Source organism: Pseudarthrobacter sp. P1 (genome assembly GCF_050156935.1).
In the GTDB taxonomy this organism is placed as follows: Bacteria; Actinomycetota; Actinomycetes; order Actinomycetales; family Micrococcaceae; genus Specibacter.
Genome location: NZ_CP189584.1, coordinates 1420289 through 1477468 on the forward strand (window position 1 = coordinate 1420289; position 57180 = coordinate 1477468).

Consider the following 57180-nt stretch of genomic DNA (forward strand, 5'->3'; position numbering starts at 1 on the left):
TCAACCCGCTGGTCTCGGCCGTGGACTGGACCCTGGGCCGGCACAGCGGCTCCGGGCTGGCCCTGCCGGAGCTGGGCGCCTATGTGGCGGCACAGACCGTGGGCGCGATCGGCGGCAGCGTTCTCGCGAACGCCATGTTCGAGGTGGGCACCTCCATCTCTGGCACAGACCGCGCCACCGGCGGGCACCTGCTCGGCGAGGTCGTCGCCACCGCGGGGCTCATCGTGCTGATCTTTGCCCTGGCCGCCACCAAGCAGGGCGCCGTCGCAGCCCCTGCAGTGGGTGCCTATATCGGAGCCGCGTACTGGTTCACGTCCTCGACATCGTTCGCGAATCCCGCGGTGACGGTCGGCCGCATCTTCAGCGACACGTTCGCCGGCATCGCGCCGGGCTCCGTCCCTGGCTTCGTGCTAGCGCAGTTGGTCGGCGCCGCGGTGGGACTGGGTCTCCTCGCGCTCCTGTTCCCGTCGGCGGCGCGTGCCGCGGACGACGTCGTTCTCCCGCACAGCGCCGAGGCCACCAACTCCTAAACCCCGCCCGGCCCCGCGGGGCCGGGTTCAGCCCTGAGGCCGCTCCCGACCTGGACCATACATTGATGGTGGTCAATATTCGGGCATAATGGGTACATGAACGCACTGCCCACACTCGAGCCGGCAACGGACGACGCCTGCTGCACCCCGGCGGAACCGCCGGCCCTGGGCGCCGACGCGGCGAAGCGGAAGGCCGTGGTCTTCAAGGCACTGGCGGACCCGAACCGGCTGCGGCTGCTCTCCATCGTCAAGGCCGAACCCTCCGGAGCGGCCTGCGTCTGCGACCTGACCGAACCGCTGGACCTGGGCCAGCCCACGGTGTCCCACCATTTGAAAATCCTGGTCGACGCCGGACTGCTGTCGCGGGAGAAGCGCGGCACCTGGGCGTACTACTCGCTGGTGCCCGGCGCGTTGGAGGCCGTCTCCGAGAGCATCCTGGCCCTGTGAACGCCGGCATCCGGGACATGGTGCCCGCCGACTGGGCTGCCGTGGTGCGGATTTACGCCGCGGGGATTGCCGGCGGCAACGCCACCTTCGCCGACGCCCCGCCCCCAGCGGAAGAGTTCTTCGCCTCCCGGATCCCGGGACTGAGCCTCGTCGCCACAGACGGCGGCGGTGCGGTGCAGGGCTGGGCGGCAGCAACGCCCACCTCCTCCCGGGAGGTCTACCGGGGCGTCATCGAGCACTCCGTCTACGTCGACCCCGCCGCCGCTGGCCAAGGCCTCGGCCTCCTACTGCTGCGCGGCCTGGCCGGGCGGGCGCGGGGCCTCGGCTATTGGACGGTCCAGTCATCGATCTTCCCCGAGAACCTTCCCAGCCTGGCCCTGCACGAGAAGGCAGGCTTCCGTCGGATCGGCCGCCGCGAACGCATCGCCCACATGAACCACGGCCCCCACGCCGGAGTTTGGCGTGACACCCTCCTGGTGGAACTGCGACTGTAATGCGGACACGTGCCGCCATGCACGTTCAGGGAACCCCGGAACCGCCAAACGAAAGTTAACAGTCATATGGGGCGCGTCTCCTCATTTGGTGGGGCTGGGGGCGGCATGGGAGATCACCAGGGCGGAGTTCGAGCGAGCCTGGTCCGCAGCCGGGTAGTGCCGGGCGCGGCAGAAGCGGATAAGTGGCAGGCCTCGGATCAGTCGTCGAAGACGTGCCAGCAGATGGCGCTCCGGCGTTGTTGATCGTCGAGAACGAGTCCACGGACAGCGGCAGGGAGGTGCACCCGCTGCCACTCCCGTTCCTGGGCCCGAGCCTGCGCAGCGTCGTCGGCCGGGACGCATGCACCGGCCGCCCGAATGGCGTACGCCGCAGCGCCCAGATCATGGGCGGCGACGTGGGCCACCGCAACCGCCTGGCCCGCCGACAGTGCGGCGAACTTCGCTGGATCGGGCATCCCGCGCGCCGCGGCATTCGCCTGGAAGGCCGCTTGGTGTGCGTCACCCATACGCACCTCACCGCGGATCCAGGCCCGGCCGGCATCGATGGCGTCGCGGGGCCGGCTGTCGCCTGGTTGATGATCCTCGAACAGATGCAGCACGTGCCCGGCGCACACGAGGGCCCAGTCAGCCAACAGCCGGTGGTGTTCGTCCGTCAGAGTGCCCCCGCGACGGATGGTGATCAGCCGAGGATCACGCTCTTTCGGGAGGATCGGCACACGCCCATTCCTACCATTCACGAAGCTCGAACGGTTATGGCAACACGCCCTAGGCAATCAACGCATGCAGATCGACGGCAAAGAAGGCCACGACCGGCCAAAGCACAATTGCCGCCAGACCTTCCAGAATGTTGCCGGGAATGTTCCAGGCAACGAAATACCCGTGGGTGCTGGCAACCACTACTCCGATGACCAGATAAATGGTGCCGATCAGGCCTATTCGATTCCTGCCGATTCTGCGCATCATGGCCATTCTCCCGTCGTGGGGTGGGACTTAAATTCTAGTGGTGCCACAGGCGGTCGGGGAAGGCCGGGCACCTTCCGGCCTATTGCGCTCAAAGCCGGCACGCGGTCGGCGAATCCGACTCCCGGACCAATTGGGTGCCACTCCCCCGCCGGCCCCGGCCGGCTTCTGTGTCGCACCAAAATCTGATTGTGACGCGGCTCACGAAAAATCTTTGACTCGCCCAAATCCCCCTGTCTACTATTCCAAGGACACGGACTCTACGCGCGTAGACAAGCGGTGTAGACAAGCGGTGTAGACCAGCCGCCGGTTCCACCGGCGCTAAGGATTTCTCGACGAGGAGATGGACTTGAACGACTTGGACACCACGACCACCCGAACGGGCAGCGCCGTCGTTCTTGGCTCCATCAACATCGACAACTTCATCTATGTTCAGGCCTTCCCCGAACCCGGGGAAACGATTCTGGCCCAGGGCGGAACCGCCGGACTGGGTGGCAAGGGCGCCAACCAGGCCGTGGCCGCCTCCCTGTTCGGGACCACCGTCCACTTCGTCGGCCAGGTAGGCCGCGACGGCGGTGCAGACTTTGTCCGCGACCGGCTCGAGGGCTTTGGCATCGCCAGCACCCTGCTAATGACCTCGCCCGATGCGCCCACTGGTGCCGCGTACATTACCGTCAACGCCAGCGGAGAGAACACCATTGCCGTGGTGTCTGGCGCCAACGCCGACATCGACGCCGCCCAGCTGGGCGAAACGGTGGGGCGCGTCCTGGCGCAGACCACGGCCCCGGCCACGGTGGCCCTGGCCCAGGGCGAAACCTCCGCCGCGGCCACTGCGGCCTTCGTCCGGCAATGCCATGCACACGGCGTGCGGGTGGTCATCAACCTCGCCCCGGCGATTGCGCTGCCTGCTGATGTGCTCCGCCTGGCCGACCCGCTGATTGTCAACGAGGGCGAAGCCCGCATCCTGCTGGACCGATTTGCAGGCCGCGGCGTCCCCCTCACCGACCCGGAATCCGCGGCAGCGGCCGCGCAGACGCTGGCCGCCATGGTGGCCGCCTCGGTGGTCATCACGCTCGGCCCCGATGGCGCCGTCGGGGCCGATGGAGCGGGAGTGTGGCACCAGCCCTCGCCCGTGCCGGAGGCCGTGGTGGACACCACGGGTGCCGGCGACGCATTTGTCGGCGCCCTCGTCTCCCTGTTGGCGGCCGGAGCGTCCCTTCGCGAAGCCGTCCGCTGGGGCGTTGCCGCCGGTTCGGCCGCCGTCGGCAAGCGCGGCACCACCACGGCCTACCCGACGCGCGGCGAGTTGGCCACGGTGCTGGCCAACAGTTCCGGGGTGGCCCTGTGATGGTCGCCAGGAAATCAGCCAACGTGACCCGGGTGGACGTGGCCCGCGAGGCCGGCACCTCCGTCGCCGTCGTCAGCTATGTCGTCAACGGCGGGCCGCGGCCTGTCGCGAAAAGCACCCGTGAACGGGTCCTGGCCGCCATCGAGGCCGTTGGCTACACGCCCAACAGCATCGCCCAGGCCCTGGCCTCCGGTGTCAGCGGCGCCTACGGACTGATCGTGCCGGACATTTCCAACCCCTTCTTCGCCGAGCTGGCCCACGAACTGGAGGAGGTCCTGTCCACGCACGGCAAGGTCCTGCTGCTGGGCGACTCGTCCGAAAGCAAGGTCCGTGAACAGGCGCTGCTGAAGATGTTCCTGCAGCGCCAGATCGACGGCATCCTGTTCATCGGCGTTGATTCCGACGCCGATGTGCAGCCCGCCATCGACGCCGGCGTCCAGGTGGTCATGCTTGACCGCGTGGACCACCGGGGCTCCGTCTCCTCGGTCGCCGTCGACAACGTGGCCGGCGCACGGGCCGCCACGGAGCACCTGATCGGACACGGATACACCAGGATCGGCATCATCGCCGGTCCCCCGCACCTGTTCACCGCCGGGGACCGGCGCGGCGGCTGGCAGTCCGCCATGGACGCGGCCGCGCTGCCGGTCGAGCCGCGTTGGTGCCTCGAGGCGGATTTTTCCCGCCGCGGCGGCCTGGACGCCGGTCGCCGCCTGTTTGCCGCCGATGCCCTGCCGGAGGCCATCTTCACCTCCAACGAACAACAGGCCGTGGGCGTATTGGTCGCGGCCGCGGAACACGGCATCCGTGTCCCCGAGGACCTGGCCATCATCACCTTTGACGGCACCGACGACTCCGAATTCTCCATCCCGGCCATCTCCACGGTGATGCAGCCGCTGAAGGACATTGCCCAGGCCGCCGTCGACCTGCTGACCCGTCCCCGCGACGCCGGCGTGGTCCACAAGACCTGCAACTTTTCACTCCGGCTGAGGACATCCTGCGGCCAGCACTAGCTGCGGCCCGCACCATCCCCGGCACTCTCCGACACCACACGACATAGAAATAGGTAACAACGTGAAGAATCAACGAGGATTTTCCGACCTGATGCGCAACTACGGCCGGCTGACCATTTTCATGATCCCGATCGGCATCGCCACCAACTTCATCGGCGGACAGATCGCCATCCTGCTCAAGCTCCCCATGTACCTGGACAGCATCGGCACCATCCTGGTGGGTGCCGTCTGCGGCGGCCTGCCCGGCGCATTGGTCGGCCTGATCTCGAACCTGATCAACTCCATCACCTCCCCGACGCTGGCACCGTACGCCACATTGAGCATCATGTTCGGCCTGCTGGCTGGCTGGCTGTCCAAGCACGGCGTCTTCAAGAGCCTGTGGAAGACGCTGCTCTCCTCCATTCCCTTCGCGCTGATTGGCAGCATCCTCGGCAGCCTCCTCACCATCTGGATCTTTGGCGGCCTCGGAGGCAGCGGCGGCGCCCTGATCGTCGGCGCCCTGGTGGCGGCCGGCATGGACCTCAACACCGCTGTCTTCACCGCTGCGATTCCCATGGACTTCCTGGACAAGATCCCCACCGTCTTGGTCGTCTTCCTGATCCTCAAGCGCATCCCCACCCGGCTCTTCGTCAAGCTGCCGCTGGGCCACGTCTACCTCAACAAGGCCACCACCCCCGCCGCCAGCATCACCGCCGACGAGGACGACGACGAACTGGCCCTTGGCCGATGAGCACCGCCACCGCCCACGAGCTCGACCAGGAGTTCATCAACAGCTTCCGGTCCCCTGCCACCACGGGCAACCCGGTCCGGGACCTGAACCCCATCAGCTTTGCCATCATCATGCTGGCCTGCGCGGTGGCCGCCGTGGCGCTGCCCGGCCCCGCCGGACCGGCCGCCATCTGCCTGCTGTTCGTGGTACTGTCCCTGGCCGCCGGGGTGGGCAAGACGTTCCTGCCCGCCTACGGCAAGCTGTTCGCCGTCGTCGGCCTGATCCTCTTTGTCCTGCGCGCCGCCTTCCTGCCGGGCGAGCACGTCCTGTTCACCGCGGGGCCGCTTTCGATCAGCTCCGAGGGCATCGCCCAGGGCCTGGGCTTCGCCCTGGTGGTGATGGCGCTGTGCGGCGCCATGACGCTGTTCTTCACGGTCACCCCGATGAAGAACCTCATGCTGGCGCTGGAATTGCGTGGCGTCACCCCGCGCGCCACCTACGTCATCCTGGCCTCCTTCCAGGCCATCACCGACCTGGGCAAGAACACCAAGGTGGTCATGGATGCGCAAAAGTCGCGGGGCATTGAGACGGAGGGCGGCATCGCCCGCCGTGTCACGGCCTTCGCCCCGATCCTGGCGCCGGTCTTTCTGGCGGCCATGAGCCAAACCGAGGAACGGGCGCTGGCCTTGGATGCGCGGGCCTTCAACTCGCGCAGCCAGCACTCCCACCTGGTCAGCCTGCGTCCGGTGGCTGCCGCCGAAACCACGCTGGTGTGCGCCGTCGTGGCCGCCGCCGTCCTTTCAATTGCTGGAGCAGTGTTCATATGGAACTAGTGTCACTTCACAACGTCGGCTTCACCTATGCCTACGGCGACAAGCCCGCACTCAAGAACGTCTCGCTGAGCATCAAGCCCGGCCTGCTCTATGGGGTGGTGGGCCTGAACGCCAGCGGCAAGAGCACCCTGTGCAGCGTCATCCGCGGCATCATCCCGCACTTCCACCACGGCGACCTCACCGGCCAGGTCAAGATCCTGGGCAAGGACCTGCTGGAGTGGGACCCCGCCGAGCTGTCCAAGGCCATCGGCTACGTCTTCCAGAACCCGTTCACCCAGATCAGCGGCGTCAAGGAAACGGTCTTCGAGGAGATCGCCCTGGGCCTGGAAAACCTGGGCGTCGAGCGCGAGGAGATGATCGAACGGGTCACAGCCGTGGTGCGCGAGCTCGGCATCGAGGCGCTGATCCGAAAGAACCCCAACGAGCTGTCCGGTGGCCAGCGGCAGAAGGTGGCATTCGCCTCCATCATTGCCATGGATGCGGATTTCATCGTCATCGACGAACCCACCTCACAGCTGGACCCGGACGCGTCGGAGGCGGTGTTCGCCATCATCCGCAAGCTCAAGGAACGCGGCAAGTCGATCATCCTGGTTGAACACAAGATCGACCTAATGGCCGAGTACGCGGACCGCCTCATCGTTCTGAAGGGCGCCGAGGTGGTTCTGGAGGGCCCGACCCGCGACGTGCTGGTCTCGGCCGAACTGGTCGATGCCAGCGTGCCGCGCCCCGAGGTGACCGAGCTGGGGCTCGCCCTGGCGCAGGCAGGGCGGCCGCTGCGTTCCATTCCCATCACCCGTGCCGAAGCCAGGGAACTGGTAGCGGACCGAATCCAGGAGGCTTCCCATGCCCATAGTGCTCTCTGACGCGTCATACTCCTACCCCGACGGGTCGCTGGCCGTTGACGGCGTCAGCCTGCGGATCAACGACGGCGAGCGCGTGGCCATCGTGGGCCAGAACGGCGCCGGCAAGACGACCACCGTCAAGATGATGAACGGGCTGCTCAAACCCAGCACCGGCACCGTCGTGGTGGACGGCGAGTCCACCACGGAACACACCACCGCCACCATTGCCCGCACGGTGGGGTACGTGTTCCAAAACCCGGACGACCAGATCTTTGGCAGCGATGTCCAGGGCGAGCTGGAGTACATGCCCAAGTACCTCAAGTGGGATGCCGCCAAGAGCGCCGAGCGGGTCAAGCGGGCAGCCAAGATGGCCGGCATTGGCCGGTACCTGAAGGTAAACCCGAACGACCTGCCGTTCGCCATCAAGAAGTTCGTGGCGATCAGCTCCATCCTGGTGGGCGAGTGCAAGTACGTAATCCTGGACGAGCCCACCGCCGGCCTGGACAGCCAGGGCCTGAAGCTGCTGAACCGGCTGATGGACCAGCTGCAGTCCCAGGGTGTTGCCGTCATCACCATCACCCACGACATGCGCTTTGTAGTGGACTCCTTCACCCGCGTGGTGGCCATGGCCAACCGCAAGATCATCGCCGACGGCACCTGCGCGGAGGTCTTCGCCGACGACGCTGTCCTCACGGCGGCCAAGCTGAAGCGGCCCGAGGTGGCCCAGCTGGCCCGGGAATTGGGCCTGAGCGACTCCGCCCTCCACCTGGACGACGTCGTCGCACTGGTCCCCTAGCCACCCCCATCGGGCGCCCGGCGCGCCACCCGTGAACGAGAAGAAAGCGGACCCTGCCATGAAGAACGTGATCCTGGATGTGGATACCGGCAATGACGACGCCGTAGCCATCATGATGGCGGCGCTGCACCCGGACATCCGGCTGCTGGGCTGCTGGGCTGCACCACCGTGGCCGGCAACCTGCCGGTGGAGAACACCACGGAGAACACCCTGCGCGTGCTCAGCCACATTGGCCGCAGCGACGTTCCGGTGTTCCGCGGGTTGGCGAAGCCGTTTGCCCCGCATCCCTTCCCCACACCCGCGGACTTCGTCAGCTCGGCCACCCCCGTCCACCAGGAGCAGCTGGCCCTGCCTCCGTCCTCGGTGCCGGTGCAGTCGGCCAGCGCCGTCGAGTGGTTGGTCGAGACGCTGCGTGCGGCGACGGAAAAGGTGACGCTCATCCCGGTGGCGCCGCTGACCAACATCGCCGCCGCCGTGACGGTGGCGCCGGAGATCGTGGATGCGGTGGAGGAGATTGTCATCATGGGCGGTTCCGCCTCCCACGGCAACGAGACCTCCCAGGCCGAGTTCAACATCTTCAAGGACCCGGTGGCCGCCGAGGTGGTGTTCAGTGCCGGTTTCCAGCGGCTGGTCCTGGTGACCCTGGACGCCACCCGCAAAGCACTTGTGTCCGCGGCGCAGTGCCGCGAGCTGGCCGCGCTGGGCAGCCCGGCGGCGCTGGCCACCGCCCAGATCCTGGACTACTACATCCGCGGCAACGACACCGCCTCCACGGCCGCCGTGCACGACGCCCTCTGCGTTGCCTACGCCATCGACCCCAGCGTCATTGGGCTGGAACACCTCAACGTCCAAGCGGACACCGTGGGCTTCCACACCTACGGGCGCACCATCGTGGACCTCAAGGGCATCAGCGGGCGCGCCCCGAACGCCTTCGTGGCCCTGGACACCGATGCGGCGAAGTTCTACGAGCTCCTGCGCGGCACGGTGGCCCGCCTGCCCCAGCCCGTGTACTAACACCACCACAACACCCTCGCCGGCCCGCCCGGGCCGGCCGGACGCCGTCGTCCGCTGCACCCCCGCTACGAAAGAAGGACCACACCATGAAACACGCCATCATGATGGATGTAGACACCGGCATCGACGATGCCCTGGCGATCATGTTCGCCGTCAAGCACCCGGACGTGGATGTCAGGGCCATCAGCTGCGTATCCGGCAATGTCGGGCTGGACAGCGTGGTGGAGAACACGCTGAAGATCCTCGACGTCGTGGATGCCCCGGACATCCCGGTGGCCGGGGGCGCCATCCGGCCCCTGGTCGAGGAGCCGCGCAGTGCCGCCTATGTGCACGGCGAGGACGGCTTGGGCAACGTCAACCTGCCCGCCAGTTCGCGCCGGGCGCTGCCGGTGCATGCCGTGGAAATGATGCGCCAGGTGCTCACCGATTCTCCCGAGCCGATCACCTTGGTGGCGCTGGCGCCGCTGACCAACGTCGCGCTGCTGCTGCGCACCTACCCGGAATGTGCGCAAAAGATTTCCCGGATCCTGTTCATGGGCGGCTCCGCCTCGGTGGGCAACGCCACCGCCGTGGCCGAGTTCAACATCTGGCACGACCCCGAGGCCGCCCACATCGTCATCAACAGCGGCGTGCCGCTGACCATGTACGGGCTGGACGTCTTCAACACGGTGGGCGTGGATGCGGACGAGGTCGATCAGCTGGCTGCCGCCGACAACCACGTGGCCCAGGTGCTCGGCGGGTTGCTGTCGTTCCGCGTCCCGGGCCCCGAGGGCGAGCCGGACCGCGCGTTCAGCCTGATTGGCGACGCCGGCGCGGTGTGTGCGCTGGTGGCGGACGAGCTCATGCACAGCGAGACGCTGCCGGTGCAGGTGCAGCTTGCCGCCGGGGCCAGCCGCGGCCAGACCATTGTGGACCGCCGCGTCCACGTGGGCGAGGACACCATCCACGGGACGGCCGGCCAGTGGCCCACCGTCAAGGTGGTGCTCAGCGCCGATGTGCCCAAGGTTCTGGACCTCTTTCTGGGCACCCTGGGCATCGCGCGCGTAGCCGTCTAGTGCCTCCCGCCGGTGCTGCGCGGTGTCCGCTCCGGACGCTGCGCCGCACCGGCCGACCGGCCTCCTGCGTGGTGAATTGATGTTTTCTGGGCAGAACCTGTCACTCATCGACCGAAACAGCAAAGCCAAAGACCAGGACTCCGGTCATGGTCGGGTGACGGGTTTGCGGGTTTGTTGATTTTTCGGGGTTCTTGGTCGGTGAAGGGCTGTTAATTCCCTACCGATATTCGATATAATAGATTCAAGAATCCGTATCGATTGGAAGGGTGGAATGATGGGTGTCGTGACTACCCAGCCTCCCCTTCCCGTGGCGATGGTCCTGGATGCCGCGCCCCTGGGATTGGCTGGTTCCCTGGAACGCGATGGTGCCGGCGGCGGTGCCGTTTACCTCCACGGCCAGGTGGTGTTTTCCTGGGATGCCGGCGATGAGGCCGCACGCCGGTGGGCGGCGGTGAAGCTGGCGCAGATGAAGGCCGCTCCGGTGGGTGAGGTCGCCGCCGCTTTCGAGGTCACTCCCGGAATGGTGTGGCTGTGGGGACAATTGCTGGCCGCCGGCGGCATCGTGTCCCTCGTTCCGGAAAAGAAAGGCCCCAAAAAGGCATCCCGGCTCAGCGGCGACGTCATCGCCCGCATCGTGGAACTGCGCGGCACCGGCCTGTCCCAGCAGGCCGTCGGCGATGCGGTCGGCGTCTCCGAGTTCAGTGTCCGCCGGGCCCTGAAACTCGCCGCCGGGCAGGGGGCCGAAGCCGCGCAAACACCCACTGGGGAACCGGAACCGGCACCGGCGCCCGTTGCCGCGGAACTGCCGGTCCTGCCGGCACCGGTGGCCCGTTCCGTGGAGCGTGCCGCCGCGGGCGTGCCCGGGTGCGCTGCCCCGGTGTTTGCCCCGGCGGCCCGCATCCCGCATGCCGGGTTGTTCCTGGCCTTCCCGGCCCTGGAACGCTCCGGCCTGCTCGCCTGTGCACGGGAAACACTGGGGGCCTTGCCGAACGGTTTCTACGGGCTGGACACCATCCTCATCGACGCGGTGCTCCGTGCCCTGGCCGGGCAGGCCCGCGCCGAGGGCGCGACCCGCTTCACCCCCCAGGATTTGGGCCGGATCCTCGGATTGGACCGCGCCCCGGAAGTAAAGACCATCCGCCGCAAAATCGGCCGGCTCGCCGAAACAGGCAAAGCCGCCGAACTGATTGCCGCCCTGGCCGCCCACCACCTGCACGCGGCCGGCCCCGGCGGGGAGAACCTCGCCGCCGTGTTGTATGTTGATGGGCATGTGCGCGCCTACCAGGGCACGAAAAAGATCGGCAAGCTCTACTCGACCCGGTTGAAGTTCCCGGTCCCGGCGACCGAGGAAACCTGGGTCAGTGACGCCCACGGCTCCCCGGTCTTGTTGGTTATGGCCGACCCCGGCGCCTCCCTGGCCAGCGAGCTGCGCCGCATCCTCCCCGAACTGCGCACCATCATTGGCGATTCCCGCCGGGTGCTCGTGGGCTTTGACCGCGGCGGCTGGTCCCCGGCCCTCTTCGCGCACATGGCTGCCCAGGGTTTTGACGTGCTGACCTGGCGGAAAGGCAAAACAGAAGACATCGACGCGTCCCTGTTCACCGAGGTGTCCCACACGGACGGGCACGGTGAAACCCGGTCCTGGCCGGTCGCTGACACGCTCGTGGACCTGCCCCTGGCCGGCAGCAAAACCACCGGGGAAGTCTTCCAAACCCGCCAGATCACCCGCACCGTTCCAACGGCCGGCGGCGCCACCCGGCAGATCCACATCCTCACCACCGATCACGACCTGCCGGCCGGGGAGGCGGTCTACCGGATGGGGGCCAGGTGGCGGCAGGAGAACCAGTTCCGCTACGCCCGCATGCACTTCGACCTGGACTCGCACGATTCCTACACGTCAGTGGACGATGACCCGGACCGGATGGTGCCCAACCCCGCCAAGGCCACGGCGTACCAACGGGTTGTGGCCGCGAAGAAGCACTTCACCGACATTGCCGCCGACACCGACGCGGCATTGCTCATCCTGCACACCCCGCCACCGGGAACGACCGGCCTCATTCTCACCAATGCCATGGTCAATGCGATCGAGGCACCCCGCTGGGAGGCCGAAGCAGCCCTCGACGCCGTGGAAGCCGCCCACAAGTCCCTTCCTGCCAGGGTCCGGCTCGGGGACCTGGCCCCCGGCCAGCAGGTGGCGGACACCGGGACGAAACTCATCCACCACGGAATCCGCATGGCCGCCTACAACACGATGATGTCCCTCGCCCGGGAAATCCGCACGAACACCGGCTACAAACGCGCCGCCGACGAAGCCCACGCCCTCATCCGCCACGCCTTCAGCCAATCCGGCGACATCGACCCCACCATCCCCGGCCAGCTGACAATCACCTTGGACCCGCTGCCAACAGCCAGGGCGACCAGGGCCCTTGCGGAACTCTGCGAACACCTCACCGGCACCGAAACCCGCTACCCCGGCACCGGCCTCATCCTCAAATACGCCATCAAAACGAAGGCCCCGGCTCCGGGGAATTAAATCGTGATGTCCCGAGTCCTGAAGACGTGCCCACGCGTACCTTTTGCTTACGTCGGTGTAGAGCGAGACTGTCCGCTCCACTAGGACAACGGAACTTCTCCAAGACCGGTTCACCGTGACAAAAAGAGGAGCCCGTAGATTTCCATTTCTTGCGGCGGTGACCATTGTTCGTCTCTTTGATAAGCCGGAGTTCTTCTCACCCAGCAAGAAAATGTCCCGGTTCTGCCATCAAGTCGTTGGCCTACAGCCCGTCCGAAGCCATATCCCGTCAGCCGAGCCAGCTTTTTACCCGATTCTGGCATTGGGCTTCTTGAACCATAAAATGACGACCACTGTTGACGCATCGACCTCTGGTTGTCTGTCATAGTGCGAAATTTCCCCAAAGTTTTGACTTCTCTACAACCCATATGGGGTGTGGCTGGCGAATCTTGTGAACATGACCGGATTCCCGCTCAGAGTACAGCTGCGACACCACGTCTGAATGCCCTATTGTTCTGCATTTGCCTTAACAACTCCGGCCGTTGAACTACCAATAGGGCGGATTGAGTGCCCCCGATGTACGATGAAGCGCTTTCACACGCCATTGTATTGAGACAACTTGACGGCCCGGAGCCGTCGAGAGAATCCGGGGAAATACTTGAAGAAGATAAATGCCCTCTTTGCGACCGCAATTGTGGTCGCCGCTGGGCTATCCACCGCACCGATTGCCGTCGCCGAACCCTTCGCAGCTGGTGGCGCTCCGACCGGCGCAATACGTGCCATGTCTACAGAGGTGGCCGTAAGTGAAGGTCCTATCGGTACCAAGTATGTGACTGTGGCCGATCTAGTGTAGTGTCTCAGTTTTGCTTGACGGCTTGGAGCGCAACCCGGCCACGAGCCACTTTTTCCAGGATCGACTCCGCATCCGCGGTCCACACCAAAGGCTTCGGGTCGGCATTGTTCACCTCGATGTATTCCTCGATCTTCGCAATCAAATCAGGCACTGAATGAAAGACCCCACGGCGTAGCGCCTTCTCCGTCAACTCCCTGAACCACCGCTCCACCAGGTTCAACCACGAGGATGAGGTCGGGGTGAAATGCAGGTGGAACCGTGGGTGTTTGGCCAGCCACGCCTTCACGTTCGCATGCTTGTGCGTCGCGTAGTTGTCGATGACCAGGTGGATCTGAAGGCCGGCCGGGACTTCCTTTTCAATGGTTTTCAGGAACACCAGGAATTCATCGTGGCGGTGCTTGGGAACGCAGGAGCCGATGACCTTTCCGGTTGCGACCTCCAGGGCCGCGAAGAGCGTGGTGGTTCCGTTGCGCTTGTAGTCGTGGGTCATCGTCCCGGCCCGCCCCCTGGTCATCGGCAACGACGGCTGGGAGCGGTCCAGGGCCTGGATGGAGGTCTTCTCGTCCATGCAGAACACGATCGCGTTCTCCGGTGGGTTCAAATACAGTCCGCACACGTCGATGAGCTTTTCCTCGAACTTCGGGTCCGTGGAGAGTTTGAAGGTCTTCGTCACCAGATGCGGTTTCAACCCGCGGGCAGACCAGATGCGTTGCACCTGCGCCGGGGAGACCCCGGTCTTCGCGGCCATGGTGCGCACCGACCAATGCGTGTGTCCCTCAGGCTTTGAGTTCTGTGTCAGCTCAACGATTTCGTCGATCGTCGACTGCGGGATCACCGGTTTGCGTCCCCGCCCGCCACGCACCTTCCCGAGCTTGGTCAGGCCTTCCTCGGCGAAGCGGGTACGCCAGGAGCGCACCGTGCCCGGGGTGATGCCCACCACCCGGGCGATCCACTCGTTGGCCAGGCCCTCGGCGGCCATCAGCAGAACCTGCGCCCGCTGCACCTCCCGGTGGGAGGCCACCTGGGATGCGGCCAGCGCTTCCAGGACGGTGCGCTGGGCGTCGGTAAGGGCCAGGGCGGGTGCTGGATTCGACATGATCCCAGCCTAAACCCAAAGTCATTAACTATTTTGGAGACACACCACTAGTTGGCCTGCCCGTGTCCGACGAAGTTTCCGGCCTCAGGGATGGCGGCGCCTCCCAGATTTTCCAACTGGGAACTATCGCTTGGTCGGCGTCGAGCGGAGCTCACGCCGTTGTTAACGGGATCAACACCATTTGGGCTGGAATCGGTGCCCAGGACAGTGACCTCGGGTATCCAACATCCGATGAATACTCACCCATGCTCGGTGGTGTCATGCAAAACTTCCAGTACGGCAAGATTTCCTGGAACCCGGTCACCGGATCGCGCATCACCAAAGGCGGCATCGGAGTGACCTGGGACAATGCGGGCGGCCCCGTCAGCGGTCTCGGCTATCCCACCACTGACGAGTATTCGCCGATGGCTGGTGGCATCATGCAGGGCTTCCAGTACGGCAAGATTTCCTGGAACTCCATTACCGGATCACGCATCACAAAGGGTGGAATTGGGGCCACCTGGGACAAAGTTGGGGGTCCAACAAGCGGCCTCGGCTACCCGACCACGGATGAGTATGCGACGGCACATGGTGGAATCACACAAGCGTTCCAGTATGGGCAGATCGTCTACTCGCCTGCCACTGGCTCTCGATTCATCAAGGGCGGTATCGGGGCCACCTGGCTCAACGCAGGAGGCCCCAATAGCAATCTCGGGTACCCAACGTCCGACGAAATCGGGGGACTCGTTGCCGGGGGCGCCAAGCAGAACTTCCAGTATGCCGAGGTTATTTGGTCGCCTGCGGCTGGGGCGCGCATTTCCACTGGAGGCATCCGGGCAGCATGGTCGGCCCAGGGGTCCGAGAGGGGCCCTCTTGGCTACCCCACAACCAACGAGTACGCGGTCAGCAGTGGCGGATTCGCCCAAGACTTTCAAGGCGGGCGGGCCACTTGGCGAGCGGGCAGCGTGACCATTGAGTACCCGTCAAGGGTGCAGGCACCTACGCCGGCACCCGCACCGGCTCCGGCACCCGTCCCTGTCTACTACAAGAACTGCGATGCCGTAAGGGCCGCAGGGGCTGCGCCCCTCTACTTCTGGCAGGACGGGTATCGAGTGGGCCTGGATAGGGACCGTGACGGCATTGCCTGCGAATAGCTCCATGCTCCGCGGACTATCCAAAGAGTAGGTGGCGTCAATGGCCAAAGGTCCATCGCGCGTGGTTTGCCACCCAATCTTGGAATCGCGAATATGCGGCAGAAGTTAGGCTGATGAAGGGGCTGGGTTCGGCATTGCGCCGGGCCCAGCCCCTTCACCATCCCTTAGAACCGTCGATTGCTGCTTCGCCGGATGCAATCAGCGGCTCCCAGGTCGAATTCTTCCGCCGGTGCCACGAACGGAACAAGAACGAGAACACAGCGGGGGCGAACGGCTCCCGGATCGGCGTTGCGAGGCCACCCACGCATTCGCGAACGCGCCGACCGGAATGGACAGCCTCAACTGCTGAACGAGTCCGGGCCAAGCAGCCTGGACACCGCCTCCCCCGTCTCTACGATGTACCGCCGGGCCAGGCTGGCCGCCTGGTCGGCGTCGCCCGCCTCCACGGTGCCGACCAGGCTGGCCTGCTTGCCGACCCAATCGCTGCCCAGCTGGCCGGACACCGGGAAGAAGTAGAACCTGGCCCGCTTTTCCAGGCCCAGCGACAGCGCGGTCAGCACGGAGTTGCGGGCAGCGGCGCGGATGCCGGCATTGAATTCGACGCTGGCGCGGGACAGCGCGTCCACATCGTTGTCCTCGGCGGCCCGTTTGCTGGCATCGACGGTCTGCTTGAGCGCCACAATGTCTGCGGCCGTGTGCCGCAGGGCCGCCAGCTTGGCAATCTCCGCCTCCAGCGCCGCCCGGGCCTCAAAGAGCTCCTGCAATTCGGTGTAGTTGCGTTCCTTGACGTAGACCCCGTACCGCGGCCGGATCTCCACCCAGCCGGCCTCGTCCAGCGAGCTCAGGGCCTCGCGGACGGGAATCCGGCTGACGCCGTGCAAGGCGGCGATGTCGTCGGGGCGCAGCCTGGACCCCGGCGGCAGATCGCCATGGATGATGGCCTCCTCGAGGGCCTCGTGGATCTGCGCCGGCAATGTGCTGGCATCCAAGGCAGACCGGACCGGCGGCTGGCCGCCCGGGGCCCCGGCCTGTGTCATGGCGCGCGTCCGATGGTCCGTGCCGATTGGCTCTGTGGTGTCTGCGGCAACTCTTCGGTCCCCTCGTTCGGGTGCAACGCTTAGTACCATAATGCCCTCATCTTCCGTCGGTTGTGAGGTAGGAAACCGCGGCCAAGGTGTAGAGCGATACGCAATTGATGACATCATCCTCAACGGCATAGTCGTCAATGCCCGCCGACAGGGTGGGCTGCGGTCCGTAGCAGATGGCCTCGATGCCCAGCTGGCGCCACCTGCTGGCGTCGCTGGCGGGCAGCCGGATCGGATGGTCCGCGGCCGCCAGCCCCGCCAAGGCCTCGGCGTGCTGCCAAGACCTCACCAGGGCGCTGTCCGGGTCCGTGAAATTCGCATCCCACCCCTTGATCCGCCGGACCGACAATCCGTCGCCGCCAATGGCCGTACGGACCATCTCCTCCTCGGCATCGGTGGAGATGCCCGGCGGCAGCCGGAGGTACACCTCCGCCCGCCCGGCGGTGGCCATCTGGCCGATGAAGGTGCCGGCCGCCATGACGCCCACGTTGGCGGTGAGCTCAAGGCCCGGATCATGGCAGGGGCCGACGGCGGCGAGGCCGCCCAATTCCGGCGGAAGGGTCCCGCGCCGGCCGGTGAGCCCGTCGATGGCCGAGACGGCATGGGCCAGCCTTGCCGCGGCGGAGCGGCCGGCCCGGACGGCGGAGGAATGCCCGGCGTCGCCCGTGGCCGTGACCTCAAGCCAGAGGACACCCTTTTCCCCGATGGCCAGCCGGCGGAATCCGGGCCCCTCGCCGCACACTAGGACTGTGCTGAACAATTTGGGTGGTTTAAGGCGCGCCTGCTGGACTTCGGGTCCTGGTCCTTAAGACTGGATGCATGCAAGGAATTGAAGAGGCCCAGCGCGGGTATTTGGATGTGGAGGCGCTGGCCGGGGAGCTGTTGGCCCCGGGGAGTGCCTACGCGTTTCTGGCCGGGCACCGCTCGGAGCTTTTCCCGGACTCGATGATGGAGGACCTGTTTCCCTCCACCCGGGGCAGGCCCTCGATCCCGGCCGCGGTCATCGGCACCGTCCTGGTCCTGCAGGCCCTGGAGGGTCTCTCGGACCGGGCCGCCGCCGAAGCCTTGACCTTTGACCTGCGGTGGAAGGCCGCCTGCGGGTACGGGCTGACCGAGACCGCGTTCCATCCCACGGCGCTGGTGCATTGGCGCAACCGCCTGCGCGGCAGCAGCAACCCGCACCGCATCACCGAAGCCGTCGCCCAGGTCATCACCGCGACCGGTGTCCTCACCGGCCGGCACCGCCGGGCGGTGGATTCGACCGTGTTCGCCGATGCGGTGGCCCGGCAGGACACCATCACCCAGCTGATTGCCGTGATCCGCCGTTTCGGCAGGGCCATGGAGCACGGGGCCACGCTCATGGCGGTCCATGCCACCTCCTACGATTACTCGCACGTGGGCAAGCCGGACATCGCCTGGGACGACAAGGAAGCGAAGGACGCCCTGGTCTCGGGGCTGGTCACCGACGCCCTGGCCCTGCTTGGCGCGGTGGATCCCGACACCCTGGAAGAAGACTCGCCGCAGGCGCAGGCCTACGTGCTGCTGGCGTTGGTTTCGGGCCAGGACGTGGAGCCGGCCGAGGGTTCCGACGGCACCGACGGGCGGTGGCGGATCGCCCGGAAGGTCGCCCGGGACCGGATGGTCTCCATCGTGGATCCCGAGGCCAGGCACGCGCACAAGTCCCGCTCGGTGATGATGGACGGGTTCAAGGGACACATCATTGCCGAACCGGAAACCGGGCTCTACACCAGCGCCGTGATGACCCGGGCCGCCGGCCCCGGTTCCAGCGACGCGGAGGCCGGAATCGGGCTGGCCGCCGCCGATCCGACCATGAAGGATACGGAGGTTGACTACCAAATGCTTGGCGATTCGGCCTACGGCTCCGGGCCCATGCTCGAACACCTCGACGGGGCCGGGCACCAGGGGCTGGTCAAGCCCAGGCCGCTGCGCCCGGCAGTGCCCGGCGGCTACGACCTGGACGACTTCACCCACGACGAAGCAAAGAACACGCTCACCTGCCCCAAAGGTGAGGTGCGCACCATCAGCGCCAGAGGCAACGTGAACTTCGGCACCGCCTGCAAGGCCTGCCCGCTGCGGGAGAAATGCACCACGGCCAAGGGCGGGCGCAAGGTCGTCATCACCGTCCACCACGCCCGCCAGCGCGCCCACCGGGCCGCCGCCCTCGAGCCCGGGTTCCGGCACGACTACCGGGCCCACCGGCCCCTGGTGGAACGGTCCATCGGCTGGCTGGTCGCCGGAGGCAACCGGGCCCTGAGATACCGGGGAGTTGAAAAGAACAACGCCTGGCTGCAGGTCCGCACCGCCGCGCTGAACCTCCGGCGACTCCTGAAACTGGGCCTCACCCGCCACAACGGGGCCTGGGCCCTGGGATAAGACCCGGAAAGGGCCCCCACCCCGGTCCTGGGCCAAATCCCAGCCGCGGGGAGCCACGAACGGAGGTACAAGGCCCGCAAAAATCACGAACCAGATCTCCGGCGATCAGAAAGGAGACCCCCAGCGGGCCGCCAAAGGCCCCGGAAAGGTGCGACAGCCAAACCCGCGGCCCCGAATTGCCCCTTGTTCAGCGCCCTCCTAGGCAGTCCATGCCAACGACTCCATCCACCACCCCGCACCTTCCGGAAAGGCCAGCACCATGTCCACCAGCCCCGCCGAGCGCCAGCGGGCCACCCGCTGGGACGTTGGCCGCACCCAGTTGTGGCTGATGATGGCGCTGACCTTCGTCACAGGGGTGGTCGACGCCGTGGGGTATCTGGGCCTGGACAAGGTGTTCACGGGCAATATGACAGGGAACATCGTCATCCTGGCCATGGGCCTGGTGGGCAGCGCGGATCTGCCCGTGTTCGGGCCGCTGCTGGCCCTGTTCTCCTTTGCCGGCGGCGCCCTGCTGATAGGGACCATCCTGCGTGGCCAGGGATCCGGCTGGTGCCGGCGCAGCACGGTGCTCCTAGGGCGTGTCTCCCAATGCGGCGCTCCAGATGACGACGGCGTGCAGGACGGCCGCTGAGCGGTAGGTGAGGGCCAGTTTGTCGTAGCGGGTGGCCAGGGACCGCCATTGCTTGAGGGTGTTGAAGCTGCGCTCGACCACATTGCGCCGTTTGTAGGCGTCCCTGTCGTATCTGACGGGGCGTCCCCCGGCGGAGCCCTTGCGTTTCCGGTTGGCCTTCTGGTCGTCCTTTTCCGGGATAACGCACTCGATGCCCCGCCCGCGCAGGTACGCCCGGATTGCTTTGGAGGAATAGGCCTTGTCGGCCATGGCCCGGTCCGGGCGGGTGCGGGCCCGGCCGGGACCGGGCCTTTCTACCTTCAGGGCCTCCATGAGGTTCTCAAACATCGGCGTCCCCCCGCCCTGGCCCGGCCCCAGCAGCAGGACCAGGGGACGCATGTTGCCATCCACCAGGGCGTGGATCTTGGTGGTCAGCCCGCCGCGGGACCGGCCGATGGCATGGTCCTCAGGCTCGTCGAGCAGATTCCTGTAATTCGACAGGTCCCCCTGTGTGGCGGGGCAGGTTCGTGCCGTGCTGGTGGGCACGGTTGACCGTGGAGTCGATCGAGACCTCCCAGTTGATCAGCCCGGCCGTGTCCGCGCGGGTCAGCAACGCCGCCAGGACCTTGTCCCAGGTCCCGTTGGCGGCGTTGCGGCGGTGGTGCTTCCACACGGTCTTCCACGACCCGAAATAGGCAGGGAGATCACGCCATGGGATCCCTGCCCGGTAGCGGTAGATGATGCCCTCGGTCATCAGCCGGTGGTCGTTGAAGGGTCGGCCCGGTTTCCCCGACGAATCGGGCATCAACGGGGCAATGGACTCCCACTGGGCATCGGACAACACGGAATAGCGAGAAGGCACCCATCAATCATGCCAAACCGCAAAACCACTGATTAGGAGACACACCCTAGCCGCCGGGGCCGCGCTGTTGGCCGGGATCTCCGTGGCGGCATTCACCGCCGGGCCCGCACCCTCCCATGCCCTGTCCGTGGCCATCGCCGCCCTGATCGCGGCACAGATGGGTTCGCAGGCCTGCGTGGCCCGCAAGGTGGCCGTGGCGGACATGACCACCGTGGTGGTCACCTCCACGCTGGCTTCCCTGGCCGGCGAGTCCCTGGCGGGCCGCGGGCCCGGCCGGCGGCTGTGGAACCGCCGCACCGCGGCCATTGCGGTGATCTTTGCCGGTGCCGGGGCTGGCGCGGCGCTGCTCCAGCTGCACCTGGGCCTCGCGATCGCCGTGGGGTCGCTCCTGACCCTGGCCGTCGCGGTGCTCGGGGACAGGACGCGTCCTGGCCGCTGAGCGCCGCCCGGCCGCCCGCCCCGCGGACCCACAACGGCACCGGCGCCGGCGGACCCCACCAATGGCTGCCCAACGGCCCCGCTCCGGGCGTAGGCTTCATGCCATGGCCAGATACTTCGATGTTCACCCCCAGGACCCGCAGCCGCGCAGCATTGGGCAGATCGTCCAGATGCTCCAGGACGGCGGCCTCATCGCCTATCCCACGGACTCCTGCTATGCCCTCGGCGCGCAGTTGGGCAATAGGGACGCCCTGGACCGCATCCGCTCCATCCGGCAGCTGGACGGCAAACACCACTTCACCTTGGTCTGCAAGGACTTTGCCCAGCTGGGCCAGTTCGTCCAGATCGACAACGACGTCTTCCGGACCATCAAGGCGGTCACCCCGGGCAGCTACACCTTCATCCTGTCCGCCACCAAGGAGGTCCCGCGCCGCCTGATGCACCCCAAGAAGAAGACCGTGGGCGTGCGCATCCCGGACCACGTCCTGGTCCAGGCCCTGCTGGCCGAGCTGGGCGAGCCGCTGCTCTCAAGCACGCTGCTGCTGCCGGGCGAGGAGGAGCCGCTGACGCAGGGCTGGGAGATCAAGGAACGGCTCGACGACGTCCTCGACGCCGTCGTGGACTCGGGCGACTGCGGTGCGGAACCCACCACGGTGATCGACTACTCCAGCGGCTCCGCGGAGATCGTCCGCCGCGGCATGGGCGACACGTCCCGGTTCGAATAGGTCCAGCCCGCGGGGAGGCCCCCTTCCGGTTGGCCGGCAAAGGCGGAGAATGGAGAGGGAACCAGTCCGCTACGCCCCTGCGGCAAGAGAAAGGCAATCCCATGAACACCACTCCCCTCCCCCCGGAGCAAGAACGCGAGCACAGCGAGGCGCCCGCCGAGGGCTTAGATGGCGTGGAAGTGCCCGAGTTCCGGCACCACTCCCAGCAGCCCGCCGAGGGCCCCGACGACGATTCGGTGGACGGCGGCTGACGGGCCCGGCAAATCCGCAACACCGTCTGCGACACCCCGTCGCGTGCGCGGCCCTATATGCCGGTCCGGCCATAGGATGGCCACATGTCTACCTATGCAGTCACTCGCAACGCCCTGATCAACGCCCCCGCGGCCGAGCTGTTCGCCCTCGTCAACAACTTCAATTCGTGGACCCAGTGGTCGCCGTGGGAAACCGTGGATCCCACCATGGAGCGCACCTACTCCGGGAGCGAATCCGGCGTCGGCGCCAAGTACGCGTGGTCGGGCAACAGCAAGGCCGGCTCCGGCAACATGGAGATCGTGGAGACCTCGGCGCCGGGCCGCATCAACATCCGCCTCGAATTCACCAAGCCGTTCAAGGCCGTCAACCCCAACGTCTTCACCTTTGCCCCGGAGGGCGGCGGCACCCGCGTCACCTGGACCATGAGCGGGGAGAACAAGGGCATCGCCAAGATCTTCGCGCTGTTCATGAACATGGACAAGATGGTGGGCAAGGACTTCGAAAAGGGCCTGTCCCAGCTGGCACTGGCCGTCGCCAAGTAGCGCCGCCCCCGGCGGCTTCGCCTACGCACCGGACGCCGGTTCCCGGACCTCCACGTCGAAGGCCTGGACGGCGTTGTTGCCCATCCCTTGGTAGTTCCATTCCGGTTCCAGCGGCTGGACCGAGCCTGCCGCGTCCCAGGCGCGGCAGGCCACGCGGTGCGTCCCCGGCGCTGCCACCCAGACGCAGCTGAATTCCTGCCAGGCCTGCGGCCCGGCCGCCGGTTCCAGCTGGGCCGGGGACCAGATCCCGTCAATCCCCACGTCCACGCGGACCACCGGGCCGGTCCCGGACCAGGCCCGGCCCCGCAGCAGCACCGGCCCCGCCGCCAGCAGCCGCTGCCGGGTCATGAAGTCGGGCATGCCCGGGGGCACCAGCAGCGACCGCACCCGGATGCGGCTGACCGGCGTGCCGGCGTCCGCGGCGTCGTGCTGGTAGTGGTAGGCAACCGCCTGCTGGTAGCCCGCGAACGGAGTCCGCACGGCCTCGATGGAGGCCAGCCATTTGACGCTGGCCATCCCGTACCAGCCGGGCACCAGCAGCCGCAGCGGGTACCCGTGCTGCGGGGCCAGCGGCCTGCCGTCCATCTCATAGGCCAGCAGCACGTCATCGGCACAGGCATCGGCCACGCTGAGGCTGCGGGCATAGTCCTGCTCCACGCCGCCCTGCACGCCATGGTCGGCGCCCGTGAACACCAATTCCACCGCATCCGGGTCCAGCGACGCCTCGGCCAGCAGCGGGCCCAGCGGCGTTCCCGTCCACGCGGCCGTGCCAAAGGCGCCCAGGTCCCACGGCTGGCTGAGCGGCCGCGGATCCAGGCGCGACCGCCCGTTTCCGGCACACTCCAGGGTGACGGTGAGGCTGCGCCGGGGCCGGCTCGCCAGCTCGGCCAGGTCCAGCTCCAGCTCATGCCCGACGGCGCCGTGCACCCGCAGGCGCCAGGCCTCGGGGTCCAGCTGGGGCACATCGAAGTGGATCAGCAGGTAATGCATGCCCGGCGGGGTCACCGGCCAGCGCAGTGCCTCCAAGGGCGCCGCATGGTTCCGGGAGGCAAGCTGGAGCTCATCGCGCGTGATCAGCCGTGATGTGGAAAGGGCGGAGTGCCCGGCCATTGGGCCGCGGGCGCCGCGGGACATTGCACCCATGCGGCCAGTGTGGTCGCCGGCCTGTGGGGATGTCAATGGACCCGCCGCAGTGCCGGCGGCCCGGGTCCGGCTATCCGTGTTTGGGGAAGTGCACGACGCCGGGGATGGCCAGGACCGGGGTGTGCTGCGAGGAGGTGAGTTTGCGGACCACTGAGCCGCCCACCAGCTCCTCGGCCTTGGCCAGCAGGCCGGGGCGGCGGGCACCGACCACGATGATGGCCGCGCCCACCGACTCCGCCAGCCGGCCCAGGGCCAGGGCGCGCTCCCCCGCCACGACGCGGAATTGGCTCTCCACCCCGTATTCCAGCGCCACCGAATCCAGCTGCGCGGAGAGTTCCCTGGCAATGCCGGCGGTTTCGTCGTCGTCACTGAGCACCGGATCCAGGGACAGCGGCTCCACATCCCCGGCAGGATCCCACTCGATCAGGTAGCTCGCAGGGTCGACAAAGGCACCCAGCAGGACCACGCCCAGGCTCGCCGCCAACTCCGCCGCGCGCGCGGTGACGGCACCGTCCTGGCCCGGCATCAGGCCCACGAGCACGGGCCCGCCTTCAAAGGGGATGGGCGTATAGGTGCTGTCCATGGCATCGCCTTTCATGGGCCGGCGGCTGCGCGGCTTGGCACGGCGCCGGGGCTTGGTAGCTCCATTCTGGGCCCGTGCGGCGCATCCGGATAGTGTCGCCGGTCAGGGCTCGAACCAGTCCCCGTCCGGCACGGGATCCGCCGCCGGCGCCGCGGGGCCAAATTCCTGCACGGGCAGCTGGACCACTCCGTGGCCGGCGAGCCAGCGCAACGCTTCGGCGACGGCAGCCAGCGAGGTGTAGCGCGGCCGGTAGCCCAGGATCTGCCGGGCTTTGGCGATGCTCATGGACGGGCTGTGCATGAGGTGGTCAGTGGTGGCCGCGGCATTCTCCGCCGTCGTGCCCGCGGCGAACTGCGCCAGCGGCACGTAGTCCACCGCGGCCTCGCGGCCGAACCAGCCGGCCACGGCTTCGGCAAAGCCACGCAAGGTGAGCGCCCGGTCGCTGGTGATGTGGAAGTCCTGCCCAATGGCATCGGGGGTCAGGAGCGCGCGGTGGAAGGCCTGCGCGACGTCGTCCGCGTGGACGTGGTGGAGGGTCTCCAACCCCAGGTTGGGCAGCGCGACAGGATCCCCGGCGGCCAGCCGCTCCCACACCGTGGGGTCGAAGTTGCCGGCGGGGTTGACCGGCGCCCAGCCCGGTCCCACGAGGTGGCCCGGGTGGAGCACGACGGCGGGCACTCCCCCGGCATGCGATTGGGCCAGCAGGTACTCCGTCGTGGCGGCCTTGCCCTGCGCATAGGTCCCGAACGCATTGCGCAGATCCTCCTCGGTGGTGGGGACCTCGGCGGCATGGCCGTGGACCCAGATGCTGCCGCAGTGCACCAGCACCGTGCCGGTGCCATGCAGCGCCTCCACCAGCGCGGCGGCGGAATCGGGCGTGAAGCAGAGCAGGTCCACCACGGCGTCCGCCCGCAGGGCCGCGATCCTCGCCCCAAAGGTGCCGGCGGCGTCCTCCGCGGACCGGTCGGCGGTGATCCGTTCAACCCGCTGCCACGCCGGGTCGGGGTGGTACGGCTCCCTGCTCCCGCGGCTGAGGGCCAGAACCTGGTGGCCGGCCGCGGCGAGCCGCGGCACGAGGTACCCACCGATGTGGCCGGTGGCTCCGATGACGGCAACGCGCATGGCTGGCTCCTCGACGCTGGCGATGGTGCATTCCAAAATGCATTCTCCACCCGTTCCCGGCCGTTCGGCCACCGGCCGCACGCCGAAGCTGCCGCAGCGTCGCGGCCCGGACGCCCGTGCGGGGCCCCGGCTACAGGAGCGTGAGGATGACGGGCCCTTCGGCGGTGATGGCGATGGTGTGCTCGCTGTGGGCGGCGCGCCGGCCGTTGGCGGTGCGCAGGGTCCACTCGTCGTCGTCGTAGTAGTAATCGTCCTTCTTGCCGGCCAACAGCATCGGCTCGATGGCAATGACCAGACCCTCCACCAGCTTCAGGCCGCGGCCCGGGCGGCCGTCATTGGGCACGGAGGGTTCCTCGTGCATGCTGCGGCCAATGCCGTGGCCACCGTGGTCGGCCAGCAGGCCGTAGCCGGCGCGGCGGGATTCGCCGCCGATGGCGTAGGCGATGTCGCCCATCTTGTTCCCGATGCGGGCGGCCTCGATGGCGCGGGCCAGGGCGGCCTCGGTGGCGGCGATCAGCGCCGTGTCCTGGGCCGACGCCGTGCCCACGGTGAAGCTGATGGCCGCGTCGCCGCACCAGCCGTCCACAAACGCCCCGCAATCGATGCTGACCAGATCCCCGTCGGCCAGCACATAGCCGTTGGGGATGCCGTGCACGACGGCGTCGTTGACGCTGGTGCAGATGACGCCGGGAAACGGGGTGGCGGCCCAATAGGGGTGGTAGTCCAGGAACGCCGGTGTGGCCCCGGCGTCGGCGATGACGGCCGCGGCCACGGCGTCGAGCTCCTTGAGCGAGACCCCGACGGCGGCAGCGGCCTTGACCGCGGCCAGCGCGTTCGCCACGACCCGGCCTGCCTCGCGCATGGCGGAAATCTCTGCTGGCGTCTTAATCTGGCCCACTGCTGCCCCTTGCTGTTGGCGTGTTCGTTGGCGTCCACTCTACGCAGTAGCCTGACACCGTGGTCAATCAGCAGTTCATCAGCGCCCTGCGCCCGGCCCTGGAGGCCGTGGCCCTGCCGGAGAAGGCACCGGCCATGGCGGCCTACATGAAATCCAGCCAGCCCTATCTTGGCGTGCCCATGCCCATCCTGCGCCGCACGGTGAAGGCCCTGGTGAAGGAGCACCCCTTCACCGACCTTGAGCAGCTGCGGGCGACGGCGGCCCAGTTGTGGCGCACCGCAGCCTTCCGCGAGGAACGCTACACGGCGGTGATCATCACGGACCATGCCCTGGCCCGGGGCCAGCTGGCCATGCTCCCGCTGTACGAGGAGATGATCTCCACGGGTTCCTGGTGGGACCATGTGGATTCGGTGGCCGAGCGCATCTGGCGGCTGCTCGCCGAGCACCCAGGCCAGATGAGCCAGGTGCTGCGCGGCTGGAGCGTGCACGAGGATTTCTGGTTCCGGCGCAGCGCCATCATCGCCCAGCTGCCGGCCAAGGCGGACACCGACACCACCCTGCTTCAGGACGTGATGGCGCCCAATCTGGACCAGGGCGAGTTCTTTCTCCGCAAGGCCATTGGCTGGTCCCTGCGCCAGTATGCCCGGACGGACCCGGCGTGGGTGCTGGCCTACGTGGCAGCGAACCGCGCCCGGCTCAGTGCGCTCTCAACCCGCGAGGCCATCAAGCACCTGGGCTAGGGACGCCTGCGGCGTGCCGGGGGTGGCGGAAGAGCATGTGGGTCTTCTTGTCGAAGAAGATCAGGTACACCGCAAAGGAGACGCCCACGGCAATGGCCACGCCCCGGACGACCTCGATGGGGATCCACGGGAAGACACTGAGCTGGTCGGTCAGGGCAATGAGGGTGAAGAACGCCGTCAGGTAGAACACCGTGCGCAGCTGCCAGCCGTCGTTGAGGCCCGTCACGGCGAAAAACGCCAACAGCCACAGCATGTACCACGGCTGGATCACCGGGGCCAGGAGCACGACGGCGGCAAACGCCCAGGCGGTGCGGCGCACCACGAGCCGCCCATAGGACCGCTCGTCCAACGGGCCGGTTTCGGTCCTCTTTTTCAACGGCCAGCCCCAGACCCCCGTGGAGGCGGGGCGCAGCGTCAGCCAGATGACGGCCAGCACCGAGGCAACGGTGCCGACCTTCTGGATGCCATCGGCCAGGGCATCGCCCGGACCGCCAAAGAGCGAGGTGGCGAAGCCGACGGTGCGTGAGAGCAGACCGAGCGGGGCGTACCAGATCCAGACGGCGCTGGAGGTCTGCAGCGCACCCAGCCAGCCGAAGCCCAGCCCATTCACCAGACCGGCCGCGGCCAGCAGCCCCATCGAGATGCCCAACGTGGCCGCCCAGCACAGGAAGCGCCGGCCCCAACCGGCCCGGTGCCCGGCCCACAACAGACCGGCGAACGGCAGCGCAATGAGCGTGATGGGCTTGATGGCGATGGACGCGGTGACCAGGATGATGCCCAGGATGGGGCGCTTGACGGAGGCGTAGTAGATCCCGGCCACCACCAGCCCCAGCATCAGGGAGTCATTGTGGGCGCTGGCGATGAAGTTGATCAGCACCACGGGATTCAACGCCACCAGCCAGAGCGCCCGGTTCGGGTTCACCCCGTGCAAGGCGGCCAGCTTGGGGACAAAGACGGCCAGCAGCACGACGCCGGCGAGCGCGGCCAGGCGGAACGGAATCAGCGCCACCTCGGGGATGCCCCCGCTCACGGCGACGGCCCCCTGTTCGATCCACAGCCAGAGCGGGCCGTAGGGCGTCGGCGCCTCGGTCCAGAGCGTGTCCGGGCCCAACGAATAGTAGTTGTTCAGCGCCGAGATGCCATTGGTGTACGGGTTCAGGCCCTGCATCATCAGCCGTCCCTGGCCGATGTAGGCGTAGGAATCGCGGCTGAACAGCGGGAGGGCTGCCATCATCGGCAGGGCCCACATCCACAGGGCACGCACCAGCACCGGCCGGGACCGTTCGTCCCAGCTGCCCATCCGCTGGGCCAGCCGAAGCCAGGAACGCAACAGCAGCAGGGCCCCCACGCACAGCATCACCGTGCACAGGATGACCGGGACCGGAGCGGTGCGGGCAAAGATGAACAGGGGCGTGCGGATCAGCGTGCTGCTGCCGGCCAGCCAGCCGACACCGAGGGAGCCAAGCACGATCAGCACCGAGGCGACAAAGCCTTGCACGATGGCGGTCTTGGCGGCCGCGGCCAGGGCAGCGCCGTCGCCCGGGACGTTGGAGCCGCGCAACGCCTTTGGAGCAGCCAACGAACCCCCCGCCCCATGCTCGCGCACCTCTGAGGTCACCATCAATTAGCAGTCCTGTCCGGTCTTTCTTCCAGAGCCGGCAGTGCCCGCCGTTGTGATCGTCTGGTATGGAATAGTGCCACTTTAGCACCGCGGACGGGGGCCTCCCCCGGCGGACCCACCCGGTTGCGGAGGGGGCCAAAACCGCCTGCGATAGAATGGCTGCGGCCCGGATCTGCCTTTGGCATGCCCCGGGAAACCCCGCGACTGCAATCTATCTGACAAGGATCCTCCCATTTCCACGGACTCATTCTTCAGCGCGCTCACCCGGTTCCGGCACCGGATCCTCCCGTCCCGGGTTGAGCACGCCCTGAACTCCCGCCGGGGCCTGCTCTGGGGATTCATTGTGGTCCACCTGGTGTTCCTGGTGCTCGCGGCGGTCCTCTCGCTGCGCGGGGAGGCCTTCAGCGACACCTTCATCTACCGCGAGTGGACGATGGCTGGCTTCCACGACGAGAACCTCAGCGGCGGCCCCAGCCCGTGGGTCTACCCGATCCTGGCATTGATACCCATGGCCGTCGCAGGACTCGCGGGACCTGGCCCGTTCTTCTTCCTCTGGGTGTTGATGATCACCATTTTGGACGGCCTGGCCATCGGCAAGCTGACCAATTGGGGCCGGCACCAGCACAGCATCCGTGCCGCCTGGTGGTGGCTGGTGTTTGTCCTCCTCATGGGCTGGCTCGGCTTTGCCCGGGTGGACGGGTTCACGGCCCCGCTGGTGCTGATCGCGCTGGCCTTCGGCGTGGCACAGCCCTTTCTCGCCGCCCTGCTGCTGGCCATCGGCACCTGGATGAAGGTCTGGCCGGCCGCCGTTCTGCTGTCCCTGTTCACAGTGGTCAAGAACCGCGTCCAGGTGGTCCTCGCCGGCGTGGTGGCCACCGCCTTTGTCGTGGCACTGGCCGCCGGCATGGGCGCGGTGCCCAAGCTGCTGAACTTCCTCACCCAACAGGGCGACCGCGGGATGCAGCTGGAGGCCACGTTCACCACGCCGTGGCTGTGGCTCTCCGTACTGCACCTTGGCGAATCGCACATGTACATGAACACGGGCATCAACTCCATGCAGGTGGACGGTCCGGGGACGGCGTTCATGGCCTGGCTGATGCAGCCCCTGCTGGTGCTGGCCGCCCTGGTGGTCGCCGCCATGACCTTCCGGGCCCTGCACAACGGTGGCCGCAGCGCCGGCGTTGACCGCACCGAACTGCTGCTGGCCGGTTCCCTGACCATGGCCACCGCCTTTGTGGTGTTCAACAAGGTGGGCTCCCCGCAGTTCATGGTGTGGCTTGCCCCCGCCGTCGCCGTGGGTCTGGCCCACAACTTCAAGGAATGGCGCGTGCCGGCCACCATGCTCATCGCCATCGCCGTCGCGACATACTTCATCTACCCGCTCTTCTACGATGCACTCAGCCACAACAACCCGCTCATGGCCGGGGTGCTGACCATCCGCAATGTGCTCCTGGTGGTGCTGTTCGCCTGGTCCATGCGCCGGCTGTACCTGCTGGGCAAGCGCGAGCCCGCGGCGCACGTTGCTCTCAAGGAGTCCTGAGATTTCCGCTTCCTTCTTCGCCCGCCTGCTCCGGCTGCGCGCCACCCTCCTGCCGCCGGCCGCCATCGCCTGGTTTGCCCGGCCCGCCAGTGTCTGGTGGGGCTTTGCCGCCGTCCATCTGTACTTTCTGGGCTGGATGGCCTCCTTCTTCCTGCACGGCAACACCTTCTCCGACACGGAGCAGTACCGGCAGTGGGCCATGGACGGCTACAACCCGACGGATCTGGACGGCAAGATCAGTCCCTGGGTCTATCCCGTCCTGGCGCAGATCCCCATCTTCCTGGCCAACATCGCCGGCCCCGGTGCCTACCTGCTGGTCTGGACGCTGGCCATCACCGCCCTGAACGCCTCGGGCCTGGCGTTCCTGACGCGCGGTGCGCGCCGCACCCGCGGCATCGCCCCGGCCTGGTGGTGGCTGTTCTTCACCGTCTTCATGGGCTACCTGAGCTTCGCCCGGGTGGAGGGCATCACCGCCCCCATCGTGCTCGTCGCCCTGCTCTACGCGGCCGAGCGCCCGGTGGTGGCGGCGGTGCTGCTGAGCATCGCCACCTGGATCAAGGTGTGGCCCGCCGCCGTGCTGGCGCCAATTGTCATCGCCAGCCGCCAGCGCCTGGCGGTGGTGGCCACCGGCGCCGCCGTGACCGCCGTCGTCGCCGTGGGCACCTGGCTCTCGGGCGGCTTCAGCCACATCCTGGACTTCCTCACCAACCAGGGCGAGCGCGGCATGCAGCTGGAAGCCACCTTCTCCACGCCCTGGGTGTGGCTGAGCGTGTTCAACATCGGCGGGTCCAAGATTGCCGACAACGTGGCCATCAACTCCACCGAGGTCTACGGCCCCGGCGCGTCGGTGGCGGCCTTCCTGATGCAGCCGCTGCTGGTGCTGGCCGCGGCGGTGGGCGCGGCCCTGTTGATCTGGGCGCTGCGCCGCGGTGCCGAGCGCGAGGAGCTCTTCCTCGAGGGCACTCTGCTGATGACCACCGCGTTCGTGGTGTTCAACAAGGTGGGCTCCCCGCAGTTCATCATCTGGCTGGCCCCTGTGGTGGTGGCCGGCCTGGCGCATGACTGGAACCGGTGGAAGGTGCCCTCGGCGCTGCTGATGGGCATCGCCATGACTACGTTCGTGATCTATCCGCTGTTCTACACGCCGCTGATCCATGCCAACCCGGTCATGGCTGCCGTGCTGACCACGCGCAATGTGCTGCTGGTGGTGCTGCTGTGGTGGTCCATCAAGCGCACCGTGGAGCTGGGCCGCAAGTCCAAGGCAGCGACGCTCGCCGGAACCGCCTAGGCAGCACCCGGCGCGGGTCGCGACAAGCTCTACCCGCGGGCGGAGCTACTGCCAGGGGGCCTTGCGCTTGAACCATTCGCTGGGCTTGCCCTGGACCAGCAGCTTGCGGGTGTGCACGTCCAAGGCCAGCAGGTAGAACGTGAAGGCCAGCGCCACCACATAGGCCAGCGAGGACACCTGGACATTGAGCTGCACGAAGGACCACACGGACAGCTGGTCCTGGGCGCCAAACACCACAAAGAACGTGATGGCGATGTAGAGCGACTTGATCTGCCAGTCGCTGCGGATGCCTGTCGCGGCCAGGAACGGGATGAACCAGAGGATGTACCAGGGCTGGATGATGGGCGCCAGCATCACGACGGCGGCAAAGGCCAGGGCCATCCGCCGCACCACGCGCCAGTAGTCCCCGCGGAACATCAGCAGCAAAACCAGGGCCATGCCGGCCCACTTCATCCCGGTGCGCAGGCCGTCGGCCAGCGATCCACCGGGCAGGCCAATCATGTTGGCCAGGCTTTCCACCTGTTGGCCCAGGAAGCCCGACGGCGAGTAGCCGGTGTAGCCCGGCGTGGGGTCCAGGATGGCCCAGATCCAGCCAAAGCCCAGATTGTACGGAATGCCGCTCAGCGCCAGCACGCCGAAGCTGATGGCCGCCGTCGCCGCCCAGAACAGGACCTTGCGCGCCAGCGTGGCCGTGGGCCCGGCCCACATCAGGCCGACAAAGGGCAGCAGGATGACGGTGATCGGCTTGATCCCAATGGATGCCGTGACCAGCAGGATGCCGGTCAGGTGCCGCCCGGTGGCGGCGAAGTAGACGCCGGCCACGGCCAGTCCCACCATGAGGCCATCGTTGTGCGCGCTGGCGACAAAGCTGATCAGGAACAGCGGATTGGCCACGGCGATCCACAGCGCCCGCGCGCCGCTGAGCCCATGCAGCTCGGCCAGCTTCGGGATGTAGAGAACGCACAGCACGACGCCGACGCCGGCCAGGATCCGGAACAACAGCACCGAAAAGTCCGGCTGCGCACCGGTGATGGAAACCACGGCGCGCGCCAGCCACAGGAAGTAGGGCCCATACGGCGTCTTGGCCTCGGCCCAGGTGGGATCGGCCCCCAGCGAGAACCAATTGCTCAGCGAGCTGATGCCCGTGGTGTACGGGTTCTGGCCCTCCAGCACGAGGCGGCCCTGCCCGGTGTAGGCATAGACGTCGCGGGAGAAGATGGGGACGGCGAACACCATGGGCAGCGCCCACGCCGTGACGGCGATGACCACCGAGCGCAGGGATCCGGGGCCCCAGTCCTTCAAGCGCTGCCCCAGCCGCAGCCAGGACCTCACCAGCAGCATCGCGCCCACGGTGAGCAGCACGGTGGACGTGGTGACACCCCAGCCCTCGGTGCGCAAGGCGATGACCAGCCAGTGCCGGACCATCGGGGATCCGTTGGCAATCCAGCCGGCACCAATGGACCCGGCCAACATCATCAGCGAGCCAAGGAACCCCTGGACGATGGCGATCCATGCCTTGGGGGCCTGCCCACCCGCCGGTGCGTCGAGGGCAAGGGTGGTGCCTGGGCTCGCCTCTGGACGGGCAGAGGGGGCCTCCGCCCGCCCTTGGTCTTCGGACGTGCCCATGCGTGAACCGCCTGCCGTCATGATTGTAAGAGTCCCTTTGGTACGTCGGTGCAGCAATGCCGGAACAGGCCCAGCGGGCGGTTCAACGACGTCGTCATTTTAGCAGCCGCACCTTGGCGCAAGCCCGTGATTACGCGGTGTTATCCCCGTCTCACGGCGCCGGTGGCGGTACATTTGACGGGTGCCTATATCTAACGAACGCATTGTATGGATCGACTGCGAGATGACCGGACTCGATCTGGAGAACGACGCCCTGATCGAGGTGGCGGCCCTGGTGACGGACTCGGAACTGAACATTCTGGGCGACGGCGTGGACGTGGTCATCAAGCCCGATGCCGGTGCGCTGGCGCAGATGAACGACTTTGTGCGCGACATGCACACCACCTCCAAGCTGCTGGACGAGCTCCCGCACGGCATCACCATGGAGGAGGCCGAGGCCAAGGTGCTGGCCTACATCCAGGAGCATGTGCCGGACCCGAAGAAGGCCCCGCTGGCCGGAAACTCCGTGGGTACGGACCGGATGTTCCTGGCCCGCGACATGCCCTCCATCGTGGAGCACCTGCACTACCGTGTGATAGATGTCTCCACCATCAAGGAGCTCTCCCGCCGCTGGTACGCCCGCGCCTACTTCCAGTCGCCGCCCAAACATGGCGGCCACCGCGCCCTGGGCGACATCCAGGATTCGATCAATGAGCTCAAGTACTACCGGGAGGCCGTCTTTGTACCCGCTCCGGGCCCCGATTCGGCCACCGCAAAATTGATTGCAAAGAAATTTTAGGATGCGTCCGAACCCTGGAATCCGCACAATGGCGCGGTTTTCCAGGGGTCTGGCGGCCGCCGTCGGGCCTCAATGCGGGCACTGAACGGCACCGCCGGAGCCAAAGTGTCACAAGCACCCCAAAACATCGGGTAAGCTTTTCTCCGTTGCCTTTTCCAAGGAAGAAACGCCGGGGAAAAGAAAACGCTTGGTGGGATTAGCTCAGTTGGCAGAGCGCCTGGTTGTGGTCCAGGAGGTCGCGGGTTCAACCCCCGTATCTCACCCCAAGGTTGGATGGCAAGACTCGCAAGAGCGCGCCGGACACGCAAAGGCCGCGCTGGAATTATCCGGTGCGGCCTTTTGCATGTCCAGCCGACCCTTTCAGAGCAGTCCAGACGGATCATGAGGAGCAGCCACTATGAAGCGCAATCTTTTTGACGAAGACCATGAACTGTTCCGCGAGGTTGCGGCCGAATTCAACAGCCGCGAAATCGCCCCCCACTACGCCGGCTGGGACGACGCGCACATCATGCCGCGGTCCATGTGGTCCGCCGCCGGCGAGCAGGGCCTGCTGGGCCTGGCCGTGCCGGAGGAGTTCGGTGGCATGGGCATGGCCGACTACCGGCTCCGCGCCGTGCTGGACGAGGAATTCGCCAAGAGCAACCACCTGGCCGTGGCGCTGGCCTTCCACCTGCACGACGACATGGTGCTCCCCCACCTGCTGGCCTACGGCTCCGAGGACCTCAAGGCCGCCTGGCTGCCCGGCATGGTCTCCGGCGAAAAGGTCACCTCCATCGCCATGACCGAGCCCGGCGCCGGCTCGGACCTGCGCGGCATCCGCACCAAGGCCGTCCGCGCCGCGGATGGCTCGGACGACTGGCTGGTCACGGGCCAGAAGACGTTCATCGGCAACGGCATCTCCGGCGACGGCGCCCTAGTGCTGGCCCGCACGGACGGCGGCACCGGCCGCGGGGCCAAGGATTCCTTCTCGCTGTTCATGGTGGAGAAGACCGAGGGCTACAGCACCGGCAAGCAGCTGGACAAGATGGGCCTGAAGGCCTCCGACACCGCCGAGCTCTTCTTCGACAACGTCCGCGTCCCCGGCACCAATCTGGTGGGCGAGCTCGGCCGCGGGTTGGAATATGCCGCCGGCCAGCTGCCGCAGGGCCGGCTGGCCATCGCCGTCGCCTCCTCCGCCGTCGCCCGCGCCGTCTACAACGAGACCGTGCAGTACATCAAGGACCGCAACGCCTTTGGCGAGCGGGTCATCGATTTCCAGAACAGCCGCTTTGAGCTGGCCGACATCCTCACCGAGGTGGAGGTCACCGAGGCCTATGTGGACAACGCCATCCGGGCCTTCAACGAGGGCACGCTCACGGCCACCGACGCCGCCCGCGCCAAGCTCTGGGCCAGCGAGCGGGTCAAGTCCATCACTGACCGCTGCCTGCAGCTGCACGGCGGCTACGGCTACATTCTGGAGTATCCCGTGGCCCAGGCCTTCCTGGCTTCCCGTCTGCTGACCATCTTCGGCGGCACCAACGAGATCATGCGCGACGTCATCGGCCGCGAGATCGCCCTCTAGCTTCAAGGAATTCCTTTCATGACCATCCACCCCGTCACCATCTTGGGCGAGCCCGTCCTGCACCGCCGCGCCGAGGAAGTCACGGCCTTCGACGCCGAGCTGAAGTCCCTGGTCGCGGACATGTTCGAGACCATGGACGCCGCCCACGGCGTCGGCCTGGCCGCCCCGCAGATCGGCGTCGGCCTGCGCATCTTCACCTACCAGATGGAGAACGACGACGGCGTTCCCGACCGCGGCGTGCTGGTCAACCCCTCGCTGACCCTCGGCAAGGTCTCCGGCAAGGATCCCGATCCGGAGGAGGAAGAGGAGGGCTGCCTGTCGGTGCCCGGCGAGGGCTTCCCGCTCAAGCGTGCCGAGTGGGTCCGCGTGCGCGGCTTCGACGCGGACGGCAACGCACTGGATTTTGAGGCCACCGGCTGGTTTGCCCGCTGCATGCAGCACGAGTACGACCACCTGGACGGCAAGCTGTACGTGGACCGGTTGAACAACCGCTATGGCCGCAAGGCCCAGAAGACCGTCAAGCGCAACGGCTGGGGCGTCTCCGGGTTGACCTGGCTGCCGGGCGTGGACCCGGACCCCTTCGGCCACTAGCCACTCCGCTGGGCCCGCGGTGCCACCGGGCCGCCGTCCCGATAGCACCGCGCGGCCGTCCCGATTCGGTAGGCTGGCGGCATGACTGAAACCGCCGCGCTGGACACCGCCGCCCTGCTGGACATCACGGGCATTGCGCCCGGGGACCGGGCGCAGGCGGCGGCGCTGCTGGCGGCCCCGGCCAGCGAGGGCACCGAGGCCGTGCTGGCCTTCCTGGCCGCACGGCTGGGCAGCGCGGAGGATTCCCTGCCGGCCCTGGGCGCCTCCCAGTCCGACTGGATCTCCGCCTACCTGCGCTTCACGCCCTTGCTGCGCACCTGGCATGCGGCCCGGGGCATCGACGCCGCCACCAGCGCGGCCACGCTGGCGGACCTGGGCCGGAACATGGCCATCAGCCGCCGCGTCCACGGCAGCTTCGGCCTGGACACCTATGGTTGGCTGCGCCACCACTACGCCGGGCAGCTTTTCCAGCTGGGCCGCCTGCAGTACCTGATCCACCAGCCCACCCATGCCATTCCCGGAGTCGGCCCCGGCGAATGGATTGCCGGGGTCCATATCCCGGAGGACGGCGGACTGGGGGCCGACGCCGTCGCCGATTCCCTGGCCCAGGTCCGCCCCTTCTTTGCCGCGCACTTCCCGGACCAGCCCGTGCGCGTGGCCAATTGCGAATCCTGGCTGCTGGACCCGTATCTGGCGCCCCGGCTGGATCCGGCCAGCAACATCGCACGCTTCGCCGCACTGTTCACCCCGTACGGCACCCCGCGCGAGGAGCCCACGGATGCCGTCTACTTCACCTTCCGCACGCGGAGCATGGACAATCTGGCCGCGCTCCCCCGCGACACCGGGCTCCAGCGGACGGTGCTGGAGCGGATCGACGACGGCGGAAGCTGGCAGCTCGGTTTTGGTTTTCTGGCACTGCGCTAAAATTGAAGCTTTGGTGCCATTGTGTGGCACGGCAATGAACCCAGCGAAAGAAGCAGCGTGTCCGAGCAGACCCTCTCCCCCGCCCGCGCCAACCAGATCACTGGGCAGGCCGCGCGTCGGCGCACCTTTGCCGTCATTAGCCACCCCGACGCCGGAAAGTCCACGCTGACCGAGGCCCTGGCCCTGCACGCGAAGGTGATTGGCACCGCCGGCGCCACCAACGGCAAGTCCAACCGCCGCGAGACGGTCTCGGACTGGCAGCAGATGGAAAAGGACCGCGGCATCTCCATCAGCTCCGCCGCCCTGCAGTTCTCCTACCGCGATGCCGTGATCAACCTGCTGGACACCCCCGGCCACGCGGACTTCTCCGAGGACACCTACCGCGTGCTGGCCGCCGTCGACTGCGCCGTGATGCTCATCGATGCCGCCAAGGGCCTGGAAACGCAGACCATGAAGCTGTTCGAGGTCTGCCGCCAGCGCGGGCTGCCGATCATCACCGTCATCAACAAGTGGGACCGCCCCGGCCTGGACGCCCTGGCCCTGATGGACGAGATCACCGAGCGCACCGGCCTGCTGCCGATGCCGCTGACCTGGGCCGTGGGCATTGCGGGCGATTTCCGCGGCGTCTGGGACCTCAAGCAGGACCGCTTTGTGCAGTTCCAGCGCAACAACGCCGGCGCCCAGATCGCGCTGACCGAATACTTCACCCCGGACCAGGCCGCCGAGAACCTGGGCGATGTCTGGACCGAGGCCGTGGACGAGGCCGGCCTGGTGCTGGACTCCGTGGACGACTTCGACCTTGAGGCGTTCTACGCCGGCAAGGCCACCCCCATCCTCTTCTCCTCCGCCGCGCTGAACTTCGGCGTGAAGGAACTGCTGGACGCACTGGTGGACTACGCCCCGCCGGCCGCCGCCCGCCCCGACGTCGACGGCGGCAAGCGCGCCGTCGAGGCCCCGTTCTCCGGCTTTGTCTTCAAGGTCCAGGCCGGCATGAACGCGGCCCACCGCGACCACGTGGCCTTCATCCGCGTTTGCTCCGGCGTCTTTGAGCGCGGCATGGTCGTCACCCAGGGCCGCACCGGCAAATCCTTCGCCACCAAGTACGCCCAGCAGGTCTTCGGCCGCGAGCGTGAGGTGATCGACGAGGCCTTCCCCGGCGACGTCGTCGGCCTGGTCAATGCCTCGGCGCTGCGCGTGGGCGATTCCCTGTTCCTGGAGTCCCCGGTCGAGTTCCCCGCCATCCCGCTCTTTGCCCCCGAGCACTTCCAGGTGGCCCGGTCCAAGGACCCCAGCCGCTACAAGCAGTTCCGCCGCGGCATCGACCAGCTCGAGCACGAGGGCGTCATCCAGGTGCTGCGCTCGGATCTGCGTGGCGACCAGGCTCCGGTGCTGGCCGCCGTCGGCCCCATGCAGTTCGAGGTGGTGGAGGACCGCATGTTCCACGACTTCAACGCTCCCATGCGCCTGGAACGCCTGCCGTACTCATTGGCCCGGCTCACCACGCCCGAGGCCGAGCCCACCTTGGCCAATGTGCACGGGGCCGAGGTCCTGCTGCGCACCGACGGCGAATACCTGGCGCTGTTCAACGACATCTGGGCGCTGCGCCGGGTGGAGAAGAACAACCCCGACTTGTTGCTGGTGCCGATCGGCACCGAGCACTCCTAGCAGCGCCGGGCTGGGCATCGGCAGTTCCGCCGTTGCCCGCGGGGGAACGGCGCAGCTGCCAGCACGGGGCAGGGCGCTCAGTTCTCCTTCAGCACGCGCTGGAGGTCGCCGGCGGCGATGTCCTTCAGCTCGTGCAGCTGGAGGAGGCGTGCCTCGGGGATCTTGCCCTCGGCGAAATCCGTGGTGGCCTTCGCCAGTTGGCGGTTGGCCTCGTCGAGGTTGTCCTGCGCCATTTTGACGGCATTTACATAGTTGATCGGACTCATACCGGCATCTTTGCACTGTTTGGAACTGCTGACCAGAGGCTCGCCCGTTGCGGCATCCGTCAGCGTTTGTAGCCCGATTCCAGGCTCAGCTGCCCGGGGCAGCCGTGCAGAATCCGTTCCATCGCCTCCTTCTCTGGCCCGGTGACCCACAGTCCGTACGCGGCCTTCACCGAGATCTGCCGGGCGACATAGGCGCAGCGGAACCCCTTGGCCGGCGGCAGCCACGTGGCGGCGTCGGAACTGCTCTTTTCCTCGTTGGTGGGTCCGTCAACGGCCAGCAGGTTCAGCGGGTCGTTGGCCAGGCTTTGCCGCTGCACATCCGTCAGCTGCGCCGCGCCGGTGGCCCACGCATTGCTCAGGGCCACCACATGGTCGATCTGGGCGGCGGCGCTGCTGTCCTTCCCGCGGGAGAAGGCGATGTCCTTGCCCGTGTAGGGATCATGGAGCGTGCCGGCCGCGGCCAGGCACAGCGAGCCGCGGACCAGCGTCAGGTCCACCAGATCCCGGCGGAGGACGTCGTTGCGGGTGTCGCAGCCGTTTCCATCCGCGTCCAGCCAGGCCTCGCCAAACTTGGCACGGTCATAGTCCTTGGTGGACGCCTTGCCCTTGACCGGCAGGATGGCCAGCACGGCCAGGGCCTGGGCGGGCCGGATCCGGTTGACGGGGCTGCCCAGTCCGCCGGCCCCAGGGCTGAGGACCGGCGGCGGACCAACCTCCACTCCGGGGCCGATCCGCCCCGTGCTGTACAGCCACCCGGCGCCGACGACAGCCAGCAGCACCGCCAGCACGACGGCGGCAACCACCAGCGGGCGCAGCGGATGGCGCCGTCGCGGGGCAGGGTGCGCATACCTGCCGTCACCGGACCAGCGGCGAACCATGGGCCTCCCATCGACGTGGGCTGTGCTGCGCTGTCTGTGCTGTGCCGTCTGGGAACGATTTTACGGCCGCACTCCGACACGGTGCCGGAACTGTCCACAGCCGCCGTCGCCGGTTAAACAAACTGAGGCGCAGCAAGTGCTGAAAAGTACGAACTTTCCAGCAGTTGCTGCGCCTCAGTTGGGAGGTTTGGACGGATGGGACAGCCGATACGCCGGGTTTTGTCATCGCACACGGTTACCCCTGTGCGAGAGGCAGCCATCCATCTACGAACGCCGTTGCCGACGCCCTCTAGCGGCCTACCCGGGCACTCGGGCGAGCAGCCCTCAATCATGCCCTGTCTGGCCTTGCTCCGAGTGGGGTTTACCTAGCTTCCCTGGTCACCCAGGGAACTGGTGGTCTCTTACACCACCGTTTCACCCTTACCCTGGACCGCGAACGGACCAGGGCGGTCTATTTTCTGTGGCACTAGCCTGCGGGTTGCCCCGAGTGGGCGTTACCCACCACCCTGCCCTGTGGAGCCCGGACGTTCCTCGAGCCACTTGCGTGGCGCGCGGCCGCCTAGCTGCCCCATCCAGTCCCCCAGTCTACCGGGCGTTGACGAGGTTCGCCGACGGCGGGTAGACGCGCGGGTGGACTCCGGCCATCTCCTCCATCACGCGGACCACCTGGCAGCTGTAGCCAAACTCGTTGTCGTACCAGACGTAGAGCACCAGGTTCTTGTCCGTGGAAATCGTGGCCAGACCGTCAACGATGCCGGCACGGCGGGAGCCCACGAAGTCGGTGGAGACAACTTCCGGGGAGTCGATGTAGTCGATCTGCTTGCGCAGCGGCGAATTCAACGACATGTCGCGCAGGTAGGTGTTGACCTCGTCCTTGGTGGTGCCGTTCTCCAGCGTCAGGTTCAAGATCGCCATGGAGACATCCGGGGTGGGGACGCGGATGGAGTTGCCCGTCAGCTTCCCCTCCAGCTCCGGCAGTGCCTTGGCCACGGCCTTGGCAGCGCCGGTCTCGGTGAGCACCATGTTCAGGGCAGCGGAGCGTCCGCGGCGGTCACCCTTGTGGAAGTTGTCCGTCAGGTTCTGGTCGTTGGTGAACGAGTGCACCGTTTCCACGTGGCCGTGCACAATGCCGAACTTGTCGTTGAGCGCCTTGAGCACGGGGGTGATGGCATTGGTGGTGCAGGAGGCAGCCGTGACAATGGTGTCCGTGTCCTCGATGGTGGCGTGGTTGATGCCGTGCACAATGTTCTTTAGCGTCCCCTTGCCGGGGGCGGTGAGGAGAACGCGTGCGGCGCCCTTGCTCTGCAGGTGCTGGGCCAGGCCCTCGGCATCGCGCCAGCGGCCGGTGTTGTCCACAATCAGGGCGTTGCTGATGCCGTACACCGTGTAGTCGATGGTGGAGGGGCTGTCCGAGTAGATGACCTGGATGGCGGTGCCGTTGGCCAGAATTACGTTGTTCTCGTGGTCCACCGTGATGGTGCCCTCGAACGGACCGTGCACGGAGTCGCGGCGCAGCAGCGAGGCCCGCTTGACGAGGTCCATGTCGCCGCCCTTGCGGACCACAATGGCGCGCAGACGCAGGCCATGGCCGCCGCCGGAGTGCTCAATGAGGATGCGGGCCAGCAGTCGGCCGATGCGGCCAAAGCCGTAGAGTACGACGTCGGTGCTGGTGCGCTCGTCGAAACCGCCCTTGTCCACGACGTCGACCAGCTCGGCGCGCAGGAACTCCTCCAGGGAGGCGCCGTCGGCATTGGCTTTGTAGAGCGCACTCAGGCGGGCCAGATCGATGGACGCGGCACCGAGGTTGAGTTCGACAAGCTTCTGCAGCAGGGGCAGGGTGTCGCAGACGGGCAGTTCCACCTCGTCGATCTGGCGGGCAAAGCGGTGGGCCTTAAGCAGGCCTACTACGGACTGGTTGATAAGTCGGCGGCCATGAATGCTGGTTACCACGTTGTTGTCGCGGTAGAGCCGGCCAATCAAGGGGATCATGGCTTCTGCCATGGCCTCGCGCTGGATCCATGTGTCCAGAGCGGCATCGCTGGTCAGTGTCACTGAAATACCTTTCCCGGCCCAAAACACCGTCGGTTTAGGCCCACCCCAATTCTAAGTGTGGCTCTGCGCGGTTTCGGACCATCGTGAGCGACCTCACATTTCCACCCCGTCCACCCCCGGAACGACGACGGCGGCCCGGCTGCGCCCCGCTAAGCTCATGGGGTGCTTATTCTGCTTCCGCCCTCCGAAGGCAAAACCCCCGCAGCCAAGGGCGCCCCGGTGGCGCTGGAAGAACTCCACTTCCCGGAGCTGGCTCCGGCCCGGCTGGAGGTCCTTGAGGCCCTGGCGCATGTGTCAGGGCATGAAGATGCGCTGGCCCGGCTGGGCGTGGGCGCCTCGCTGAGCGAGGACGTCGCCCGCAACACCCGGCTGCATGCGGAACCAGCCGTTGCGGCCCACAAGATCTATTCGGGCGTCCTTTATGACGCACTGGGTTACGCCAGCATGACCCCCGCCCAGCGGCGCAAGGCCGACGACGCCGTCGTCGTCATCTCTGGCCTCTGGGGAGCCCTGGGCTTTGCCGACCGTATTCCTGCCTACCGGCTCTCCATGTCGGTGGGCCTGCCGGGACTGGGCAAGCTGGCCAGCTATTGGAAGCCCAAACTGGCGCAGGCTCTGGCAGAACACGCCGAGGGGCACCTGCTGGTGGATTGCCGTTCGTCCACCTATGCCGCGGCATGGGCGCCGCCGGCGGAGCGGACCGTGGCAGTCAACGTTTTTACCGAGGCCAACGGCAAACGCACCGTGGTCAGCCACTTTGCGAAGCACACCCGCGGAGAGCTGGCCCGCCACCTCATCACCCGCCGCGGCAAGGCCCCGGCCACCCCGGAGCAGTTGGCCGCCACGGCCGGCGAGCACTGGTCCGTTGAGTTGGTCCCGGGCACGGCCCGCAAGCCGCATGCACTGAACGTCATCCTGCCCGGCTGACCGCCCTCCCGGCGGCCGGGGCAATAACCCTGTGGAAAACCTTGGACGGGTTCGGCCCAGGTGGGCTAGCTTTAAGCCACCACGGACTCGGACCCATTGGGGGATCACATGGCCACGCGATCTCGAAACACCTCCACGGCACGCCCCGCCACCCCGCCATGGCCCTGGGTGGTTGGCTTCGCGCTCACCCTGGTCCTCCCGGTGGCCGGCTGCAACGGCCCCGCGGAGGCCGGCGGCACACCCAGCACTTCCTCGTCAGCGACCATGTCCTCCACCGGCGCCTTGCCCACTCCTTCCGGCACCGCGACACCGACAGCCGCACCCGTCTACAAGCCCGCCGATGCCACCGGCCCCGCCCAGAACGTTCCGGTGCCCGTCAAAGCCGCCCTGGCCGACGAATTCTCCAAGGCAGGGATAGAGGAATTCTCGAAGTATTGGTATGAAACCTTGTCGTACGCCTACGAGACCGGCGACATGTCGCCGATGGAAGCGATTACCGACCCTGGATGCAGCACCTGTGCCAACGTCAAGGAAGTCGTCACCGGCTGGCACTCCGAAGGCCGATGGCTTGTCGGGGGCAAAATGGAAGTATTTCGCGTGCAGAGCGACTATGTTGCCCAATCGAATGGAACATACCAAGCCATAGCATTTGTCCAGCAGGGAGGTGTGGACTACTACAACGCCGACGGCACCATCCATAAGTCTGCCCCCACAACGAAACCGATTACCGACATTTTCGTCGCCAGGTACTCTGACGGCCATTGGAAAGCCGATGTTGTCGAACATGCCAGCGGCCAGCCCAAATGATTGGATGGCCCAATAGAACCCGGACCCTCGGGTTGACATCCCTGCTCGTATTTGGAATCTTTCTATCGATACCCAGTGCTTTTGCTGGAGATCCGCCCGTCGATGGTCAGTGGGACGACACAGGAATCGGCTTGGAATCCTGGACCCAGGCTCCGGACGGTTGGGGTACCGTGAATGTCTCTCTCCAAGACGACCCAAACATTTACAAGTTCGAAGTGCTTTGCGAACTCGAAGGCGGCACTTTCGACCGCGATTGCCTTCTTGCGACCGTGTCTTGCACCGAGGCACCCGGTGGCCATCCAGGAATCTGGTATGTGTCTCCTAGGGGCTTTGTACCGCCCGAATGGAAGTTCCTGATAGGACCCTCGTGTATTTATGCAGAGCAGCCGCGGGATATTTTGGCCGAGATTGCCAATTCAATTCAATTTGAGTTTCAACACTCACCCGTCACCCCCGCCACCAGGGCTCCTGCAAAGTCGTTTAGCTGGTAGTGAGGCCGGCGAGTTTTAGGGCGCGGAGCGGGTAGTTGCGGGCGGCCCGTGTGGCTTTGGCGAGGTTGGTTTCTCCTTCCAGTCGCAGGATGCTGATGGCAGTGTTGCGCAGGGAGGCCATTACCCTGGGGGCGTTGCCTCTCCTGACCTGGCTGTGGTCCTCACGGTAGAGAACGTCCCTTCTCCAATGGAGGCCGTTTTCGATGGCCCAGTGGCCGCGGACCAGGGCGCCGATGTGGGCCGGTTTTCCGGCTGCCGGTTTGAGCGACGTGACTATGTAGACGGTCTCCGTGTTCCACTTCCGGGCCCCTATCGGCCGGGACTTTCTGGTGATTTGTCCGGCTTGGGCGGCGTGGGGGAAGTTGATCCCGCCGGCCAGACCGACGCACTTGATGGTGCGTTCGATCTCGCGGCCATTGGCGGTCTCCAGTGTCTTGCTCCCTGACCGGATCCGGTTCCAGGGCAGGGAGCGAAGCTGGTCGTGGAGCTTGGGTTGGTTGGCTTTGACGGTGAGTACAAAGTGGGCGCCACGCCCGTGCAGGTAGACGGCGTGCTCACGCTGGGTGTGGAGGGCGTCCGCTGTGACGATGACACCCGTCAGCTCTTTCACGCCCTCCAACAGTGGCTTGAAATAGGTGATCTCGTTGTGCTTCTCGGCTACGTTCTGCTGCATCAGGACGGCGCCGGTTCCCTGGTCGATGCCAGAGAGCAGATGGACCCGTGTGCCTCCGCCATTCTTGGCGCCGCGGACTTCCTTCCCGTCGATGGCCACAGCCGTCACGGTCGCGGCAGCTTGCACCCAGCTCCCCGCCAACCGGTCCAGCAAGTCCGCATCGAGGCGTTCAAGGACCCGGCCCAGCGTCGTCGCGTGCGGGGTACCAATCCCCAAGACGGCCAGCTGGTCCCGCGCTGTGTCGGCAGCCCATTCAGCCATCTCCACCAACGATGTTGCCCCAGCCAACACCGAACAGACCATGATGACCAGCAAGTGGGCGAAACGGTGCCGCACCCCGCGTTTCTTCCGCGGATCCGGCAACCCGCACACAAGGCGGCCAGAACAGCTCCAGGATCGATTTCCACTGGTCCCATCCGGGCGAATTCGTCATGGAACAGGGCAAGGTGGGAAGATGGCACGAGAGAACTCCTGGCAACATGTGGGACTGAACAATCACATGCTTAACAGGGGTTCTCGCCTTTTAACAGTGTTATCTCGCAGGACATCGGTAACAGTTCTGCCTCACGACATCGGTGACACAACAGTGCTCCTTGGTGGTGACACTTCACCCCACCTTTTAACCTCGGCAAGCACACAGCCCGCCTCTGGCACGAAGGCCAACGGCGGGCTGCTGAACTGGATTGTGTGAAAAATGATCCAGTTGAACCGACGATACGCCTGGCCATCGCCCGATGGCCAGAAGACGCACCCAGAGGAGCTGTCACAGCGTTTTGCACCGAGAACCACATCAGCCGCAAAACGTTCTACCAAATCCTCAAACGAGCCCGCACCGAAGGACAAGCAGCCGCACTCGAACCCCGTTCCCGCCGCCCGAAGACCTCGCCCAACGCCACCACCGAAACCCTCAAAGACCAAGCCGTCGCCATGCGCAAGTCCATGGAAGACGCAGGCTGGGACCACGGTCCGATCAGCGTGCACGACCAAATGCGCAAGCTTGGCATGCAAACCCCCTCGATTGCGTCCCTGGCCAGGATCTTCAGCGAACGCGGCCTTGTCACCCCGGCCCCGCAGAAGCGTCCCCGCTCCTCCTACCGTTCCTTCCGCTATCCGATGCCCAACGCCTGCTGGCAGCTCGATGCTACCGAGTACGTGGTGGAAGGCGGTCGCAAATGCGTGATCTTCCAGCTGCTCGATGACCATTCCCGCCTGGCCGTGGCCTCGTTAGTGGCAAGGACGGAGAACGGTCCGGACGCGGTGAAGGTCTTCCGCATGGGTGTCGCCGCCCACGGAATACCACAGCGCCTGCTCAGTGACAATGGCGAGGCCCTGAACCCCATCCGTCGGGGCGTGATCAGCGAACTGGTCGCGTACGCCAACAGTCTCGGCGTTGCCACGATTACCGGCAAGCCGTATAAGCCCACGACTCAGGGGAAGAATGAGCGCTTTCATTCGACGCTGTTCAAGTGGTTGAAGAAGCAACCTTTCGCCAAGGACCTGGCCGAACTGCAGGCGCAGGTTGAGGTCTTTGACCAGGCCTACAATACGCAGCGCGGCCATCAGGCCTTGGAGGATCGGATGACACCGCAGGAGGCGTGGGATGCCACACCGGTCGCTGAGCCCCTCGCACCCGGGGAATGGATGAAGCACAGCACCACGCCTCCTCCGGGCGTCGGCGAAGCCGTCCTGGCCGTATGGCCCAGTGAAGAGCAATCGCCACCGCCGCAGGACGGTTCAACCCCGGAGCCGGCCAAACTTAGTGCCACGCTGCGCACCGAGCACATGGAGGCGACCGGCAGTCAGCTGATGCGGGTCAATAAGAACAGGTGCCTGCGGGTTGCGGGTGTGGAGCTCTATTTGGGCAAGCTACTACGCAGCGCCATGGTGAAAGTCGTCTGGGATCAGGCGGAGTTGATGGTGATCTCGATGGAGGGTGAATTGATCACGAAATATGACTATCCGTTCCCAGACGGCGTCACGTATCTGAGCTTGAAGCATGCCATTGCAATGTTCCAGAACCCGCCGGAAATGGGGTAAGTGTCACCGATGTCTTGAGACACCGAGTGCTACCGATGTACTGGTGCAGAACTGTCACCGGTGTCTTGAGACATCACACTCGCCTTTTAACAGCCCCGCCCGCGTCGTCTCACATCTTAAGACCCAAGCCGCCCATCAAAGACTTTGCAGGAGCCCTGCCCCCGCCACCCTGGCCAGCCAACCAGGACCCCACACCCTCCGCGGCGCCGAAACCAACTTCTACGCCCACGCCACCGAACAAACCTTCGACATCACCCTCCTGGACCAACACGTCCACATCACCGCAACCCCGGCCACCTACACCTGGAACTACGGCGACGGCACACTGCTGGGCCCCACACCCCACCCCGGCGCACCCCTGCCCGAAGAGCGCTGGGGCGAAGCCACCCAGACCAGCCACATCTACACCCAAACCGGCGACTACCCCGCCACCGTCACCACCCACTTCCGCGGCACCTACAGCGTCAACGGCGGCCCACCCCTGCCCATCCCCGGCCAGGGAGACTTCACCTCCCCGGCACTGCCCGTCAGCGTCTGGCGCGCCATCACCCGAAACTACGCCGACAACTGCCTCCAAAACCCCCACGGCCAAGGCTGCTGACCACTCCGCATTGTGCCCGAGAGTTGCCTGACGGGGCCAGAAGACGATACGGCCGTGCGCGACCTTTCAGGGATAGAGCCGGCCACCGCCCTCCAAATCAGTGGCCGACGTCGTCATTATGGGCAACGAGATAGGCTTCCATCGCCGTGACGGGATCCGGCACGGTGCACCGTGATTGCCGTCCATACCAAAGGGGGCATCGGCATGGCCGCACCAGCGGCCGCACGCGCAAGGCGTGGAATTGGAAATGACACGGTTTCCCTTGAAATTGTCTGCTTGTTCGCCACCAATTCAAAGAGACCCTGACGACGCTTGGCCCGGTGGGCGCCCGTCCAGGGAGTCGCACCGCGTAGCACCCGATAATTCCATTCGGGACGGCACCCATTCACTTAACTGGCCTGATAAAAAGCTGAATCAGCGGTTGCACTTTCCTGCACAGGCACCTCCAGGCGCCCTTTTATCCACAGATTGATTTCATTTAGTTCTGCCTCTGTTCCCTGCTTTTCGAAACAATTAGAATATGTGTATGGATTGGTTTGACGGCACCGCCCAAGGGCGTGGACAGGGCACCGAGGCAGCGGACGCCGCTGTCAGTGCCAGCGCCCGCCCGGGCCAGGCCGGCTCCTGTCCAGGTGGTGGTCCACCCGCAGCGGATGCCGCGGACTTCCACTTGCACGCCGTGCTCCGCCTCGCTCTGGCCGCCGCCGCCCACGCCGGTCCCGCCGGGTTCGGCCCCGCCGCGCTCGGCCTGGCCGCGCAGACGGACGTGCAACTGGCCACCAGGGCCGCCCAGCTCGAATCCCTCGCCCGCCACCTGGGCGCCCTGCAACTCCAGTACGCCGGGGAACTCGCCGCCCGCACCCGGGCCGGCCGGTACCGGGCCACCGGTGCCGCGAACCCGATCGCAATGCTCGCCGAGACCCTGCAGATCTCCGGCCGGGAGGCGGCCCACCGCATCTCTTTGGCCGGGGACCTGCTGCCCGTGCTCGACCCGATCAGCGCCCGCACCATCCCGGCCCGCCTGCCGGCTCTGGCCGAAGCGGTCCTGTCCGGGCGGTGTTCCCAGGAGGCCGCACTGGTCGTCTCCTCCTACACCGCCCAGGCCTCGCACCTGGCCGACGGCGGCCGGATCACCCTGCACGACGTGCGCAAGGTCGAAACGGCGCTGACGGCCCTGGCGGTGGCGGAGCGGCCCGAACTGCTCAGGGAGTGCGCGCACCGGACCATCAACCTGCTGGACCCGGACGGGCAGCAACCCACCGAGGCCGAGCTGCTGGCCAAGGAAGGCATCCGGTTCGCCCGCCCGCGCCGGGGCCTGGTCTCCTTCACTGGGCACCTGACCGTCCCGGACTACGAGGAGCTCATGGCCGCGATCGGCACCGGCACCAACCCGCGTCAGACCCGCGGCACCAGCCCCGCGGGCGGGACCGCGGACGGCATGACCAGCGATGCGGCCCGTACCGGGGATCCATCATTGTTCGACTCCCTTGAGTCCCCCGCCGGATCGATGCCCGACTGGGCCAGGGATCCCGAAGCGGGTGGCACTGCGGGAGCAACACCAAGAGGCGAAGGTCACGCCGCAGCCGCACCGGGCGCGGCTGATTCCCACGCCGACTTCGCAGGTGCAGGTAAGGAACCCTCCGTGGGCAATGGCCAGACAACAGGGGCCGGATCAGCCGCACCCGAGGGCTCGGACGGCACCAACCCGGACGGACCTGGCAACACGCGGGCAGCCGGGGATTCGTGCACCGCCGGGGACCTTGATCTGGACGAGTGCGGCGGCGATCAGGCCGTGAAGGACCGCCGGCCCCGCCCCCAGGCCCTGCTGCACACCCTCTTGGACTGCGTGAAGCTCGCCTCCCGCACCGACACCCTGCCCGACAATGGCGGGCTGCGCCCGCAACTGTTCATCACCATGACCCTGGCCGAACTCACCGCCGGGCTCGGCAACGCCCTGCTGCCCCACGCTGGATCCACGTCCATCGCTTCGATCCGGCAGGCCGCCTGCGACGCGGACATCATCCCCGCCGTGCTGGGCGCGGCCGGGGAAATCCTGGACGTCGGACGCAGCCAGCGCCTCGTCCCGCCACCGCTGCGCAAGGCCCTGGTCATCAGGGACCACGGCTGCGCGTTCCCGGGCTGCACCCTGCCCCTGCAGTGGACCGAGGCCCACCACATCGTGCCCTGGATCGAGGGCGGGGAAACCTCCCTGGCCAACTGCGTGCTGCTGTGCAGCTTCCACCACCACCTGCTCCACCACACCGACTGGGCGGCCACCATGGTCAAGGGCCGGCCCTGGTTCATCCCGCCGATGGCCCTGGACATCTTCCAGCGCCCCCGACGCAACCACGTCCACGACCCCTCGCCCATCCGCATCACCCCACACCCGCCCGATTAAGGGCCGCACCAGGGTGGCCGGGTACGCCTCCACGTGCCGGCGGCAGCCGGGCACGCGGACTCACTTCCCCACCCTCACTTCCCCACAGCCTCGCCGCGCAGGGCGGCCCAAAGTCGGAAGGGCAGGTAAGAACCGGATGAAGCAGAGAAGCCAACGCCAGGCCGGCACCAGGCCCTATACCGCCAGCGGGGACTGTACACACGCCTTGGCTGGCTAGCTAGACTTCTACAACCGCCGTCGCGCCCACAGCGCCCTCGGAGGACGACTTCCGATCAGCAGATGTAGCCAATCTGCTGGCTGAGTACACCTAGGAGCGTGGGTCAGTAATGGAGACTCGTTGATGAATGCTCCAAACCTGAGGCCATTTTGCGCCAAATAAGCCGCATTTCTTGTGGGTTCTCAACACAAAAAATCGGCAAAATCGACTACTGACCCACGCTCCTAGTGTAGTGTCTCAGTTTTGCTTGACGGCTTGGAGCGCAACCCGGCCACGAGCCACTTTTTCCAGGATCGACTCCGCATCCGCGGTCCACACCAAAGGCTTCGGGTCGGCATTGTTCACCTCGATGTATTCCTCGATCTTCGCAATCAAATCAGGCACTGAATGAAAGACCCCACGGCGTAGCGCCTTCTCCGTCAACTCCCTGAACCACCGCTCCACCAGGTTCAACCACGAGGATGAGGTCGGGGTGAAATGCAGGTGGAACCGTGGGTGTTTGGCCAGCCACGCCTTCACGTTCGCATGCTTGTGCGTCGCGTAGTTGTCGATGACCAGGTGGATCTGAAGGCCGGCCGGGACTTCCTTTTCAATGGTTTTCAGGAACACCAGGAATTCATCGTGGCGGTGCTTGGGAACGCAGGAGCCGATGACCTTTCCGGTTGCGACCTCCAGGGCCGCGAAGAGCGTGGTGGTTCCGTTGCGCTTGTAGTCGTGGGTCATCGTCCCGGCCCGCCCCCTGGTCATCGGCAACGACGGCTGGGAGCGGTCCAGGGCCTGGATGGAGGTCTTCTCGTCCATGCAGAACACGATCGCGTTCTCCGGTGGGTTCAAATACAGTCCGCACACGTCGATGAGCTTTTCCTCGAACTTCGGGTCCGTGGAGAGTTTGAAGGTCTTCACCAGATGCGGTTTCAACCCGCGGGCAGACCAGATGCGTTGCACCTGCGCCGGGGAGACCCCGGTCTTCGCGGCCATGGTGCGCACCGACCAATGCGTGTGTCCCTCAGGCTTTGAGTTCTGTGTCAGCTCAACGATTTCGTCGATCGTCGACTGCGGGATCACCGGTTTGCGTCCCCGCCCGCCACGCACCTTCCCGAGCTTGGTCAGGCCTTCCTCGGCGAAGCGGGTACGCCAGGAGCGCACCGTGCCCGGGGTGATGCCCACCACCCGGGCGATCCACTCGTTGGCCAGGCCCTCGGCGGCCATCAGCAGAACCTGCGCCCGCTGCACCTCCCGGTGGGAGGCCACCTGGGATGCGGCCAGCGCTTCCAGGACGGTGCGCTGGGCGTCGGTAAGGGCCAGGGCGGGTGCTGGATTCGACATGATCCCAGCCTAAACCCAAAGTCATTAACTATTTTGGAGACACACCACTAGATGCCGGGGGTCGTGGCGGCCACCAGCTCCACTTCGAAGCCATCGGCGTTTTCCAGATAGGCGGCGTAGTGGCCGGCCCCTCCGGCGTATGGATGTTTGTCCGCGAACATGAGCGTCCACCCTCGTCCAATGGCCGCTGCGGCGAGTGCATCCACATGGGTGCGCGACCCGGAGTGGAAGGCCAGGTGGTTCATCCCCGCATCGAGCCGTTGGTACGGACCTGCAACATCCGGACCCGATTCGAGCACAATGTACTCGCCGGCGCCCTGCCAGCGGCCGCCGTCGGGCCCGCTCCCCCACTCGTCTTGGAGCCCGTACCCCAGCCGCTCGAGCATCCAGCCGAAGGAATCCTTGGCCCGGGCATAGTCCTGCACCCAGATTTCAACGTGGTGGAGACGGCCAACGGCGTCCAGGTCCATGTCAGGTCTGTGCGTCCGCTAGTTCCACTCGGCTGAACGGACCAGGATGGCGCCGGAATCGGGGCAGAAGACGATGTCGTCCTCGGCGGCCTTCTTGATGTCCGCGACATCTCCGGGGCTCAGCTGCATGCCCGAGCCCTCGGAGGTGCCGTGGAACAAGCGTGCGGCGCCGACGCCGTATTTCGCCAGGGTGCGATCGTAAATGGCCAGGAGGCCGGCATCGAAGCTGGCTGCCAGCGTGGCACGCTCGGCGGCCGTGGTCTGGCGCACGGCGTCGATGGCGGCCAGGGCGGCGTCGAGCTCGGCCCGGATGCCGTCGAAGGACCCGGTGATGTCATCCACCACGCCCTGCTGGGCACCCTGGCGTGCGGTGGCTGCATCCAGGCGCTCCATGAGCGCCAGCTCCGCGTCTTCCAAGTCCGAGCGGCGCTTGTTCAACGATTCGATGTCGGACTGCAGGGCCATCAGATCCTTGGACAAACCGGTGCCGCTGTTGAGCTTGGCCTCGTCCCTGGCAATCCGCGCAGCCACCTGGGCGACGTCGTCCTCGGCCTTCACCAGCTCCCGGCCCAGATCCGCCACCTCGGTGTTGATCACCACCAGATCGCTCTGCGCCACGGACAGCCCGGCCTTGAGGTCCACGATGCGCGGATCCTGGTCGAGCACCTTGGTCTGGTTGTTGAGGGACTTCAGCTTGGCGTCCAGCGCCTGCAGGTCCAAAAGTCGCAGTTGCTCGCCGGGTGCTGCCTTGGCCATGGAATTCCTCTCGAGTGGTGTGCCCGCGCCCATGGCGAGGGCCTTGCTTGTGTCCTAGCCTACTTCCCGGCGGAGTGCCCGGCGGCCTGCTATGCGCCCAGCCCCGGGGTCAGGATGAAATCCCACGGATCTGAGTTGGTCTGGCTGACGGCCAGTTCGACGGCGTAGCCCTGGTCGGTGAGCACGTTTTCCAGCGCCATGGCCGCGGCCGGCAGCCACAGCCACTCGCTGGCCCAGTGCGAGAGGTCCACCAGATAGGGCCGGCCGTTGACCGCTCCCTCGCGGGCCTCCGACGCCGGGTGGTGGCGCAGGTCGGCCGTGACGTAGACGTCCGCACGGCTGGCGCGGACGGCGTCGAACAGGCCATCCCCCGCCCCTCCGCAAACGGCCACCCGGCGCACCAGTCCGGTGCTGTCGCCGGCCACGCGGACGCCGCTGGCGACGGCGGGCAGCATTTCAAAGACGCGCTGGGCGAAGTCGCCCAGCGTTTCCAGCGTCGGCAGCTGGCCGACGCGGCCGATGCCTTCCTCGGGCAGGCCCAGGGCCGACGGCATGAGCGGCTCCACCTCAACCAGCCCCAGGGCATCGGCCAAAACGTCGGAGACCCCGCCCACGGCACTGTCACCGTTGGTGTGCACGGTCAGCAAGGCGCAGCCGGATTCAATCAGGGAGTGGATGACCTGGCCCTTGCCGGTGGTGGCGGCCACCGAATTGACGCCCTTGAGCAGCAGCGGGTGGTGGGTGACCAGCAGATCCGCGCCCCAGGCAATGGCCTCGGAGACCACCTCAAGCGTGGGGTCCACGGCGAACATGATGCGCGACACCGGATCCCTGGGCCGGCCGGTGACCAGGCCAACCTTGTCCCACTCCTCGGCCAGGGATTCGGGCCAAAGCTCCTCGGCGGCCAGCAACACCTCGGCGAGGGTCGGCGTGGCCTCGGGTTCTGCGCCCTCTTCCGGCTCCGCAGCCACACCGGATTCGGTGTCGTCGGCGGATTCCGGCTCTGCTGCCAATGCGGCTTCGGCCGATGCCCCGGAGCTGATGCCCCCGGCGGAGCCGGTCCCGGTGTCGGCCACGGCGGTCCCGGTGCCGGCCACGGTGCCGGCCACGGCGGTCCCGGCTGCGGCGCCATCGCCGGTGCCCGCGGGTTTCAGACCCGCTGTCGCGCTTTCCTGAGTGCCGTCGTCGTCCACTGCATCAACACGTTCCATGGTTCCATTTTCACCCATCCGGGGCGCCCGCGGCGCATCCGCTTGCCAGCTGCGCGCCCCGCTTGGGAATCTTCTGGGTCCGCCGGACATTAAACAGACCATGAAGACTTTTGTATTGGGCGGCGGATGTTTCTGGTGCCTCGACGCCGTGTACCAAATCACCCGCGGCGTCACGTCGGTGGTGTCCGGTTATACGGGCGGTTCGGTGCGCCATCCCAGCTATGACGATGTCTGCTCCGGCATGAGCGGCCACGCCGAGGTGGTGGCCGTGACGTTCGAAGAGGAGATCGTCCCGGCGGACGTCATTTTGGACATGTTCTTCTCGCTGCACGATCCCACCACGCTCAACCGGCAGGGATACGACGTCGGCACCCAGTACCGCTCGTCCATGTTCTACACCGATGCGGACCAGGAACAGTTGTTCCGCGCTGCCATCGAGCGCAACCAGCCGCAGTGGGACCACCCGATCGTGACCGAGGTGGTGCGGCTGGGCACCTTCTACGAGGCCGAGGAGTACCACCAGGACTTCTACGCCCGGCGCCCCGAACAGGGATACTGTCAGGTGATCATCAACCCCAAACTGGCCAAGGCCAGGAAATATTACTCTGCGTGGCTTACCGCTTAACGGTGCGCCACCCCCGGTGGCTACGCTTGCGCTAGGTTCGCAGAGAATTTCGCCCCTTTCACAGAACAGGTTCCATATCCATGGCACGTATTTACGATGACGTCACGCAGCTGGTCGGCGGCACCCCGCTGGTCCGGTTGAACCGCCTCACCGAAGGGCTGGACGCCACCGTCGCCGTAAAGCTGGAGTTCTACAACCCGGCCAATTCCGTCAAGGACCGCATCGGCGTGGCCATCGTCGACGCCGCCGAGAAGTCCGGCGAGCTCAAGCCCGGCGGAACCATCGTTGAGGGCACCTCCGGCAACACCGGCATTGCGCTGGCCATGGTCGGTGCCGCGCGCGGCTACAGCGTCATCCTGACCATGCCCGAGACCATGTCCACCGAGCGCCGTGTCATGCTGCGCGCCTACGGTGCACAGATCGTGCTGACCCCCGGTTCCGAGGGCATGCGCGGAGCCGTGGAGAAGGCCCAGGAAATTGTGGCCAACACCGAGAACTCCGTCTGGGCCCGCCAGTTCGCCAACCCGGCCAACGCCGCCATCCACAAGGCCACCACCGGCGAGGAAATCTGGGAAGACACCGACGGCGCCGTGGACATCCTGGTTGCCGGCATCGGCACCGGCGGCACCATCACCGGCGTTGGCCAGCTGCTCAAGTCCCGCAAGCCCTCGGTCCAGATCGTGGGCGTTGAGCCCATGGACTCCGCCATCCTCAACGGCGGCGCCCCCGGGCCGCACAAGATCCAGGGCCTGGGCGCCAACTTCATCCCCGATGTCCTGGACCAGGACATCTACGACGAGGTGCTCGATGCCACGCTGGAGGACTCCGTGGAGATCGCCCGCGCGCTGGGCACCAAGGAGGGCATCCTGGGCGGCATCTCCGCCGGTGCCGCAGTGTGGGGCGCCCTGGAGCTGGCCAAGCGCCCGGAGAACGCGGGCAAGCTGATCGTCGCCGTGGTTCCGGACTTTGGCGAGCGGTACATCTCCACTGTCCTGTACGACGACATCCGCGGCTAGACCGCACCCACCGGCCTCCGTGCCGGCCGTTTGAACTGAAAGTGGTCTGTGGGAATTTTCGCCAGAATACGCGAGGACCTCGAAGCCGCCCGGTCACATGACCCGGCGGCTCGTGGTTCGTTCGAGAACTTTTTTGTCTATTCGGGGCTGCATGCCATCTGGATCCACCGGCTGACGCACCGGATGTGGGCCACGCCCTCCCTGCGGTTCCCGGCCCGGGTGCTCTCCCAGCTGGCCCGGTTCCTGACGGGCATTGAGATCCACCCGGGGGCCACGGTGGGCCGGCGGTTCTTCATTGACCATGGCATGGGTGTGGTCATTGGCGAAACGGCGGAAATCGGCGACGACGTCATGATCTACCACGGCGTGACGCTTGGCGGCCGCTCCCTGGCCAAGACCAAGCGCCACCCGACCATCGGCAACCGGGTCACCATCGGATCCGGCGCCAAGGTGCTCGGCCCCATCTACATCGGCGACGACTCCGCGATCGGGGCCAACGCCGTCGTGGTCAAGGACGCTCCGGCCGAATCCATCATCACCGGCATTCCCGGCAAGGTGCGCCACCGCGATGCCACGAAGGAAATGGCTCCGGCGGTGGACCCGGCGGAATACATCGATCCCGCGATGTGGATCTGATCCGCCACCACTTTGCCTATGCGAAAAACCGTGGGCCCCGATGACTCGGGGCCCACGGTTTTTCGCATCCGGCCAAGATAACCATCCAGCCAAGACAAACAGACGCGGCCGGTGGCGGAACCCTTGGGTTCCGCCACCGGCCGCGTCTTGGGTAGGGCCTTAGTGCGTGTCTACGGCCTCAACCTCGGACTTGTCGCCGCTCCACTGGGTGTGGAACGTGCCTTCGGTGTCCACGCGGTTGTACGTGTGGGCGCCGAAGAGGTCGCGCAGACCCTGGGTCAAGGCCGCGGGCAGGCGCGTGCGGCGCAGGCCGTCGTAGTACGCCAGCGAGGAGGAGAACACCGGAACCGGGATGCCCAGCTGGACGGCGGTGGAGACCACGCGGCGCCAGGCCGGCAGTGCACCGGCAATGGCCTCGGCAAAGGCCGGGGCGAACAAAAGGTTGGCCGGCTTGTCCTGGGCCGCGTAGGCCTTGGTGATGTCCTTGAGCAGCTCGGCGCGGATGATGCAGCCGCCGCGCCACAGGCCGGCAATCTCGTCCAGCTTCAGGTCCCAGCCGTACTCCTTGGCGGAGGCGGTGAGCATGTCCAGGCCCTGGGCGTAGCTGACCAGCTTGGAGGCGAACAGCGCCTGGCGCACGTCCTCGACAAAGGTCTCGTCCAGCTTGACGTCAACCTCGTGGCCGGCCAGGACTTCCTGGGCGATGGCACGCTGGCCGCGCTGGCTGGAGAGGCCGCGGGCGAAGACGGACTCGGCAATGGCCGAGGTGGGCGAACCCAGGTCCAGGGCGGACTGCACGGTCCAACGCCCGGTGCCCTTCTGGCCCGCGGAGTCCACAATGACGTCGACCAGCGGCTTGCCGGTCTTGGCGTCCACGTGGCCGAGCACCTCGGCGGTGATTTCGATCAGGAACGAGGCGAGCTCGCCCTTGTTCCACTCGGTGAAGATCTCTGCCTGCGCGGCGGGCTCGAGGCCGGCACCGGTGCGCAGGAGGTCGTAGGCCTCGCCAATGACCTGCATGTCGGCATATTCGATGCCGTTGTGGACCATCTTGACGAAGTGGCCGGCACCGTCGGTGCCGACCCAGGCGCAGCAGGGCTTGCCGTCGACCTGGGCGGCGATCTTTTCCAGCAGCGGGCCCAGCGCGTCGTAGGACTCCTTGGAACCACCGGG

At 66.6% G+C, this 57180-nt stretch carries 55 protein-coding genes, 1 tRNA gene, 1 other RNA gene and 1 pseudogene (2 of these 58 only partly in view); 36 read left to right on the plus strand and 22 right to left on the minus strand.

What is annotated here, in order from left to right; all coding sequences use genetic code 11:
• From ACQCSX_RS06780 to ACQCSX_RS06790, 3 genes are all read left to right on the plus strand, one after another.
• Positions 1-530, plus strand: the 3' portion of a protein-coding gene (locus ACQCSX_RS06780; RefSeq protein WP_427018266.1) for an aquaporin. It extends 211 nt beyond the left edge of the window; 530 of the gene's 741 nt are visible here — the last part of the coding sequence; its start codon lies beyond the left edge, outside the window; the stop codon is at positions 528-530.
• Between the two features lie 96 nt (positions 531-626).
• Positions 627-977: an ArsR/SmtB family transcription factor gene (locus ACQCSX_RS06785; protein ID WP_427018267.1), complete on the plus strand. Its 351-nt coding sequence runs from the start codon at positions 627-629 to the stop codon at positions 975-977.
• Positions 974-1471, plus strand: a complete 498-nt coding sequence (locus tag ACQCSX_RS06790) for an N-acetyltransferase family protein (RefSeq protein WP_427018268.1) — start codon at positions 974-976, stop codon at positions 1469-1471. The genes ACQCSX_RS06785 and ACQCSX_RS06790 overlap by 4 nt, the downstream gene beginning before the upstream one ends.
• Positions 1472-1668: 197 nt before the next feature.
• On the opposite strand, the gene ACQCSX_RS06795 is transcribed toward ACQCSX_RS06790, so the two are convergent.
• Both ACQCSX_RS06795 and ACQCSX_RS06800 read right to left on the minus strand, forming a co-directional pair.
• A complete protein-coding gene (locus ACQCSX_RS06795) occupies positions 1669-2187 on the minus strand; it encodes a putative immunity protein (RefSeq protein ID WP_427018269.1) in 519 nt (172 codons plus the stop codon).
• Positions 2188-2236: 49 nt separating this feature from the next.
• A complete protein-coding gene (locus tag ACQCSX_RS06800; RefSeq protein WP_427018270.1) occupies positions 2237-2440 on the minus strand; it encodes a hypothetical protein in 204 nt (67 codons plus the stop codon).
• A 340-nt stretch (positions 2441-2780) separates the two neighbouring features.
• Between ACQCSX_RS06800 and ACQCSX_RS06805 the strand changes: the two genes are divergently transcribed.
• The 9 genes and pseudogenes from ACQCSX_RS06805 (at position 2781) to ACQCSX_RS06845 (ending at position 12571) form a co-directional block, all read left to right on the plus strand.
• A complete protein-coding gene (locus ACQCSX_RS06805) occupies positions 2781-3779 on the plus strand; it encodes a ribokinase (RefSeq protein ID WP_427018271.1) in 999 nt (332 codons plus the stop codon).
• A 23-nt stretch (positions 3780-3802) separates the two neighbouring features.
• Positions 3803-4789, plus strand: a complete 987-nt coding sequence (locus ACQCSX_RS06810) for a LacI family DNA-binding transcriptional regulator (RefSeq protein WP_427018272.1) — start codon at positions 3803-3805, stop codon at positions 4787-4789.
• Positions 4790-4850: 61 nt separating this feature from the next.
• On the plus strand, positions 4851-5519 hold the full coding sequence (locus ACQCSX_RS06815; RefSeq protein WP_427018273.1) for an ECF transporter S component: 669 nt from the start codon (positions 4851-4853) through the stop codon (positions 5517-5519).
• Positions 5516-6331, plus strand: a complete 816-nt coding sequence (locus ACQCSX_RS06820) for an energy-coupling factor transporter transmembrane component T (protein ID WP_427018274.1) — start codon at positions 5516-5518, stop codon at positions 6329-6331. The genes ACQCSX_RS06815 and ACQCSX_RS06820 overlap by 4 nt, the downstream gene beginning before the upstream one ends.
• The gene (locus ACQCSX_RS06825; protein ID WP_427018275.1) at positions 6331-7194 is read left to right on the plus strand and encodes an energy-coupling factor ABC transporter ATP-binding protein; all 864 of its coding nucleotides are present in this window, start codon (positions 6331-6333) and stop codon (positions 7192-7194) included. The genes ACQCSX_RS06820 and ACQCSX_RS06825 overlap by 1 nt, the downstream gene beginning before the upstream one ends.
• On the plus strand, positions 7175-7969 hold the full coding sequence (locus tag ACQCSX_RS06830; RefSeq protein WP_427018276.1) for an energy-coupling factor ABC transporter ATP-binding protein: 795 nt from the start codon (positions 7175-7177) through the stop codon (positions 7967-7969). Before ACQCSX_RS06825 ends, ACQCSX_RS06830 begins: the two co-directional genes overlap by 20 nt.
• Before the next feature lie 147 nt (positions 7970-8116).
• Positions 8117-8983, plus strand: a pseudogene (locus ACQCSX_RS06835) (nucleoside hydrolase); the annotation flags it as partial.
• 86 nt (positions 8984-9069) lie between these two features.
• Positions 9070-10038, plus strand: a complete 969-nt coding sequence (locus ACQCSX_RS06840) for a nucleoside hydrolase (RefSeq protein WP_427018277.1) — start codon at positions 9070-9072, stop codon at positions 10036-10038.
• 283 nt (positions 10039-10321) lie between these two features.
• Positions 10322-12571, plus strand: a complete 2250-nt coding sequence (locus ACQCSX_RS06845; RefSeq protein ID WP_427018278.1) for a putative transposase — start codon at positions 10322-10324, stop codon at positions 12569-12571.
• Positions 12572-13407: 836 nt separating this feature from the next.
• Here the strand turns inward: ACQCSX_RS06845 and ACQCSX_RS06850 are convergent.
• A complete protein-coding gene (locus ACQCSX_RS06850; RefSeq protein WP_427018279.1) occupies positions 13408-14499 on the minus strand; it encodes an IS630 family transposase in 1092 nt (363 codons plus the stop codon).
• A 62-nt stretch (positions 14500-14561) separates the two neighbouring features.
• Between ACQCSX_RS06850 and ACQCSX_RS06855 the strand changes: the two genes are divergently transcribed.
• Positions 14562-15632: an excalibur calcium-binding domain-containing protein gene (locus ACQCSX_RS06855; protein WP_427018280.1), complete on the plus strand. Its 1071-nt coding sequence runs from the start codon at positions 14562-14564 to the stop codon at positions 15630-15632.
• Between the two features lie 338 nt (positions 15633-15970).
• Here ACQCSX_RS06855 and ACQCSX_RS06860 read toward each other — a convergent pair whose 3' ends face one another.
• Together ACQCSX_RS06860 and ACQCSX_RS06865 are read right to left on the minus strand one after the other, a co-directional pair.
• Complete coding sequence (locus tag ACQCSX_RS06860) at positions 15971-16669, minus strand: GntR family transcriptional regulator (RefSeq protein WP_427018281.1); 699 nt, start codon at positions 16667-16669, stop codon at positions 15971-15973.
• 97 nt (positions 16670-16766) lie between these two features.
• Positions 16767-17477 (minus strand): peptidase dimerization domain-containing protein, encoded by a 711-nt coding sequence (locus ACQCSX_RS06865; protein ID WP_427018282.1) that lies wholly within the window; start codon positions 17475-17477, stop codon positions 16767-16769.
• 59 nt (positions 17478-17536) lie between these two features.
• Here ACQCSX_RS06865 and ACQCSX_RS06870 point away from each other — a divergent pair, with 59 nt between their 5' ends.
• Both ACQCSX_RS06870 and ACQCSX_RS06875 read left to right on the plus strand, forming a co-directional pair.
• Positions 17537-19111, plus strand: a complete 1575-nt coding sequence (locus tag ACQCSX_RS06870; RefSeq protein WP_427015623.1) for an IS1182 family transposase — start codon at positions 17537-17539, stop codon at positions 19109-19111.
• 259 nt (positions 19112-19370) lie between these two features.
• Entirely contained in the window at positions 19371-19742 is a 372-nt protein-coding gene (locus tag ACQCSX_RS06875) for a YoaK family protein (RefSeq protein ID WP_427018283.1), read from the plus strand.
• Here the strand turns inward: ACQCSX_RS06875 and ACQCSX_RS06880 are convergent.
• Positions 19683-20526, minus strand: a protein-coding gene (locus ACQCSX_RS06880; protein ID WP_427018989.1) for an IS5 family transposase whose coding sequence is annotated in 2 segments (ribosomal slippage) — positions 19683-20219 and positions 20221-20526 — 843 coding nt in all. Because the reading frame shifts where the segments join, the coding sequence is not laid out codon by codon here. The genes ACQCSX_RS06875 and ACQCSX_RS06880 overlap by 60 nt on opposite strands.
• An 88-nt stretch (positions 20527-20614) precedes the next feature.
• Between ACQCSX_RS06880 and ACQCSX_RS06885 the strand changes: the two genes are divergently transcribed.
• From ACQCSX_RS06885 to ACQCSX_RS06900, 4 genes are all read left to right on the plus strand, one after another.
• Positions 20615-21022 (plus strand): DUF1275 family protein, encoded by a 408-nt coding sequence (locus tag ACQCSX_RS06885; protein ID WP_427018990.1) that lies wholly within the window; start codon positions 20615-20617, stop codon positions 21020-21022.
• A 103-nt stretch (positions 21023-21125) separates the two neighbouring features.
• Positions 21126-21746, plus strand: a complete 621-nt coding sequence (locus tag ACQCSX_RS06890) for an L-threonylcarbamoyladenylate synthase (RefSeq protein WP_427018284.1) — start codon at positions 21126-21128, stop codon at positions 21744-21746.
• 101 nt (positions 21747-21847) lie between these two features.
• The gene (locus ACQCSX_RS06895; protein WP_427018285.1) at positions 21848-21997 is read left to right on the plus strand and encodes a hypothetical protein; all 150 of its coding nucleotides are present in this window, start codon (positions 21848-21850) and stop codon (positions 21995-21997) included.
• An 84-nt stretch (positions 21998-22081) separates the two neighbouring features.
• Complete coding sequence (locus ACQCSX_RS06900) at positions 22082-22540, plus strand: SRPBCC family protein (RefSeq protein ID WP_427018286.1); 459 nt, start codon at positions 22082-22084, stop codon at positions 22538-22540.
• Between the two features lie 21 nt (positions 22541-22561).
• On the opposite strand, the gene ACQCSX_RS06905 is transcribed toward ACQCSX_RS06900, so the two are convergent.
• The 4 genes from ACQCSX_RS06905 to map form a co-directional block, all read right to left on the minus strand.
• Positions 22562-23674, minus strand: a complete 1113-nt coding sequence (locus ACQCSX_RS06905) for a sulfite oxidase (RefSeq protein WP_427018991.1) — start codon at positions 23672-23674, stop codon at positions 22562-22564.
• A 79-nt stretch (positions 23675-23753) separates the two neighbouring features.
• Positions 23754-24266, minus strand: a complete 513-nt coding sequence (locus tag ACQCSX_RS06910) for a universal stress protein (RefSeq protein WP_427018287.1) — start codon at positions 24264-24266, stop codon at positions 23754-23756.
• Between the two features lie 102 nt (positions 24267-24368).
• A complete protein-coding gene (locus ACQCSX_RS06915) occupies positions 24369-25388 on the minus strand; it encodes an NAD-dependent epimerase/dehydratase family protein (RefSeq protein ID WP_427018288.1) in 1020 nt (339 codons plus the stop codon).
• Between the two features lie 130 nt (positions 25389-25518).
• Positions 25519-26286 (minus strand): type I methionyl aminopeptidase, encoded by a 768-nt coding sequence (gene map / locus ACQCSX_RS06920; RefSeq protein WP_427018289.1) that lies wholly within the window; start codon positions 26284-26286, stop codon positions 25519-25521.
• 59 nt (positions 26287-26345) lie between these two features.
• Here map and ACQCSX_RS06925 point away from each other — a divergent pair, with 59 nt between their 5' ends.
• Positions 26346-27026, plus strand: coding sequence for a DNA alkylation repair protein (locus tag ACQCSX_RS06925; RefSeq protein WP_427018290.1), 681 nt, complete (start codon positions 26346-26348; stop codon positions 27024-27026).
• On the opposite strand, the gene mptB (ACQCSX_RS06930) is transcribed toward ACQCSX_RS06925, so the two are convergent.
• Positions 27010-28605, minus strand: a complete 1596-nt coding sequence (gene mptB / locus ACQCSX_RS06930; protein ID WP_427018291.1) for a polyprenol phosphomannose-dependent alpha 1,6 mannosyltransferase MptB — start codon at positions 28603-28605, stop codon at positions 27010-27012. The genes ACQCSX_RS06925 and mptB (ACQCSX_RS06930) overlap by 17 nt on opposite strands.
• A gap of 274 nt (positions 28606-28879) precedes the next feature.
• On the opposite strand from mptB (ACQCSX_RS06930), the gene ACQCSX_RS06935 reads away from it, so the two are divergent.
• Positions 28880-30187: a glycosyltransferase 87 family protein gene (locus ACQCSX_RS06935; protein WP_427018992.1), complete on the plus strand. Its 1308-nt coding sequence runs from the start codon at positions 28880-28882 to the stop codon at positions 30185-30187.
• Positions 30168-31475: a glycosyltransferase 87 family protein gene (locus tag ACQCSX_RS06940; RefSeq protein WP_427018292.1), complete on the plus strand. Its 1308-nt coding sequence runs from the start codon at positions 30168-30170 to the stop codon at positions 31473-31475. The genes ACQCSX_RS06935 and ACQCSX_RS06940 overlap by 20 nt, the downstream gene beginning before the upstream one ends.
• Positions 31476-31520: 45 nt before the next feature.
• Here ACQCSX_RS06940 and mptB (ACQCSX_RS06945) read toward each other — a convergent pair whose 3' ends face one another.
• The gene (gene mptB / locus ACQCSX_RS06945; protein WP_427018293.1) at positions 31521-33101 is read right to left on the minus strand and encodes a polyprenol phosphomannose-dependent alpha 1,6 mannosyltransferase MptB; all 1581 of its coding nucleotides are present in this window, start codon (positions 33099-33101) and stop codon (positions 31521-31523) included.
• Between the two features lie 181 nt (positions 33102-33282).
• On the opposite strand from mptB (ACQCSX_RS06945), the gene orn reads away from it, so the two are divergent.
• The 6 genes from orn to ACQCSX_RS06975 all read left to right on the plus strand — a co-directional run bounded on the left by orn (position 33283) and on the right by ACQCSX_RS06975 (position 38620).
• Positions 33283-33879: an oligoribonuclease gene (gene orn / locus ACQCSX_RS06950; protein WP_427018294.1), complete on the plus strand. Its 597-nt coding sequence runs from the start codon at positions 33283-33285 to the stop codon at positions 33877-33879.
• Between the two features lie 190 nt (positions 33880-34069).
• Positions 34070-34145, plus strand: a tRNA-His gene (locus ACQCSX_RS06955).
• A gap of 131 nt (positions 34146-34276) precedes the next feature.
• A complete protein-coding gene (locus tag ACQCSX_RS06960) occupies positions 34277-35440 on the plus strand; it encodes an acyl-CoA dehydrogenase family protein (protein WP_427018295.1) in 1164 nt (387 codons plus the stop codon).
• Between the two features lie 18 nt (positions 35441-35458).
• Positions 35459-36031 carry a peptide deformylase gene (def, locus tag ACQCSX_RS06965; protein WP_427018296.1) on the plus strand — a complete coding sequence of 191 codons (573 nt, stop codon included), beginning with the start codon at positions 35459-35461 and terminating at the stop codon, positions 36029-36031.
• A gap of 81 nt (positions 36032-36112) precedes the next feature.
• The gene (locus ACQCSX_RS06970) at positions 36113-36955 is read left to right on the plus strand and encodes an acyltransferase domain-containing protein (RefSeq protein WP_427018297.1); all 843 of its coding nucleotides are present in this window, start codon (positions 36113-36115) and stop codon (positions 36953-36955) included.
• A gap of 57 nt (positions 36956-37012) precedes the next feature.
• Positions 37013-38620 carry a peptide chain release factor 3 gene (locus tag ACQCSX_RS06975; protein ID WP_427018298.1) on the plus strand — a complete coding sequence of 536 codons (1608 nt, stop codon included), beginning with the start codon at positions 37013-37015 and terminating at the stop codon, positions 38618-38620.
• Between the two features lie 77 nt (positions 38621-38697).
• Here the strand turns inward: ACQCSX_RS06975 and ACQCSX_RS06980 are convergent, their stop codons facing one another.
• The 4 genes from ACQCSX_RS06980 to ACQCSX_RS06995 all read right to left on the minus strand — a co-directional run bounded on the left by ACQCSX_RS06980 (position 38698) and on the right by ACQCSX_RS06995 (position 41816).
• Positions 38698-38886 carry a hypothetical protein gene (locus ACQCSX_RS06980; RefSeq protein WP_427018299.1) on the minus strand — a complete coding sequence of 63 codons (189 nt, stop codon included), beginning with the start codon at positions 38884-38886 and terminating at the stop codon, positions 38698-38700.
• Positions 38887-38945: 59 nt separating this feature from the next.
• Positions 38946-39764, minus strand: coding sequence for an HNH endonuclease family protein (locus ACQCSX_RS06985; RefSeq protein ID WP_427018300.1), 819 nt, complete (start codon positions 39762-39764; stop codon positions 38946-38948).
• A 192-nt stretch (positions 39765-39956) separates the two neighbouring features.
• Positions 39957-40335: RNase P RNA component class A (gene rnpB / locus ACQCSX_RS06990), an RNA gene on the minus strand.
• A gap of 14 nt (positions 40336-40349) precedes the next feature.
• Positions 40350-41816 carry a glyceraldehyde-3-phosphate dehydrogenase gene (locus ACQCSX_RS06995; protein WP_427018301.1) on the minus strand — a complete coding sequence of 489 codons (1467 nt, stop codon included), beginning with the start codon at positions 41814-41816 and terminating at the stop codon, positions 40350-40352.
• A gap of 162 nt (positions 41817-41978) precedes the next feature.
• On the opposite strand from ACQCSX_RS06995, the gene ACQCSX_RS07000 reads away from it, so the two are divergent.
• Both ACQCSX_RS07000 and ACQCSX_RS07005 read left to right on the plus strand, forming a co-directional pair.
• Positions 41979-42743: a YaaA family protein gene (locus ACQCSX_RS07000; protein WP_427018302.1), complete on the plus strand. Its 765-nt coding sequence runs from the start codon at positions 41979-41981 to the stop codon at positions 42741-42743.
• A 264-nt stretch (positions 42744-43007) separates the two neighbouring features.
• Positions 43008-43550 carry a DUF6318 family protein gene (locus ACQCSX_RS07005; RefSeq protein WP_427018303.1) on the plus strand — a complete coding sequence of 181 codons (543 nt, stop codon included), beginning with the start codon at positions 43008-43010 and terminating at the stop codon, positions 43548-43550.
• Between the two features lie 480 nt (positions 43551-44030).
• Here the strand turns inward: ACQCSX_RS07005 and ACQCSX_RS07010 are convergent, their stop codons facing one another.
• Positions 44031-45086 carry an ISAs1 family transposase gene (locus tag ACQCSX_RS07010; RefSeq protein ID WP_427018304.1) on the minus strand — a complete coding sequence of 352 codons (1056 nt, stop codon included), beginning with the start codon at positions 45084-45086 and terminating at the stop codon, positions 44031-44033.
• A 315-nt stretch (positions 45087-45401) separates the two neighbouring features.
• On the opposite strand from ACQCSX_RS07010, the gene ACQCSX_RS07015 reads away from it, so the two are divergent.
• From ACQCSX_RS07015 to ACQCSX_RS07025, 3 genes are all read left to right on the plus strand, one after another.
• Positions 45402-46751 (plus strand): DDE-type integrase/transposase/recombinase, encoded by a 1350-nt coding sequence (locus tag ACQCSX_RS07015; RefSeq protein ID WP_427016402.1) that lies wholly within the window; start codon positions 45402-45404, stop codon positions 46749-46751.
• A gap of 43 nt (positions 46752-46794) precedes the next feature.
• Complete coding sequence (locus ACQCSX_RS07020) at positions 46795-47352, plus strand: PKD domain-containing protein (RefSeq protein ID WP_427018305.1); 558 nt, start codon at positions 46795-46797, stop codon at positions 47350-47352.
• 526 nt (positions 47353-47878) lie between these two features.
• Positions 47879-49750, plus strand: coding sequence for a DUF222 domain-containing protein (locus tag ACQCSX_RS07025; RefSeq protein ID WP_427018306.1), 1872 nt, complete (start codon positions 47879-47881; stop codon positions 49748-49750).
• A gap of 454 nt (positions 49751-50204) precedes the next feature.
• On the opposite strand, the gene ACQCSX_RS07030 is transcribed toward ACQCSX_RS07025, so the two are convergent.
• The 4 genes from ACQCSX_RS07030 to ACQCSX_RS07045 all read right to left on the minus strand — a co-directional run bounded on the left by ACQCSX_RS07030 (position 50205) and on the right by ACQCSX_RS07045 (position 53730).
• Positions 50205-51293, minus strand: a complete 1089-nt coding sequence (locus tag ACQCSX_RS07030) for an IS630 family transposase (protein ID WP_427015746.1) — start codon at positions 51291-51293, stop codon at positions 50205-50207.
• Between the two features lie 47 nt (positions 51294-51340).
• Positions 51341-51763 carry a VOC family protein gene (locus ACQCSX_RS07035; protein WP_427018307.1) on the minus strand — a complete coding sequence of 141 codons (423 nt, stop codon included), beginning with the start codon at positions 51761-51763 and terminating at the stop codon, positions 51341-51343.
• Between the two features lie 18 nt (positions 51764-51781).
• Complete coding sequence (locus ACQCSX_RS07040; RefSeq protein ID WP_427018308.1) at positions 51782-52519, minus strand: zinc ribbon domain-containing protein; 738 nt, start codon at positions 52517-52519, stop codon at positions 51782-51784.
• Positions 52520-52608: 89 nt separating this feature from the next.
• Positions 52609-53730, minus strand: a complete 1122-nt coding sequence (locus tag ACQCSX_RS07045) for a Nif3-like dinuclear metal center hexameric protein (RefSeq protein ID WP_427018309.1) — start codon at positions 53728-53730, stop codon at positions 52609-52611.
• 100 nt (positions 53731-53830) lie between these two features.
• Here ACQCSX_RS07045 and msrA point away from each other — a divergent pair, with 100 nt between their 5' ends.
• The 3 genes from msrA (at position 53831) to epsC (ending at position 56007) form a co-directional block, all read left to right on the plus strand.
• A complete protein-coding gene (gene msrA, locus ACQCSX_RS07050; RefSeq protein ID WP_427018310.1) occupies positions 53831-54355 on the plus strand; it encodes a peptide-methionine (S)-S-oxide reductase MsrA in 525 nt (174 codons plus the stop codon).
• Between the two features lie 80 nt (positions 54356-54435).
• Complete coding sequence (gene cysK, locus ACQCSX_RS07055; RefSeq protein ID WP_427018311.1) at positions 54436-55371, plus strand: cysteine synthase A; 936 nt, start codon at positions 54436-54438, stop codon at positions 55369-55371.
• 48 nt (positions 55372-55419) lie between these two features.
• Entirely contained in the window at positions 55420-56007 is a 588-nt protein-coding gene (epsC, locus tag ACQCSX_RS07060; RefSeq protein ID WP_427018312.1) for a serine O-acetyltransferase EpsC, read from the plus strand.
• Positions 56008-56166: 159 nt separating this feature from the next.
• Here the strand turns inward: epsC and gndA are convergent, their stop codons facing one another.
• Positions 56167-57180, minus strand: the 3' portion of a protein-coding gene (gene gndA / locus ACQCSX_RS07065; protein WP_427018313.1) for an NADP-dependent phosphogluconate dehydrogenase. It continues 423 nt past the right edge of the window; only the last 1014 of its 1437 coding nucleotides appear in the window; the start codon falls outside the window, past its right edge; it ends in the stop codon at positions 56167-56169.

Coding starts and splice junctions, on each gene's coding strand:
- ACQCSX_RS06985 (WP_427018300.1), bottom strand. CDS start 39,764: ATGGTTCGCCGCTGGTCCGGTGACGGCAGGTATGCGCACCCTGCCCCG.
- ACQCSX_RS06840 (WP_427018277.1), top strand. CDS start 9,070: ATGAAACACGCCATCATGATGGATGTAGACACCGGCATCGACGATGCC.
- ACQCSX_RS07045 (WP_427018309.1), bottom strand. CDS start 53,730: ATGGAACGTGTTGATGCAGTGGACGACGACGGCACTCAGGAAAGCGCG.
- ACQCSX_RS07035 (WP_427018307.1), bottom strand. CDS start 51,763: ATGGACCTGGACGCCGTTGGCCGTCTCCACCACGTTGAAATCTGGGTG.
- cysK (WP_427018311.1), top strand. CDS start 54,436: ATGGCACGTATTTACGATGACGTCACGCAGCTGGTCGGCGGCACCCCG.
- ACQCSX_RS06800 (WP_427018270.1), bottom strand. CDS start 2,440: ATGGCCATGATGCGCAGAATCGGCAGGAATCGAATAGGCCTGATCGGC.
- ACQCSX_RS07005 (WP_427018303.1), top strand. CDS start 43,008: ATGTCCTCCACCGGCGCCTTGCCCACTCCTTCCGGCACCGCGACACCG.
- ACQCSX_RS07025 (WP_427018306.1), top strand. CDS start 47,879: ATGGATTGGTTTGACGGCACCGCCCAAGGGCGTGGACAGGGCACCGAG.
- ACQCSX_RS06915 (WP_427018288.1), bottom strand. CDS start 25,388: ATGCGCGTTGCCGTCATCGGAGCCACCGGCCACATCGGTGGGTACCTC.
- ACQCSX_RS06970 (WP_427018297.1), top strand. CDS start 36,113: ATGACTGAAACCGCCGCGCTGGACACCGCCGCCCTGCTGGACATCACG.
- ACQCSX_RS06870 (WP_427015623.1), top strand. CDS start 17,537: ATGCAAGGAATTGAAGAGGCCCAGCGCGGGTATTTGGATGTGGAGGCG.
- mptB (WP_427018293.1), bottom strand. CDS start 33,101: ATGGGCACGTCCGAAGACCAAGGGCGGGCGGAGGCCCCCTCTGCCCGT.
- ACQCSX_RS06980 (WP_427018299.1), bottom strand. CDS start 38,886: ATGAGTCCGATCAACTATGTAAATGCCGTCAAAATGGCGCAGGACAAC.
- ACQCSX_RS06905 (WP_427018991.1), bottom strand. CDS start 23,674: ATGTCCCGCGGCGCCCGCGGCCCAATGGCCGGGCACTCCGCCCTTTCC.
- ACQCSX_RS06785 (WP_427018267.1), top strand. CDS start 627: ATGAACGCACTGCCCACACTCGAGCCGGCAACGGACGACGCCTGCTGC.
- ACQCSX_RS06960 (WP_427018295.1), top strand. CDS start 34,277: ATGAAGCGCAATCTTTTTGACGAAGACCATGAACTGTTCCGCGAGGTT.
- def (WP_427018296.1), top strand. CDS start 35,459: ATGACCATCCACCCCGTCACCATCTTGGGCGAGCCCGTCCTGCACCGC.
- ACQCSX_RS06860 (WP_427018281.1), bottom strand. CDS start 16,669: ATGACACAGGCCGGGGCCCCGGGCGGCCAGCCGCCGGTCCGGTCTGCC.
- ACQCSX_RS06850 (WP_427018279.1), bottom strand. CDS start 14,499: ATGTCGAATCCAGCACCCGCCCTGGCCCTTACCGACGCCCAGCGCACC.
- msrA (WP_427018310.1), top strand. CDS start 53,831: ATGAAGACTTTTGTATTGGGCGGCGGATGTTTCTGGTGCCTCGACGCC.
- ACQCSX_RS07040 (WP_427018308.1), bottom strand. CDS start 52,519: ATGGCCAAGGCAGCACCCGGCGAGCAACTGCGACTTTTGGACCTGCAG.
- ACQCSX_RS06875 (WP_427018283.1), top strand. CDS start 19,371: ATGTCCACCAGCCCCGCCGAGCGCCAGCGGGCCACCCGCTGGGACGTT.
- ACQCSX_RS06910 (WP_427018287.1), bottom strand. CDS start 24,266: ATGGACAGCACCTATACGCCCATCCCCTTTGAAGGCGGGCCCGTGCTC.
- ACQCSX_RS07030 (WP_427015746.1), bottom strand. CDS start 51,293: ATGTCGAATCCAGCACCCGCCCTGGCCCTTACCGACGCCCAGCGCACC.
- ACQCSX_RS06890 (WP_427018284.1), top strand. CDS start 21,126: ATGGCCAGATACTTCGATGTTCACCCCCAGGACCCGCAGCCGCGCAGC.
- ACQCSX_RS06820 (WP_427018274.1), top strand. CDS start 5,516: ATGAGCACCGCCACCGCCCACGAGCTCGACCAGGAGTTCATCAACAGC.
- ACQCSX_RS06895 (WP_427018285.1), top strand. CDS start 21,848: ATGAACACCACTCCCCTCCCCCCGGAGCAAGAACGCGAGCACAGCGAG.
- ACQCSX_RS06830 (WP_427018276.1), top strand. CDS start 7,175: ATGCCCATAGTGCTCTCTGACGCGTCATACTCCTACCCCGACGGGTCG.
- ACQCSX_RS06900 (WP_427018286.1), top strand. CDS start 22,082: ATGTCTACCTATGCAGTCACTCGCAACGCCCTGATCAACGCCCCCGCG.